We start from the raw sequence: 56,968 nt of genomic DNA on the forward strand, positions 1-56,968 counted from the left end.
GGCGCATCATACCAGAGACTCCGGTCCCTAGGGAGTTCAGCCAAACTCCTTCGCCTATGCCAAGCATCCCAATCCCTGCGGGATTGCCACTATGCTGGGTTTCGCCCACCCTGCGGGCTGCGGCGAGTGACTTCTTGCTGGCCCAGGAAGTCACCAAGAAGGCCTTCCCCCGCCAATCCGACCGCTGCGCGGTTTCCCTCGGGTCAAGCACAAGGTCGGACGGACCGCCGCAGATGGGGCATCCATGCCCAACTGCGGCTGCGCCATCATCCCTGATGGCGATCCTGACCTTGCGCCCTCCCCTCGGCGGACTACAGGGGGAGCCAATACCCCGCCCCTCTGATGCACTTGCTGATACCTGAAACTCACCGTATTGGCGCACTACGCCCCCCCATGCCAATTAATTTGTTGATCCTACTCAGGAAATCATCACTCCCCTCTTCTCTCCCCGATAGCACTCGCTACCATAGCCGTTTGGCAACCGTCTCGTCGGAGTTACCCATGAGCCCGGGCAGCGAAACCGCGCAGGTAAACAGCAGCGGACTGGAGGCTGAAATTCAGGGGCGGTAGCCTTGCCGCCACATGCCATGGCGAACACCTCCACGGTTTTTCCTCACAACGGCAATGGCGAACAAAAAGAGGATGTCACGCAAATACGTTTCGTTTCATAGGCTGGTGAGTGATAGATTTATTTTTTAATAATGTTTTTAATTAACATAATCGGGACGAAGCGGTGTTAGATGGAAGGCGATATTGATGTGTTAGAGCTACCTTCCATTTAATCACTGTTAAGCCTAAGGATAATACGTGCCAAGAGGACTAATCTCAGGTAGAGAATATACTGCAGAAGACATCTTTGATCCTACTATTTATCCAAGAATGAAAGAGGAACCTCTTCTTAATGAAGACGACTGTATTGTTGTTCCCGTTAGGAATGAAAACACTCCTCACTATAGAAGGGTGGGAAGTCCATCTTTTGGCATAAGACTCGGGAGAGAGGAAAACAATCCAACACATAATGATTGCGTTAAATATCTACATGATGAATTGGTAAATGCTGATATTGCAGGAATTAAGTTTTCTACAAATATTTTCGGAAAAGATTGTGTTCATCAAGAGCAAGTGATTTTTAGCCCACTCAATGATAGTGATTACATGTGGTATAAGGAATCAGATGCGCGGATTGCATTTCCTGATAGCACTTACATTCAGCCTGATATTGCAGGCAGGGACAAAAATAAATTTTCCTCTCGTTCCGCCTATCCAAATATAATCATCGAAGTGGTTCGTACACACCACCCTGATTTAGATACATTTAAAAAACTTTTTGATCTTTCTAATACAAGTAATCACATATACTTTTATTTCATTGGTGAGGAAAGGCACTCCTCAAAATTCAATAGTCTTTCTATCTCTGACGATGTACTGAAAATCCGTATTTCTCATTATTTGATCGGTGGTACGCTTTACAAAAATGGTAATCCTTATGCCCCCAAAGGAGAAAATGAAACCTTTGAACATTGGTATAAATATCTTGAAAATAGCTATTTTACTACTGCTAGAGAAAGGGCTTAACAAGGTGCAGCTAGGGACAAAACTACGCTGCGATCCGTTTTCGACGTTGGGTGCTTAGGAGTCATCTATGAATATTGAGAAAGAGATCATGAAGAATCGGACTTTTATACTTGGTGCTGGTTTTTCGGCAGCAGCCGGTGTTCCTTTGACCTCTAAACTACTAACTAAAGCAATGGAAATGTTTGAGATAGAGTGCAATGGTATTTACCAACGTGTGAACAACTATGCTAAGGCATGTTTTCAGGTCAAAGATTCAGAAACTGTTGATTATTCCAACGTAAGTTTTTCTGATTTGTGTACTTTTTTGGAGTATATAGAACTGCGAGAATATGGTGGTGGTGAACGCTGGTCAAATAATGGTTCAAAAGAAAAAATTAACTTAAGGTATTTCTTAGCCAAAACCCTAATAGAAATGACCCCAGAAGGGGAATCTATTCCTCAGCTATATATTGATTTTGCAAATGAACTGCATGAAGGAGATATTGTACTTTCATTCAATTGGGATCCTTTGTTGGAGCGTGCTTTAGAGCTTATTGGTAAAGAGTACACATACAAATTCGAAGGTAATAAAGTTAAGCTGTGTAAATTACATGGTTCGGTAAATTGGCGCCTAGGAGAGGTTCAGTACTTCCATAAATCTCAAATCAATTTAGGGTGGCAATCCATGGAGTACACAAAGGGGATGATGGATGTTGAAATGTATTATTCTCCTAACCTTATTTCAAAGTCTGAGTGGCTTAAGCCAAAACGGAATTCAGAGATAGATCCATTTCTTGTTTTGCCAGGGTATGGGAAGTCATTCGATGTTAGAGCAAATGCGGTTATGTGGTACAAGCCAGAATTTGCATTTGCATTTACTCAAGACGTATACATTATAGGGCTTAGTTTAGCACCTGATGACTTCTTTATACGTAGTTACTTCTTGGATACATTGCCATTCTTATCAAGTATGTCAAAGTCAAAAACCAGAAAAATCTATATCATTAACCCTGCTACGGATGTATACAAAAACTATTCGTTTATTACAAGCAAGCAATATTGTGTCGTTCATTGTGAATGTTTCTCGGAATCTCACATTGAGGCAATGCGGAAAAATCGAGAACGTACCTGAAAATCCCAAAAGTTATTCACCGCGTTTTATATTTTTTTGTGTGGGGTTGTTTTAGAATTTACGAAGTACAAATTTAATGGTGATGTAGTATTGTTCACACCTTAATTTGGCATTGAGGTTTACTGAAAAATGACAGATTTCAAAGCTATCGGGAACGTTCAAATCAGTCCGATCCACAGAGCAATTTGCCATTGTGGCGGGGTTGTTATTGAGCTGTGCTTGCCGAACGGGGTCGAAAACCCAAGGCGTTGCAATTGTTCTATCTGCCGTCGTCGTGGCGCCATTTGCTCTTCTGTTCCTGTCGCCAGTCTACGCATCCTTCAAGGTGAAGAATTACTAACTCTGTATCAATTCAATACACGTACGGCCAAACACTATTTCTGCAAAGTCTGCGGCATATATACCCACCATCAGCGTCGCTCCGAGCCAAGCGTTTTCGCCTACAACGTCGGCTGCCTTGAAGGTGTCAATCCATTTGCTCTTGGAGAAGTACCCACATCTGATGGTATTAACCATATCTCTGATCGAAAATATGGAAAAACACCCTGACACTGCAGTCTAGAGGGATAGCCATCATTTTGAGTGCCATGTAGGAGTCAACAACTCGACGATTGACCGCCTGAAGCGGATAGGCACTATGTTGTCCCCCTAACTCCCGCTTAATCCCGTCACAGGATCACAAGATGCCTTACTTCTTCTCAGATACAGCCCGCAGTGAACGCCAATACGCGACAATGTTGTTACCACACTTGCTTATGGCAGATGATTTTGCAGGCTTAGGAGCCCTTTTTAAACAACTGGGTCTACCTTGGTGTGCATCGAAACGATTAAACGACACTGAGGCTGTTGCCGAACTGAACCCGATTCGAGATGTGGTTAAACCAAACCAACCTGGCTGGGCAGATGATATTGAATCAGCTCAAAAGGCAAGGGCTGTTGTGCCAGATCTCTTTTTTCGACACGGTGACACCGCACTAGTGATAGAGGCAAAATTCTTTACACATCCCTCTAGTAGCGCACTTACCGAACAGTTGCAGGAACAAGAGATCGCAATTCGACGCGCCCTGCCGAATACTGTTTATGGGACGTGCCAATTCCATTACTTGGCACTGACCGTCCTTCCCTTGGATAACATTGGTGATTGGCCTTCAAACTATCGTCGAATGACATGGACCGATATGCTACACACCATAGAGCCAGTGGTAACCGAGCCACCGAGCACAGATAAACACTATGCCCTGTCCACCATACGTGCAGCCATTGAACGGAGCACCAGCGAAGCCAACACATCAGCAACCGAAACAGGCCGTGAACCAACCATTCAAGCGCTCGTAGCAAACGCACCTACATTACTGGAAGCGGGTTGCCAGTATATTGGTTTCATCGGTGGTCTGAGTGCGCTCGCCAATACCGACCTAAAAATGTTAGAAACCCGAGATCACTACAAGTATTCAGATTGCCAGCCAAATAAGAATTGGATACCGCTGGTAGCGGTGGTCGCTAAATACTTAGAGCTAAAGGCCGCTACCTATGCCAAAACCACCGCATAAAAACGTGGCGGAGGTGAGAAACGCTACACCGGGAGAGTACATAAACAGTAGTGGCAGCCCCTCCCCACTTCGATGACAATAAAAAATCCGAACCCCGGTAACAGGGTTCGGATTTTTTTCGTCTCCGGGACTATCGGGCGCTGGCGAAGAGAACCCGGGGCCATCAGCCCCTTACGGCCTCAGCCCGGGTCGCCGGACCCAAGCCATGGCCGAAGGGCTTACCCCTTGGCCTTGTCGCGCGCTTTTTTGCCCGGTCGTCTGTTGCTGGGTTTGGCACGGCCGCCCTTGGCGGATTTGCCGTGGTCCTTGCCCTCTTTCTCTTTGCGTTTGTCGTGGCGCTCGGCGCTCTTGGCCTTCTCCTTCTTGATCTCGGCCATCTTGCGTACCGCCTGCTTGGCGTTCTTGCCGGTGATCTTGAGGGGCTCTTCCACCATCACGAAGTCGATCTTGCGATCGTCCAGGTTCACGCCCATCACCTTGACCCGCACCTTATCACCCAGACGGTAGCGGCGGCGGAAGTTCTCGCCGATCAGCTGCTGGTGCAGCGGGTCGAACTGGTAGTAGTCGTTGGTGAGGGTGCTGACGTGCACCAGACCGTCGATGTGGATCTCGGCCAGACGCACGAAGAAGCCGAAGCCGGTGACGCTGGCGATGACGCCGTCGAACTCGTCACCCACGTGATCCAGCATGTACTCGCACTTGAGCCAGTCGGCCACGTCGCGGGTAGCATCATCGGCGCGGCGCTCGGTCATGGAGCAGTGCTCGCCCATCGGGTCCACTTCGTCCAGCTGGTAGTGGTAGCCACCGCTCGGAGTCCACTTGTGGCGCAGGTTACCCTGCTGCTCCTTGGCGGTCTGATACTTGATCGCCCGGTGCAGGATGAGGTCGGGGTAACGACGGATCGGCGAGGTGAAGTGAGCGTAGGACTTCAGAGCCAGACCGAAGTGACCGATGTTGTCAGCCTGATAGATGGCCTGGCGCATGGAGCGCAGCAACATGGTGGAGAGCAGCTCCGCATCCGGGCGCCCCTCGAACTTGGCAGCCAGCTCGGCAAAGTCCTTCGGCTCGGGCTCGAGGCCTCCCTTGAGCTCCAGACCCAGTTCGGCCAGGAAGTCGCGGAAGCCGGTCAGGCGCTCTTCGCCCGGGCGGTCGTGCACCCGGAACAGGGCAGCAGCCTCGTTCTTCTCGATGTAGCGGGCAGCGGCCACGTTCGCCTGGATCATGCACTCTTCGATGATCTTGTGGGCGTCGTTGCGCACCAGCGGCACGATGCGGTCGATCTTGCGCTGGGCGTTGAAGATGAAGCGGGTCTCTTCGCTCTCGAACTCCACCGCACCGCGCTGATGGCGGGCATGCTTGAGCGCCTTGTAGAGGTTGTTGAGCTCCTCGATGTGACCCACCAGCGGCTCGTACTGCTGGCGCAACTTGGGATCGCCATCCAGGATCGCCGCCACCTTGGTGTAGGTCATGCGGGCGTGGGAGTTCATCACCGCTTCGTAGAACTTGTAGCCGGACATGCGGCCGGCGGCGGAGATGGTCATCTCGCACACCATGCAGAGGCGGTCAACCTGCGGGTTGAGCGAGCAGAGGCCGTTGGAGAGCACCTCCGGCAGCATGGGCACCACGAACTCGGGGAAGTAGACCGAGTTGCCGCGCTGGTAGGCCTCGGTATCGAGGGCCGTGCCCGGCTTCACGTAGGCGGAGACGTCGGCGATGGCGACCCACAGGCGCCAGCCGCCACCGCGCTTGGCTTCACAGAAGACGGCGTCATCGAAGTCGCGGGCATCTTCCCCGTCGATGGTGACCAGCGGCAGGGCGCGCAGGTCGATGCGTCCCTCTTTGGCCTTCTCCGGCACCTCTTCACCCAGACCGGCGACCTCTTTGGTCACCTCCTCTGGCCAGGTGTGGGGAATGCCGTGAGTACGCAGGGCGATCTCGATCTCCATGCCGGGCGCCATGTTCTCACCCAGCACCTCCAATACGGTACCGACTGCGTTGAAACGGGCGGTGGCGCGCTGGTTGATGCGCACGACCACGACCTGGCTCTGGCGCGCGCCCTTGTTCTCCCCTTCCGGGATGATGATGTCTTGGCCGATGCGGCTGTCGTCGGGTACCACGAAACCGACACCGTTTTCGACAAAGTAACGGCCGACGATGTCCGCCTCGCGGGCCTTGAGCAGGCGCACCAGACGCGCCTCCTGACGGCCTTTGCGGTCGATCTCGGTCGGCTGCACCAGGGCGTAATCGCCATGCATCAGGCGCTGCATCTCGCGGTTATTCAGAAACAGATCCGGACCACCACCTTCCGGACGCAGAAAACCGAAGCCATCTTTGTGGCCGAGCACATAGCCTTTGACCAGATTCAGACGATCCGGCAGGGCGTAACATTGGTTGCGGGTGAATACCAGTTGCCCGTCGCGCTCCATGGCGCGCAGGCGACGACGCAAGGCTTCCAACGGCTCTTCATCGGTCAGCTTGAGGACCTTGGCCAACCCTTCACGGGACATGGGCTTTTCATGGCCCTTGATGAGGTCAAGAATCAGCTCTCGGCTGGCGATGGGATTCTCGTATTTTTCGGCCTCGCGTTCGAGGAAAGGATCTTTTTGAGACATAAGCAGGCCTTAGGATTGGTGGTAACGGTGCCATTATATCGGAGGGGGGGGCGAATGGCATCCATCGGCTGCCTTTTGGCCACTCTCTCTGTCATACTCTCCTCAGTTTGCCGGTATGTGAGACACAGAACTCATGAGTAAGGACACCTTTGCCCAGTCAGCCGCCTATCTCAAACAGGCGGTTCCCCTGATGATCAAGTACCAAATCCCCACCACACCTGACAATTATCATCTCTGGTACAACTATGTGTCGGCCAGCATGCCCGAGCTCAACCAGGCCATCGATCAGGCCATCAAGCTGCAGGGCACCTGCTCGCTGACCACCTGCGAGCGCCTCTATCACCAGCACCTCGCTGCCCAGGATGAACAGCAGATGGAGGCGATGAAACTCAGCCTCGCCGCCATGGCCAACGAGCTGGGCCACTCGATGCAGGATGCCATTTCTGATACCGGCCTGTTTCAGGAGATGCTCGACAAGAGCTTCGACAAGCTGAGCAAGATCGACGACGAGGGGCTGAGTCTGGAAGACACCATGGGGATCCTGCGGGATCTGGTGCGCGAATCCCGCGATGTGCGCATGTCCACCATGCACTTTCGCAACCAGCTCAGCAATGCCGAGAAAGAGATCAAGGAGCTGCGCGAGGCGCTCAACGAGACTCGAAAACTGGCCAACGAAGACGCCCTCACCAATCTGCTCAACCGGCGCGCCTTCGATTTCGAACTGGAAGGATTGATTCGCAGCAAGCACCCCTTCTCGCTGATCCTGGCCGATATCGACAGGTTCAAGAACTTCAATGACGAGTATGGCCACTTGCTGGGGGATCAGGTGCTGCGGGCTTTCAGCAAGCGGCTACGCGATGCCTGCAAGGAGGGGGTGACGGCCTATCGCCTCGGCGGCGAGGAGTTTGCCCTGCTGGTGCCCCATCGCAATCTGGCACTCAGCAGGCAGATGGCGGAAAGCATCCGGCGCGCCATCGAGCGTATGTCGGTACTGGACCGCAAATCTGGCCGTCGCATCGACCACATCACCGCCTCATTCGGGGTGGCGGAGCACAATGGTCAGGAGGGTGTCGACAGCCTGGTCGAACGCACCGACAAGATGCTCTACAAGGCCAAGGATCTGGGCCGCAACCGGGTAATGCCGCTCCCGTCCTGATGTCTTGCCATCTGCTCGTCACTATCAACAAAAAAGCCAGTCAATTGAATTGACTGGCTTTTGGCTATTCAATATGAGGCTGCTCGCACAGCCCCGCTAGTTCGGGTCAGGATCAGGAAATTACTCCTGAACCTCGGCCACCCCTTCCACCTTCACTTCCACACGACGGTCCGGTGCCAGACAGACGATCAGATCGCGCTTGGACTTGCTGACGCAGCTGTCCCCAGTGACCGGTGAGGACTCGCCACGACCTTCCACATTGACCTTGGAGGCGGGAATACCCTTGCCGACCAGGTAGTTGGCTACGCTCTGGGCACGCTGCTCGGAGAGCTTCTGGTTATAGGTATCGGAACCGATACGGTCGGTGTAACCGATCACGGTCGCCACCCCATCCTTGGGTCGGGCCTCCTCAATCTGGCTATAGAGGGAGTCCAGCGCCTGACCCGCTTCCGGCTTCAGAGTGGCCTTGTTGAAGTCAAACAGCACATCGGAGCTCAGGGTGAACTGCTTCTCGACCATCACGGGCTCGGGCGCCGGCTCGGGAGCGGGTGCAGCAACCACGGGAGCGACCTGACCGAAGCGGTAAACGGCACCCAGCGAGAGCAGACCGTTGTCCATGCGCACACCCGTGTCTTCACGGCTGCCATAAGGTGTTGAGTATTGATATTCGAGGCGTGCGGCCCAGTCACGGTTGAAAGCGTACTCGGCACCCAAGGCACCGACGACGACGAAGCGGCTGTCACTGTCGAAACGTTCACTGTCAGCCCAACCATAACCACCACCGATACGACCGTAGAGATCCAGGCTCTCGGTGACCGGGAAACCCAGCTTCAGGGTCAGCTGAGCCAACTGGGACTTCACGCTATCGCCGAAGGCAGTACCGGCGGCAGTGGTAGCGTCATACTTGTATTTGCCCAGGTAGTCATAACCCAGCTCGATACCCAGATTCTGGTTCACCTGATAACCGGCAAAAGCACCGGCACCCAGTGCATCGTTGGTTTCATCGCCAAGGGTAAAATTGTTGCTTTCATCAATGCCGTAGAAGTTGGACCAACCCAGCTTGGCACCGCCATACCAGGTGTTGTCTTGGCCTGCTGCCTGGGCATTGGCCGCGAGCAAGCCGGTAACCAACAAGGTAATCAATGACTTTTTCATGTTTTAGCCTCTGCAACTTTATGTAGGAGGGGTTGCTTGATACCACCCCATCTTATGGGCACGACCACATCGACTGCGATCGCAGCATATTAACGTTAGTCCATTTTCAAGTGCTTGATACCAATTAACAAAAAACACCATAACCCAGAAACGTTCACAAACACAGCACAAGCGTCTGATTTTTAGACAAAGTTGTGACATGTAAACGGCACAGGAAAGGGAGCCATAAAAATGCGGGGCCAACATGATGTTGGCCCCGCACCGGTGTTTACAGATCGCGGATCAGCGACGAATAAACTCGTAATGCTGTTCGATGAAGGCGGCGACCCGCTCCCCCATCGCCTTGTGCACTGTCGCGGTCGGGTGCACCTGATCCCAGAACATGTGTTCATCGCAGTTCCGGGCTGCCGCACTGCGGGCCGCTTGCGGGCTCACAACAGCCTGGGCCAGGATCGGGTTGCCGGCCACCGCCAGACGCTCTGGGACGCTCAAGGCTGGCGCCTCGCTCGCATCGGAGAAGGGCTTCCATAGATACCCGCCGCCATAGCAGGCGTGCTCGATGTCGCTCAGCCCGAATTTCTGGGGATCACCGACCATCTCGTCAAACTGCTTGTCCACTTCGAACATCTTGACGATGCCAAGGGGGGCCAGCTCGCGCGAGAGATTGAGCAGCCGCTGGTTGTGATAGCTGGCTACGTGGCGTACCTGATCCACTACCTTCATGCTGTTGGCGGATGGAGTTCTGCCCAGATCCGGGATGTTGAACAGCAGGATCTGCTGCGCCCCGTTGAGCACCAGTCGGTTGGATGCCAAGCGGATGGTCTCGATCACCCGATCGGCATCCTTCTCCTGATTCCAGCCATAGGCCAGATAGTCGTTGGCCCCCACCCAGATCACCACCAGATCGTCGGGACGCAAGCTGTCCTTCGCCAGGAACTGATCGATCTCGTAGTCGAGGTTGTTGATCACCTGATACTTGGGATCCCAGGCCCAGAAGTTGAGCCAGCCCAGCTTGTTGTAGGCCACCGCCGTCGCCCCACCTTCAGCCTCGTTAGCCAGCTGAAGCCCGGGGAAGTGTTCGTCTCGCAACCGTTCCAACCAGACCGGGCCATTGCTGAAACGCCCCTCATAATAGGGAGGGCTGGAGGGGAGATACCCCTTCATCTTCTTGTACATCTTGCCGGTGTCCGAGAGGCTGTCACCAAACATCACGATCCGGGAAAAGCTCGGGCGCTCCACCGCCTGAGCGGTCAGCGCCAGTAACCCCAATAAACAAACAAGCCATTTTTTCATATTGTTATTCTCATTGATTGAGCAGGCAGAGCCCGCAACTCGTCCTCAAGCCGCAACGACGTCGGGAATGCGTCGAACCAGCCCCTTACTAACCAGACGACAGATTACAGATTCAAATGAAATTGAACACACCGAGCTGTGCGATTAAATCGATTGCGCTCTCATTCGTCGGCAAAAAGTGCCGTTCTTTCACGCTTGTTTCACACCTGCCTCGCCAAAATGGCCCCATACCAACGACAGGAGCATAAAAATGAACAAAGCAAGCGTAATCGGACTGGTGGCCCTGATGTCTGTCTCTTCTTTCGCCATGGCGGCCTACACCGGCCCCCAGGAGCAGAACAAGGTTTCCGTCGCGCAACTGAAAGACTTGGCTGATGACAGCTGGGCCACCCTCGAAGGCAAGCTGGTCAAACACCTGGGCGACGAAAACTACCTGTTCCGCGATGCCAGCGGCGAGGTAGAAGTCGAAGTGGATCAGGACGTATGGCGTGGCGTCGAAGTGGGTCCGGACGATCTGATCCGCATCCGCGGTGAAGTGGACCACAGCTGGAACAAGACCGAGGTAGAAGTGGAATCACTGGAGAAAGTGGGCGCGGCTCCCCAGGCCAAAGGTGGCTTCATCGGTAAATAATGGCAACACCATGCCAGTCAGAACCAACAAGGGCGCTTGATATCAAGCGCCCTTTGTCGTTATTGCCGGTTATCCCGCCTGCCTGGCAAAGGAGCGTTTGAACCCCTTCTCGGCCTGATTGACCTTGTAGAGGTAACGGCGCGCCTCCGCCTTGGGATGCTGCTCGGTCAGTACCTGATAGACAGCCTCGGGGGAAAGCTGGTTGATCCGGCCCGGCGCCGCCTTGCGATCGCTGGAGAAGGTGTTGAGCACACCGCCGGCGCCACCGTTGTAGGCGGAGATCACCGCATAGCGACGGGACTGGGGATCCTGAATATCCGCCAGATAGACGGTCTGCAGCAGGTGCAGATAGGCCGTCCCCACGTCTATGTTGTAGGCGGGGTTGAACAGGTCTTCCCGGGTCGGCTGACCACTCTTGCCCTTGACCCGCACATAGACATCGCGTCCGGCGGTGGCCGGGATCACCTGCATCAGGCCATAAGCATTGGCATGGCTCACCGCATAGGGGTTGAAGCTGCTCTCCGTCTTGATCACCGCGTAGATCAGGCTCTCGGCAACACCGTACTTGCGGGATGCCTCCCGGATGATGCTGGCGTACTTGTAGCCTCGTTTATCCTCATGGTTGGCCACCATGGGGATATCGATGAAGAAGATGTTGCGGATCCCCAGGGTGCGTTTCTTCATCGCCGTGTTGAGCAGATAGTCGGCATAGCGCTCTGCCCGCCAAGTGGAGCGGATCGGTTGCCCCTGGTTGTCCAGCACCTGCCCATAGAGAAAAGGCTCGCCACCAGGCATGATCTCCCGATCCGAGTAGAGATCAACTTCCGCCGGATCGTCCGGCGTCAGCAGGGTTTCGATGATGGCGCGGCGCAGGTGGGCACGGGGCTCAATCCCGGAGACCGTCTCCACCATGATGTGACCGGTGGAAAAGTCGATGTGGGCCCGGCTCTTGTACTGATCCGTGTATTTGACGTAGTCAAACTTGCCCGCAAACAGCGCCTCCCGCCCCCATATCTCGTTCACGTTATGGGAAAGCGCGCTGATCATGTGTTCAAAACCGCGAATGTCCTTGCCGTTGACCAGATCATCATCGTCGCTCCCGCTGGGCTTGGGAGAAGATGAGCAGGCAGAGAGAAACAGCAAAGCACACAGCAGCCAAAGAATTCGGCCCATAGGATCCTCAAACCGGGCGGCCGGGCCGCCCGTCACTTATTGGCTTGTACCAGGAGGGGATAACCGTTTTACGCTCTCTCAGCTCACTGGCTGGGAGGGGTATAACCGTCGATCTGGACTTCACCCGCGTCAAACAGGTAGCTGACCATCTCTGTCTCCAGCAACTGGCGATGCTCGAGATTCATCATGTTGAGCTTCTTCTCGTTGATCAGCATCACCTGCTTCTTCTGCCATTCGGCCCAGGCTTCCTTGCTGATGTTGTCGAAAATCCGCTTGCCGAGCTCGCCCGGGTAGAGTTGGAAATCGAGACCCGGCGCCTCTTTCTTCAGACGTTGGCAAAATACGGTACGGCTCATGTTGACCTCTGTGGTTGTAAGTCCGGATAGGCGAGCAGGCGGGCCGTGGCGGCTGCCAGCCCCACCTGTGCAGGATGGCGTAAGTTATACCAGAGTCGGTTATCCGCTTCCATGAGACGCAGGGCCGGCGCCTTGTCCGTCTCTATCAGCAGCGGCTGTATATCGAGATGGAAGTGGCTGAACGTGTGACGAAAACCCGCCAGTTCCCGATAACTGCTGCCATTGAGGCCCAGCCCCTGCAACACCCCGTTGACCTCGGCCAGCGATGCTACCTGAGGGAAGCAATAGAGCCCGCCCCAGATCCCCTGTGGCGGACGCTTTTCCAGCAGCAGTTCGTCACCGTGGCGGATCAGCAGCATGATGCCGGTGCGCGCCGGAATGCTCTTCTTGGGCTTGCTGTTGGGGTAGTCGGTGGGCTTGCCCTGCGACAGCCCCTGGCAATCATCCCGTACCGGACAGCGCTCGCAAGCGGGCTTGCTGCGGGTACAGATGGTGGCCCCCATGTCCATCATGGCCTGGTTGTATTGGGCCACCCCCAACCTGGGGGTGAGGCGGGTCGCTATCTCCCACAGCTCGTTTTCCACCTGTTTCTGGCCAGGCCAGCCCGGCAGGGCAAGCCAGCGGGTGAGCACCCGCTTCACGTTGCCATCGAGAATGGCGTGGAGTTGTCCGAGGGAGAGGGAGAGCACGGCGCCAGCGGTGGAGCGACCAATGCCCGGTAGGGCCACTACCTCGTCAAACTGCTCCGGGAAGACTCCCTGATGCTGATCGCGGATCTGCCGGGCCGCCTTGTGCAGATTGCGGGCCCGGGCGTAATAGCCAAGACCGGTCCAGTGGTGCAGCACTTCGTCTACGGGGGCATCTGCCAGCGCGACCACATCGGGAAAGCGCGCCATGAAACGCTGGTAATAGGGGATAACAGTGGCGACCTGGGTCTGCTGCAGCATGATTTCGGAGACCCAGACCCGATAGGGGGTCTTCTCCTGCTGCCAGGGCAAGGTCTTGCGGCCGTGGAGCTGGTACCAGTCCAGCACCCGGCTAGCGAAGGTTGATTGGTTCACATTGTTCTCATGTATCTGATATGAAAAGGAACTCTCCGGCTCCTTCGGTTCACCATATACCGACATGCCCTGCAACAGGCGACGGAGGGTATGGCGAGCGCTCATGTGTGCGGCAGGGTAAGGCCTCCCCCAGATGAAGTCAAAGCACCGCAGAGGGATTTTTTCCCTCCCTCGCCCCCGGCAGCAAAGCCGCCGCAAAGACGATATACTCGGCCCCATCATTGCTGAAGAGGTACAGGGTTTGCAGACTTATCTGGTTGGGGGCGCAGTACGGGATCGGCTGCTGGGACTGGCGCAGGGCGACAGGGATCATCTAGTGGTGGGCGCCACCGTGGAACAGATGCTGGCGCTGGGGTTTACCCAGGTTGGTCGCGACTTCCCCGTGTTTCTCCACCCCAAGACCCAGCAGGAGTACGCTCTGGCCCGGACCGAGCGCAAGCAGGGCCAGGGCTACACCGGCTTCGTCTGCCATGCGGCCCCCGATGTGACCCTGGAGCAGGATCTGCTGCGCCGGGATCTCACTATCAATGCCATCGCCGAGGATGAAGAGGGCCAGCTCCACGATCCCTACGGCGGTATCCGGGATCTGGAAAACCGGCTGCTGCGCCACGTCTCCCCCGCCTTTGCCGAAGATCCCCTGCGCATCCTGCGAGTGGCCCGATTTGCCGCCCGCTTCCACGCCCAGGGATTCGTGATTGCCCCCGAAACCCTGGCCCTGATGAGCGAGATGACGGCCGCAGGCGAGCTGGCCCACCTCACCCCGGAGCGGGTCTGGAAGGAGCTGGAGAAGGTGTTGCTGGGCCCGACACCGCAGGTGTTTTTCGAGGTATTGCGCGAGTGCGGCGCCCTCAAGGCGCTGTTCCCCGAGCTTAATGCCCTGTTCGGGGTACCCGCCCCCGCCAAGTGGCACCCGGAGATCGACACCGGCATCCACACCATGATGGTGCTGGCACAGGCCTGTCGCCTCTCCCCCGAACTGACGGTACGCTTCGCCGCCCTCTGCCACGACTTTGGCAAGGGGCTGACGCCCAAGGAGTTCTGGCCGAGCCATCACGGCCATGGCCAGAAGGGGCTGCCCCTCATCCGCGACTTCTGCCAGCGCTTTCGGGTCCCCAACGAGTGCCGGGATCTGGCGCTGCTGGTGAGCGATCTGCACACCCACATCCATATCGCGTTTGAACTAAAACCCGCCACCCTGCTCAAGGTGTTCGACAAGGCCGACGCCTGGCGCAGACCGGAACGTTTCGCCCAGTTGCTTGATGCCTGCCGCGCCGATTTTCACGGTCGCACCGGCTTCGAGGAGCGGGTCTATGCCGAGCCGGATTATGTGGCCGAGGCGCTGGCCGCCGCGCAAGCCGTGCCGGTGAAAGAGATTGTTGCGGCAGGCTTCAAGGGAGAGGAGATCAGAGCCCAGCTGGCCAAGCGGCGTACCGACGCCATCAGCCGGGTCAAGGATGAGTGGACCTTTATCGAGGAGTAAGGCTTCCAGCCACAACCACCCAATAAAAAGCGGCCGTACCGACGGTAATTTCCCACAGGGAAAACATCGTCGGTACGGCCGCTGTCGATGCAAAGGGGGCCTGAGCCCCCTTTGTCATGTCCGCCCGTCAGGCAGGGCCAATCCGGTCCAGCAGGCTCATATGGGTTGAGCCATCGTGGCGCTTGAGGTTTTGGCGATACTCGAACTGGCGCTGACTCTCCTGCTTGAGTCCCAGCATCAGCGAATAGCACATGGCCAGCATGATCACAGAGAACGGCAGCGCGGCTATGATGCTGGCCGCCTGCAGGGCAGCCAGCCCGCCCGATACCAGCAGGATGGCGGCTACCAAGCCCTCGCCCAGCCCCCAGATGGCACGGTGCATCACGGGAGGATCCTGATCCCCGATGGAGAGCAGAGTCGTGATGACCAGGGTGCCCGAGTCACTGGAGGTGATGAAGTAGGTGCAGATCAGCAGGGTCAGCACCCCCTTGGCAATCCAGCCGAAGGTCTCCCAGTGCAATAGATCTACCGTCTTGTAGAGCGCCAGGGTCACGTCCTGATTGACGGCCGCCACCACGCCACCATCGCCAAACAGCTCCAGATTCATGGCGGTGCCACCAAATACGGTGAGCCACAGCATGCCGAGCAGGGAGGGCACCAGCAGGACGCCGAGTACGAACTCGCGAATGGTTCGGCCCTTGGAGATGCGGGCGATGAACATGCCGACAAACGGTGCCCAGGCGATCCACCACCCCCAGTAGAAGGCGGTCCAGCTCGACTGCCAGGCCGAGGTGCCATTGGCTTCGGTGTTGGTCCAGAAGCTCAGCTGAATGATGTTCTGCAGGTAGTCACCGATATTCTGCACATAGGCGTTGAGAATATAGGTGGTCGGGCCCAGCACCAGGAAGAGGCCGAGAATGAAAACACTCAGCCAGATGTTGAGCTCGGAGAGCAACTTGACCCCGCGCCCCACACCGGAGACGGCCGACAGGGTGGCCACCAGGCTGATGCCGCCGATCAGCCACAGCTGATTGGCCTGAGAGATTTCCATCCCGAACATCTGGTTGAGGCCGGTATTCATCTGGGAGACGCCAAGACCAAGGGAAGTCGCCACCCCGAACACTGTGCCGAATACCGCCAGCACGTCGGCGGCATGGCCCCAGAAACCGTAGATGCGATCACCGAGAATGGGATAGAGCACGGAACGGATCGCCAACGGCAACTTGCGGCGGTAGCTGAAGAAGGCCAGCGACAGACCGACGATCACATAGATGGCCCAGGGGTGCAGGCCCCAGTGGAAGAAGGTGAGGCGCATGGCGACCTGAGCCGCCTCGGGAGTCATTCCCTCGGTGATGAAGGGATTGTCCTGCAGGTGATACATGGGCTCGGCGATGCTCCAGAACACCAGTCCAATCCCCATGCCTGCACTGAACAGCATGGAAAACCAGGCAAAGTAGCCGAACTCCGGTACCTGGTCGTCGTCACCCAGCCGGATGTTGCCAAAACGGCTGAACATCAGATAGACAGCGAAGAACAGGAACAGGGCGACCACCAGAATGTAGTACCACTTGAACCCGGCAATGATCTGATCCTTGGCGCCGGTAAACCAGGCTGCGGCCGTATCGGGAACAAAGACCCCGAACAACAGAAACAGGGTGATGACGGTGAGTGCCGTCATGGCCATGGTGGGATTGAGGCCTTTCAACAGCCCTTTGCTTGCTCGCATCCAGCCTCCTTAGTCGTGGTTGAAAAAGTCTTCGCCAACGTGCTCGCCGGCACCGCCGATGGCGCGATAGACCAGCTTGCCGGCCGCCTGTTCACGATGATCCACCAGGGAAACCGACGGCTGGCCATTCACTGCATGACGCTTGCCAAGGAAGATGGCCATGGGTACGCCGAGGTTGGAGATACCGCTGGTGATCCAGAGACGGTTGAAGTCATAGGAGCCGCCGATGAACTCCAGCTGCGCCAGACCGGTATCCAGGCCAGTCAGGTAGAAGTTCATGGCACTCTCGTCGGGGAAGAGATGAACCAGCACATAGGCATAGCGCAACTCGTTGACCAACTCCTTTAGGTTGAAAGTACCTGTCTCACTACAAGAGAGGGGAAGCTCACCATCATAGTGATGGACCTTCAGATTGTTGGGGTCTTCGTCGTAGGCGGGCTGGTAGCGTACAAAAGCCGATGTATCCGGCAGTTCATAGCGTACACGCACCACTTTCAACCCGCTTACCAGGGTCTTGATATCCAGTTCATTGGTCATCTTCACTCCTCAAATGTCAGCGCTAATTCTGCAAAGAGGGGGCTAAACTAACACAAAAATACTTTGAACATAAACCATTAGAGTCGTAACCATATTGACGTTTTCCTCTGGCAAGAGCAGAATTTGCCCCCTTAAATCCTCCTGACGACCCGGTTCCCCATGGAAAAACATGATGAAGTGCTGATAGCACTGCGCCAGATCATTCGTGCCATCGACATGCACTCCAAGCGCTTGATCAAGGAGGCGGGTCTCACGTCACCACAACTGCTGTTGCTCAAAGGGATTGACGAGCTTGGCCAGATCTCCATGCGCCAGCTGGCCAATCACACCAACATGAGCCAGGCGACGGCCACCACCATCATGGATCGACTGGAGAGCCGCCAGCTGGTGCAGCGCATTCGCAGCGAAACTGACAAGCGCAAGGTACATGCCACCCTGACCGACGCCGGTCGGGCCCTGCTGAACCAGGCCCCCAGACCGCTGCAGGAGTGCTTCATCCAGCGTTTTCAGGCACTGGAGCCCTGGGAGCAGACTCTGCTGCTCTCCTCCCTGCAGCGCATCTCGTCGATGATGAATGCCGACGAGATAGATGCCGCTCCCGTGCTGAGCGTGAGACCCCTCACCGAAGAGCGGGCATGACAATAAGGCCGGATGGCATGCCATCCGGCCTTATTGTTGATAGCGAGACAGGCGGTCGGCGCGGCCTCATGACGAGGCCATGCGCCATCCCCTGATGCTCAGGACCAGCCTTCACTATCCAGCGGATGTATCACAGCGCCTCTTCATCCCCTTCGCCGGTCCGGATGCGCACCGCCTGCAGCAGGTCGTAGACAAAAATTTTGCCGTCACCGATCTTGCCGGTATAAGCCGCCTTGCAAATGGCTTCGATCACCCCTTCCACGTTGTCGTCGGCGGTCGCGATCTCCAGCTTGACCTTGGGCAGGAAGTCGACCTGATATTCGGCCCCCCGATATAATTCTGTGTGTCCCTTCTGGCGGCCAAATCCCTTGACCTCGGACACGGTCAACCCTTCCACCCCCAGGTTGGCAATCGCCTCACGGACATCGTCCAACTTGAATGGTTTGATAATCGCAGTAATCAGCTTCATCTGGTTGCTCCCAATCCATGGTGTGTCATGAACCAGCAATCAATTCTTGTGCCAAAAATTTTTACTGTGTTATCTCATGTAGATAGCGTCTAATTGCAGTCCCCTTGACCTGAGCCGCCCCCGTAACCGATCTGCGCGCCCCATAATGAGGCACCAAGGTGCAGCGACCTGCACGTCTGCACCAAACAAGAGCACCACAGCATGTTAGTGATTTCCAATAGCGTCACCCTCCCCTGGCATGAGCTGCAATTCCAGACCATGCGGGCCCAGGGAGCCGGCGGGCAACACGTCAACAAGACCGACTCCGCCGTCTGGCTGCGCTTCGATTACCGCCACTCACCGAGCCTGCCGCCGCTCTACATAGAGGGGCTCGACAAGCTGAGCGACAGCCGGATCCACGATGGCTTCATCCTGATCCGGGTCGAGACTCATCGCAGCCAGGACATGAACCGCAAGGAGGCGATGCACCGCCTGGTGGAACTGCTGAAAAAAGCAGCCTGGCGCCCCAAGACTCGCCATGCCACCAAGCCGACCCGCAGCTCCCAGCGCAAGCGGGTCGATGCCAAGAAACGCAAGGGGGAGATCAAGTCTGCCCGTGGCAAACCTGTACTGGAGTGATGCCCCCTTCACAGCGAGAGCGAAAGAAGATGAGATACAGTTTTTGCGAAAGCGCCCGCGGCCCCCTGCTCATCGCCATCGACGGTGATGGCCTGCGCCATGTGGAGTTCATCCAGGGCGAACGCCCCGTCATGCCACAGCCGGAGTGGCAACGGGACGATGTCGCACTCGCCCCCTACAAAGAGCAGTTTGCCGCCTACTTTGCAGGTCGCCTGCAGCAGTTCGATCTGCCACTCGCAGCCAGGGGGACACCGTTTCAGCAAGCAGTGTGGCGGGCACTGTGCGACATACCCTATGGCGACACCGTCAGTTACCTCGATATCGCCACCGCCATCGGCAATCCCAAGGCGGTACGAGCGGTCGGCGCCGCCAATGGCCGTAATCCCCTCAGCATCATAGTCCCCTGCCACCGGGTGATCGGACGCAGCGGCGATCTGACCGGCTATGCCGGCGGCATCCGGATCAAACGCTGGTTACTGGCTTTGGAACAGACGGCGGGAACATTCGAGTTGCTCCCCTGACAAAACCGCGCTGATGGAGACTCGGGCTGAAGATGGGAACAGGCTGGCAGGATACCCGAAAGCATTGGCTGGCAACTGGCACGGCGGCCGGAAATAGTTGCCGAGAATATGAACAGAGGATGAAGAATCATCTCAGCACTACTTCAGATAGCCCCTGGCAATATGAACCCATACTTGATTGGCATGGCTCATCGCCGATTCAAGTAGCACCCATGTGACGCTTCCAATCTGTCTTTTTCCCCCGCGCCTCCTTTGAGGCGCTTTTTTTGTGCCAAGCCCCCCACTACTGTGGTCAGTCGACACAAAAAATGAGGCGAAGGATCTCCTTCGCCTCCGGTATCACACTTCCATCATTCGCTCTGGGCAAGAAAAGAGAGCTCTGGCGCCGAGGAGGTCAGCACATCGGCGCAGTAGTCCCAGGTCGAGATGCGGTAGTGCTGCAAGTCCTCGTCCAGATGCAGGCCATCGGATTCCTGATGAAACCAGCTGGCAAAACGGGACGGTGTGATGATCTGGATCTGCTCCTCAATGGCATGACTATCCTTCCCCTCAGCCAGATCGCAATCCTCCATCACCCGCAGGGCGTAGATATGGCGAAAGTGAACCCGGCACAGCAACTGGGGCGGCAGATCTATGCTGCGAGCCCGTCCCAGCATGATGGTCAGGGAGTCGCTCCAGAGATCCTGATGCAGCTCGGCGACAACCAGGCCGGGCGGTAGCTGGCGGGAGGGCGCCCAAGGGACGGCCACCTGCCGAATGGCATTTTTCTGTTCCATCATCCACCTCCAGCTTGTGACGACAACACCCTTTCTTGAGTCTATCTGAACCACATGGGTTCACCGAAAGCAATTGATAGACAATAAAAAAGCCGACGTATCAAACGTCGGCGAATAAAAAAGTGCTTACAACAGAGGATTCATATAATCAGACCCATCACTAGGAAGATTGGTTCCCTCTTTTTGTAATTAATTTTCTGCACGTTTAAACATCAGGGTGGCGGCATCTGACTCTTCCGGCACGAAGTAGTAGCCATCGGCGTTGAAACCGGTCAGCTGTTCCACACTGGTCAGTTTGTTTTTGATGATATGGCGAGCCATCATGCCCCGCGCCTTTTTGGCGTAGAAACTGATGATCTTGAACTGACCGTTTTTCTCGTCCTTGAATATCGGAGTAACAATCCGCCCCTTCATGGCCTTGGGACGCACGGATTTGAAATACTCGTCAGAAGCCAGGTTCACCAGCACCTCATCCCCTTGGACTGCCAGCGCCTTGTTCAGGTGCTCGGTGATGATGTCGCCCCAGAACTGATAGAGATCCTTGCCGCGCGGGTTATCGAGGCGAATGCCCATCTCCAGCCGGTAGGCCATCATCAGATCGAGCGGGCGAAGCACACCGTAAAGGCCGGACAGCATGCGCAGATGTTGCTGGGCAAACTCGAAATCCTCATCGCTGAAATCTTCCACCGCAAGCCCGGTGTAGACATCCCCCTTGAAGGCCAGCAGGGCCTGACGGGCATTGTCCGGGGTAAATGCCGGCTGCCACTCGGCGAAACGGGCGGCATTCAGACCAGCCAGCTTGTCGCTGATCTTCATCAGGCTGGCGATCTGATCCGGGCTCAGCTGGCGGGCCCGGGCGATCAGCTCGGCGGAGTGATCCAGCAGTTCGGGTTGGGTGAAACGGGACGTCACCAGGGGTGACTCGTAATCCAGCGTCTTGGCCGGAGATACCACAATCAGCATAAGGATCCTCTATGGCGAGGAACCGCCCGCCCGGGCGGTCCCGTTATTCGTCTAGCGTCACATTGTCCAGCATGCCGGATCCCAGCTGTTCATGACCCGAAAGCTTGATCAGCAGTCGCAGGTCATTGGCCGAGTCGGCATGAGCGAGGGCCTCACTGTAGCCAATCTGGCCGGCACAGAACAGGGCAAACAGCGCCTGATCGAAGGTCTGCATGCCAAGCTCTGAGGATTTGGTCATCACTTCCTTGAGCCGGTGCATCTCTCCCTTGCGGATGATGTCGGTGATGAGCGGGGTGTTGAGCAGGATCTCGAAGGCGGCAAAACGTCGCCGCCCGTCGATACTGGGCACCAGTTGCTGGGCAACGATGCCACGCAGGTTGAACGATAGATCGAACAGGAACTGGCGATGCTTCTCCTGGGGAACCAGATGCAGGATACGATCCAGCGCCTGGTTGGCATTGTTGGCGTGCAGGGTTGCCAGACAGAGGTGGCCGGTCTCGGCAAACTGCAGGGCAAACTCCATGGTCTCCTGGCTGCGGATTTCACCGATCAGGATCACATCCGGCGCCTGGCGCAGAGAGCTCTTCAGCGCCACGTCGAACGATTCGGTGTCTATCCCCACCTCGCGCTGGGTCACCAGGCTGCGACCGTGTTGGTGCACGAACTCCACCGGATCTTCCACCGTCAGTATGTGACCATCCGCATGCTGGTTGCGATAGCCGATCATGGCCGCCTGGGTGGTGGACTTGCCCGCCCCCGTGGCCCCGACAAACAGCACCAGTCCCCGCTTGGCCATCGCCACGTCCTGCAATATGGGAGGCAGGCTCAGATCATCGAAGGTGGGAATGCGAGTCTCGATGCGGCGCAGCACCATGCCAGGCAATTCCTGCTGCCAGAAGGCGCTGACCCGAAAACGGCCCAGCTCCTCGCGATGGATGGCGTAGTTGGCCTCCTTGGTGCGGATGTAGCGTTCAAAATGGTCCGAGCTGAGGGTCTCCCTGACCAGGGTCAGCGCCTCCTTCTTGTCGAGAGGCTCGTTGCCCAGTGCCACCAGGTGACCATTGACCTTGAGGGTGGGGGGCGAGCCCACGGTTACAAACAGATCCGAGCCCTTGCGGCTGACCAGTTCGGCCAGCATCTGATCCAGATTCATGATGTCTCCTTCCCTGGATTCGTTGTTGTTATACGCTGTTGGGATCGACGGCCTTGGCCTTGGCATCGAGGGACGCCACCACACCCCGGCTGACCAGCTGTTTGAGGCTCTGATCCATGGTCTGCATGCCGTGGGTCATCCCGGTCTGGATCACCGAGTAGAGCTGGGCGATCTTGTCTTCCCGAATGAGGTTTCGCACCGCCGGAATGCCCATCATGATCTCGTGAGCCGCCACCCGGCCGCCGCCGATCCGCTTGAGCAAGGTCTGGGAGATGACAGCCCGCAGGGATTCGGACAGCATGGAGCGCACCATGTCCTTCTCCGCGCCGGGGAAGACGTCGATGATACGGTCTATGGTCTTGGCCGCCGACGAGGTGTGCAGGGTGCCGAACACCAGGTGACCGGTCTCGGCTGCGGTCATGGCGAGTCGGATGGTCTCGAGGTCCCGCATCTCGCCCACCAGAATGATGTCCGGGTCTTCACGCAAGGCCGAACGCAGGGCGGCGCTGAAACTCTTGGTATCGCGGTGCACTTCCCGCTGGTTGACCAGACAGCGCTTGTTCTCGTGCACGAATTCGATGGGATCCTCGATGGTGAGGATGTGGTGATGGAAGTTCTCGTTGATGTAGTTGACCATGGCCGCCAGGGTGGTGGATTTGCCCGAGCCGGTAGGGCCCGTCACCAGCACCAGACCCCGTGGGAATTCGGCAATCTTGCGAAATATCTCGGGGGCATCGAGATCTTCCAGGCTCAGTACCGTACTGGGGATGGTACGAAACACGGCGCCGGATCCGCGCGCCTGCTGGAAGGCGTTGACCCGGAAACGCGCCAGATTGGGCACCTCGAACGAGAAGTCGACCTCGAAATTCTCCTCCAGCTCCTTGCGCTGGTGGTCGTTCATGATGTCATAGATGAGGGCGTGAACTTCCCTGTGCTCCAGGGCGGGCAAATTGATCTTGCGAACCTCCCCGTCAACCCTGATCATCGGGGGAACCCCGGCCGACAGGTGTAGATCCGAGGCTTTATGCTTTACACTGAAAGCCAATAACTCTGTGATATCCATAGATTTGTCATTCTCCCATCACAAGATCACTTACGAAATATGAACCAGATTGCCCAGCACCTGCTTCAGGTAAAGGAGCGCATTGCCCAGGCCGCCGGGCGGGCAGGCCGCAATGCAGAAAGCATTCCCCTGCTTGCCGTCAGCAAGACCAAACCCATTGAGGCGATCATGGCGGCTCATGCCGCGGGTCAACGCCGTTTTGGTGAGTCCTACGCCCAGGAAGCGGCGACCAAGATCGATACCCTGCGCCAGCAAGAGGGCTATGCCGACATAGAGTGGCACTTTATCGGCCCTTTGCAATCAAACAAATCCAGGCTGGTGGCCGAACGGTTCGACTGGGTACAAAGTGTCGACAGGGACAAGCTGATCGAGCGTCTTAACAATCAGCGCCCGGCCACGATGGCACCGCTAAATGTTTGTCTGCAAATCAATATTAGCGGAGAGAGCAGCAAATCCGGAACGTCTGAACAAGAGATTTTCCAGCTGGCCGAACGGGTTGCCCAATGCGAACGACTGGTGCTCAGAGGCCTGATGGCCATCCCGGAGCACACCAGTGACGAGGCCGTGCTGGCCGCCCAGATGACTCGCATGCAGGCTCTGTTCACCGAGCTTGCGCGACAATACCCGAGCGTCGACACCCTCTCGATGGGGATGACGGAAGATCTCGAGCTGGCGATCGCCCACGGCAGCACCATGGTGCGGGTCGGCACCGCCATCTTCGGCGCACGTGACTACTCATAAGCATGAAGGGGCTGCAACGACCCCTCTTGCAACTATCCCATCAACAGGAGCGTTTGATGCAGCATAAAACCATCTCCTTCATCGGCGCAGGCAACATGAGCCGCAGTATCATTGCCGGTCTGGTCAAGGCGGGTTATCCGGCAGAGAAGATCACCGCCGCCAACCCCAGCCTACCCAAGCTGGAGGCCCTGGCCAGCGACTACGGCATCCATGTCACCCAGGACAACGCCGACGCCGCCCGCCATGCCGAGGTCATAGTGCTGGCGGTCAAACCGCAGCTGATGGCCGATATGCTGGGGACGCTGGTCGGTGAGCTGGGATCTTTGTCCGGCAAGCTGCTCATCTCCATCGCCGCCGGCATCAAGGTGGCGCGCCTTGGCGAGATGGCCGGTGGCCATGCACGCATCATCCGCACCATGCCCAACACCCCTGCCCTGCTGGGGCTCGGCATGACGGGCCTCTACGCCCCCGATACGGTTGACCAGGAGGATCGCGACTTTGCCGAACAGATGATGCAGGCCGTCGGCAAGACCCTCTGGGTCGAGCAGGAGTCCGGTATCAATGGCGTCATCGCCGCCGCTGGCAGCGCTCCCGCCTACTTCTTCCTGTTCATGCAAGCCATAGCCGAAGAGGCCGAAGCCATGGGCTTTCGCCCTGAGCAGGCCCGTCTGCTGGTGCAGCAGACCGCCCTTGGCGCGGCCGCCATGGTGGAACAAAATCCAACACTCGCGCTCGCAACCTTGCGTGAACAGGTGACCAGCAAGGGCGGCACCACGGCCGAAGCCATCAAGACATTCCAGCAGCAGGGGCTGATGCCGCTGACTGCTCAAGCCATGCAGGCGGCCGTTGCTCGCGCAGCCGAAATGGAAACCCTTTTCTAACAGGAGCCCAGATGAACACCGCTTACTTTCTGATTAATACCGTTTTCGATCTCTACCTGATGGTTGTGCTGCTGCGGGTCTGGCTGCAGTGGGCCCGCGCCGACTTCTACAACCCCATGAGCCAGATGGTGGTCAAGCTGACCAACCCGCTGGTGGTGCCGCTGCGTCGCATCATTCCGGGCTTTGGCGGCATCGATATGGCCTCCGTGCTGCTGGCACTGGCGGTGGCCTTCCTCAAGCTGGCCCTGCTCAAGAGCATGAACGTGCTGCTGGCCGACTGGCTCAGCATCAGCCTGTTTGCCGCCCTGACCGTGCTGAAAAAAGCGGGTTCGATGATCTTCTGGATCCTGCTGATACGCGCCATCCTGAGCTGGGTCAGCCAGGGTCGCAACCCTATCGAATACGTGATGCACCAGCTGACCGAACCCTTCCTGGCCCCCATTCGCCGCGTGCTGCCGGCCCTGGGTGGACTGGATCTCTCCGTGCTGGTCGCCTTCATCGGGCTGCAGGCCATCAACTACCTGCTGGGTGACCTGTTCGGTCAGCTGTGGTGGATGATTTGATGCCAGCCGTCCAGCAACAAGGGGATGAACTGGTACTGCATCTGGTGATCCAGCCCAAGGCGAGTCGGGATCAGATCGTCGGGTTGCACGGAGAAGAGTTGAAAGTGGCCATCACGGCACCGCCGGTGGATGGCCAGGCCAACAGCCATTTGATCAAGTTTCTGGCCAAGCAGTTCAGGGTGGCCAAGGGGCAGGTTAACATAGTGCGGGGGGAACTGGGTCGCCACAAGACGGTGGCCATCGATTCCCCCAAACAATTGCCACCGGAAGTGAGCGCCTTGCTGGATACTTGAACTTGAGCCAACAGTGAACACGAGAGGGACGACACCATGAAAACAGCCTGGATAAGCTGCCTGCTGGCACTGCTGATGACACTGCCGCTCAAGGCAGAACAGATGAAGGAGCTGGGCCCCTGGCAGGTGCACTACAGCGCCTTCAACTCCAGCTTCCTCACTCCCGAGGTCGCCAAAACCTACGGGCTGGAGCGCAGCCGCTACAACGGCATCATCAACATTTCGGTACTGGACAAACAGGGGAAAGCCCAGGCGGTGGGCATCACGGGCGAGGCGAAAAACCTCACCGGCACCATCCGCACCCTGAGCTTTCAGGAAGTGAAGGAGGGTAACGCCATCTACTATCTGGCCACCCTCCCCTACCGCAACGAAGATACCTACCAGTTCACCCTGAAGATCATGGGCGCAGGGCAGCAACAGATCCTCAGCTTTCAGCAGACCTTCTACGTCGACTGATACGAGCGCACAAAAAGCCCCGGCCATGGCCGGGGCTTTTTTTCGCCGGATGAAAACAGGGGCGCCTGGTGGCGCCCCTGCTGATACCCGTATTGAAACCTGCTCTTACAGGGAGAGGAACAGTCCGGCCAGGGAGGCACTCATCAGGTTGGCCAGCACGCCGGACATGATGGCTCGCATGCCGTAACGGGCGATGAAGGCCTTGCGCTCCGGCACCATGGAGCCCAGACCGCCGATCAGGATCGCCATGGAGGAGATGTTGGCGAAACCGCACAGGGCGAAGGTGACGATGGCCTTGCTCGACTCGCTCAGGCTCTGATCCTGGACCAGGGCGATGAAGGCGACGAACTCGTTGACCACGATCTTGGTGCCGATCAGGGCACCAGCTGCCTGGGCCTGATCCCAGGGCACACCGATCAGCCAGGAGACGGGGGCAAACAACCAGCCCAAGATGATCTGGAAGCTCAGATCCAGCCCCACCAGATCACCGGCCCAGCCCAGCAGACCGTTGAGCATGGCGATGACACCGACGAAGGCCAGCAGGGTGGCACCAACTGCGACCGCGATATTGAGGCCGCCCATGGCACCGTCGGCCGCCGCCTCGATGACGTTGGTGGCGCGGGGCAGTTCGACATCCTGATGGTGATCCTGCTCATCGGCCGCCGGCGGCACCAGGATCTTGGCCATGGCCAGACCGGCCGGCGCGGACATGAAGGCGGCCGCGATCAGGTATTTCAGCTCAACCCCGATGCTGGCGTAGCCCACCAGGGTACCGCCAGCCACGGAGGCGAGGCCGCAGCTCATCACGGCGAAGAACTGGGAGTCGGACATCTTGGAGAGATAGGGTTTGACCACCAGCGGCGCTTCCACCATGCCGACGAAGATGTTGGCGGTGGCGGAGAGGCTCTCGGCGCGGCCGGTACCCAGCAGCTTTTGCAGCACGCCGCCCAGCAGGCCGATGACACGCGGCATCACGCCGATATGGTAGAGGATGGCGATCACCGCGGAGAAGAAGATGATGATCGGCAGCACGTTGAACGCGAAGATAAAGCCCAGCTTGAATCTGGCCAGATCGCCAAACACGAAGGCGATCCCTTCCTGACCATAGTTGATCACACTGCTGACACTCTCGCTGACCCCGTTCAGCACATGCTGGCCGGCAGGCAACCAGAGCACCAGGGCGGCAAACATGACTTGCAGGACGAGGGCGAGGCCCACTGTTCGCAATGGGATACGGCGGCGATTATCAGAGCAGAGCACGGCCAGGGCCAGAATACTCAGTATGCCGAGCAGGGCAATCATAGGGACTCCATCAGGTGGTCAAAAAGATGGCCGCGGATTCTGCGCCCACAACCCCGCCACTGCAAGTCCGCTTGGTTACAGCTCTGTTAGAAAAAACGTTTTCACGATACCGGTTGCGGCAACTGGCTGATTTGGCTCGATTTTAGTATCACGAGAAAGCCAGTGTTTTTATATGGAAACGATTATTCCTCAGTGCCGGACAATTTACCCCCGAGCCAGGGGGCGAGTCGCTGCTCCCAATAGGGTTGCTGGCCGAAGCACTCCTTGAGGAAATCGATGAAGAGGCGGATCTTGGGATCCAGGTGCTCGCGTCTGGCATAAACCGCGTGAACCGCCATCTGCTGGTTCGGTCGCCATTCGGGCAACAGGGGGATCAGCTGGCCGGACTGCAACTCCTTGTCCAGCAAGTAGTTGGCGATATAGGCGATGCCGAGCCCGGCCAGCGCCGCATCCCGCACCGCCTCCGCCATATCGACCCGATAGTTGCCCGCCACCTGCACCGTCTGGCGCTCCTTGCCCTGGCGGAACGACCACTGGTGGTAGCGCCGTTCGCGACTCTGGTAGGTAATGCAGTTGTGCTGGGCCAGATCTCTGGGGTGCAGCGGCGTGCCGTGACTCAACAGGTAATCCGGCGAGGCTGCCAGCACGAAGCCGATATCGGTCAGACGCTGGCCCACCAGTCCCTCCGGCTTGTCCTCATAGGTGGTGATCCAGAGATCCAGCCCCTCATCCACCAGATTGGTTCTGTGGTCAAACAGGGAAACCTCCAGCTCCAGCTCAGGGTAGCGATCCTGAAACGCCTTCAGATGGGGGATGACATGCAGCCGGCCAAACGACTGGCCGACGCCGAGGTGGAGCACACCGCTCACCTTGCCGCGCCGCTCGGCGATCATCGACTCCGCTTCCTGCCCGACCGCCACCAGGGCGTGGCAATGGCGGGCATACTCCTGACCCAGCTCGGTCAGGGCGAAACGACGGGTGGTGCGCTGCACCAGCTGGGCACCGAGAGCGGTTTCCAGCAGCGCCAGCTGCTTGCTGATATGGGATTTGGAGACGCCAAGGCGCCGGGCGGCGGCAGAGATGCCCTGCTCGCGCACCAGCGCATCGAAGATCACCATTTGCGGAAGACGTTGCAGCACGGGATAACCAGTTGGAGGAGGCAGGGGCCCATTATTCCAGAGCCGCCCGCCAAGGGGTAGGTTCAGTTCCCCAGCGCCTGCACCAGCTGACGTCTGAGGGGATCCCTGGCCGGATTCTGGTTGGCGCCATAACTGCCAATGAGCTTGCCGTCGCGCCCCAGCAGATACTTGTGAAAATTCCAGTTCGGCGCATCCCCGTCGGCCGCCTCGGTCAGCCCCCGATACAGGGGCACCGCATCGGAGCCCCGCACCGCGACCCGGTTGAACATGGGGAAGGTGACACCATAGTCGCGGCGGCACACCTCGGCGGTCTTGCCCTCGCTGGCATCCTCCTGCCTGAAATCGTTGGAGGGGAACCCCAGAATAATCAGCCCCTTGTCCTTGTAGTTCTGGTAGAGCTTCTCCAGATCGCGAAACTGGCCGCTATAGCCGCAGTAGGAAGCGGTATTGACCACCAGCACTACCTTGCCTTCGGTCAACTGGCAGAGATTGTGACGCTGGGTGCTGTTGAGCTCCCGCATCTCCACGTTGAAATAATCCGGGCAGGTGGCGGAGGCCATCCCGCTCACCATCAACAACAACAAAACACTCCATTTCATCATCGCACCTCCTTGGGGATTGTCTGACATTCATCCCGGTTCACCCTCAGCGGAGCACAATACCGGTCAGCCAGCCGTGTCCCCAGAAGATTAGCAGGGCCGTCGCCACCAGCCCGGCACCCGTGCTGATCCCAGTCGCCTTCCAGTTGGCGGCGGGACGAGGTGCTTGTTGCCAGTCACGCCATGAAATCCAGACGATGCTGACCAGGGCCCACAGGCCAATGCCGCCAAACAGTACCAGGGAGCGGGCCTCGCTGTTGACCAGCAGGTGGGCCAGCGCCCAGATCAGGGTGCCAAGCAGCTGGGGATGCACCAGCCAACGCCGGAAATGGTTTTGTCCCTGACCGGAGAAAAACAGGATCAGGGCGATGGGCATCATTCCCATCATGGCCAGCGGCCCCCAGGCGGGCAGAAAATAGAGGGGCAAGGGGCTGGCCATGCGCCACCCGGCGATGATGAAGGCGATGGCGATAAACACCAGCAGGGAGAAGAGCCCCTTGTAGCGGTTCTCCCCCAGCCGTTCGCGCAGATGGTGCCGGTGCTCCGCGCCGTAACAGGGATAGAGATGGATGAGGGTGAACAGCGCCACCCCCAGGGTCAGCAGGATCATGGCTCTCTCCTTGTCGTTGTTGTGAACAACTATGCCGCAAAGGGGCGGGAGCGCCTATCAAAACTGCGCCATCCCGCCACGAACCGCCATAAAAAATGCCGATCGCAGGGGATCGGCCAAGAGGTGCCAAGGGCGCCCGATGATCTCGATAGCCGAGAGCGGCGTCCTGACGGGGCGAGGTCGGGCCGATGCATGCGCATCGGCCCGGGAGTATCAGCGCGGCAAGCGGTAGAGGGCCGCCACGTTGCGAGCGGTCAGCTCGAGATTGATGCTGGCGGTCGCCAGGGCTTCCGGCAGGGACATGGCGCGATTGACCACGGCAAACACCGCGTCCAGCCCGTGCTCATGCACCACACCACAGTCGTCGGTGAGGCAGCCGGAGATCCCGATCACCGGCTTGCCAAACTGCTTGGCGCAGCGGGCCACCCCGATGGGGGTCTTGCCGTGGATGGTCTGGCTGTCGATCCGTCCCTCGCCGGTGATGACGAGATCCGCATCGGCTACCGCATCGGCCAGCTTGAGCGCCTCGATGACGATCTGGATGCCGGGCTTGAGCTCGGCGCCGAGCAGGCCCACCAGCGCGGCCCCCATGCCACCGGCGGCGCCCGCCCCCGGGATCTCCTTCACCTGCTTGCCGAGGGCCTGCTCGATGCAGTCGGCATAGTGGGAGAGGTTGGCATCCAGCTGCGCCACCATCGCTGGCGTGGCCCCCTTCTGCGGACCAAACACGGCGGAAGCCCCCTTGGGCCCGCACAGCGGGTTGTTCACGTCGCAGGCCACCTCTATGGTCAGCCCGGCCAGACGCGAGTCCAGCGTGCTCAGGTCGATGCTGGCCAGATCCTTCAGACCGGCGCCGCCCAGGGCGATGGGGGTGCCATCCTCTTTCAAGAGCTTGCCGCCGAGCGCCTGGATCATGCCGGCACCACCGTCATTGGTGGCACTGCCACCGATGCCGAGGATGAGGTGGCTCACCCCCATCTCCAGCGCGGCCAGGATCAACTCGCCGGTACCGAAGCTCGAGGTCAGCAGCGGATTGCGCCGCTCCGGCTCCACCAGGTGCAGGCCGGAGGCGGCCGCCATCTCGATGACGGCGCGCTTGCCGTCCCCCAGCAGGCCGAGGAAACCCTGCACCCGGTTGCCGAGCGGCGCGGTCACCTCGACCGGCAGGATGCGGCCCCCGGTGGCATCCACCAGGGATTGCACCGTGCCCTCGCCGCCATCGGCCATCGGCAATTTGACGTAGGTGGCCTCCGGCAACACCTGCTTGAAACCCGCCTCGATGGCATCGGCCACCGCCATGGCGCTCAGGCTCTCCTTGAATGAATCGGGGGCGATCACAATTTTCATATCAATTCCTTAGGCGAGGCCAAACACGCCAAACATCAGGGTGGAGACGGTAGCAATGGTCAGACCGACGGCAGTTTCGTAAGGGATCAGCTTGAGACGCTCGCTCACCCCCATGTGGACGCTGCCACCGGTCGCATGGAAGAAGGAGCCGTGCGGCATGTGGTCAAACACGGTGGCACCGGCGTGGATCATGGCGGCGCCTGCCAGACCGCTGACACCCAGTTCAAGCAGGGTGGAGCTGAAGACGTTGGAGGCCACCACGGTACCGGCGGTGGTCGAGGCGGTCGCCAGCGACATCAGGGCACCGGAGATGGGGGCCAGCAGGTAGGAGGGCAGACCGGAGGCGGTCAGGCCGCTGATCAGCACATCCTTCAGGCCGGAGTTGGCGATGATGCCGGCCAGGGTACCTGTACCCAACAGCATGATAGCCACCGGCGCCATGCGGGCCAGACCCGAGACCGCAAACTGGTTCACCTTGGAGAACTTGCCCATCATCAGGGCGCCAACCAAGCCACCGAGGGGCAGGGCAATCAGCGGATCCACCACGATACCGGCCACCGGGCGCAGGGCCAGCAGCAGGATGGCAACCAGAGGGGCGCTGATGGCGGCGGCAAAGCCGGGCAACTTGACCCCGTCAAAGCTCACCACTTCGTCGGCGGCAACCTTGCTGCCCTTGTTGTTCAAACGCTTGGCGAGCCAGTAGGCCATCACCAGACCGAACAGGCCCGGGATGATGCCGGCAGCCATGACGGAGGTGAGGGGCAGATGGAAGGCATCGGCCGCCGCGATGGCGTTGGGGTTGGGGGACATGACGTTACCCGCCTTGCCACCACCGATCATCGCCAGCAGGATGGCCGCCTTGGAGAGGTCGGCACGGCGGGCGATGGCCAGAGCAATCGGGGCGACCGTGATGACCGCCACGTCCACGAAGACGCCAACCGCGGTCAGGATCATGGTGGCCAGCGCCAGTGCCAGCAGGGCGCGGGTTTCACCGAGTTTTTTGACGATGGTTTCGGCGATGGTGGTGGCCGCACCCGATTCGATCAGCACGCCCGCCAGCACACCGGCCGCCAGGATCCGCATCACGGCGGTGGTGATCCCCTGGGCGCCGCCGATCATCAGAGCGACGGTCTGGCTCAGGTCGGCACCGCCGATCAGGCCACCGGCCAGGGCGCCGACGATCATGCCGTAGGCGGGAGGAACCTTCTTCAGGATGAGAAAGATGGCGATGGAGAGCGCCGCGATGGCGCCAAGGGCTGTAACCGGGATCATGACGGACACCTTGCATGTGAGTGAATGGTGGCCATTATGGTGATCCGAAACCGGAAAGCTTTGTTCAAAAAGACAAATATTAGCTATTGGAAAAGGATCTATTTGTCACATCAAACAAATCAGTTATCGAGATTGAGCCCGAGATAGAGCAGAAACTTGTCGTCTAACTTGTTGAAATTCAAGCCAGTTATCTGCTCTATCTTGCCAATGCGATAGCGCAGCGTATTGGGGTGGATGAACAGGATTTCGGCACAGCGATGAAGATCACAATCCTGCAAGAAATATTGGCGCAAGGTTTTCAGTAGCGTTCCCTTTGCATCCTCTCGCGCCAGCTTCTGCAGGGGGGCGCGCAGTTGATCCGCCTGCCAGGAGTCCGCCAGACTGCCGAGCAGCACCGGCAGCCGATAATCCTCGAAGAAGTAGACCTGCTTGCGGGGAGCCTGGCGCATGCCGCGGCGCAAGGTGTCTCGCGCCGTCTGGTAGGAGCGCGCCAGCCCGTCGATCCCGGCGAAGTAATCGCCCACCGCGATGCGCACCTTGAAGTGGGGAATGCGCGCCAGCAGCTGCTTGATGCGGCCCCGCTCCTGCTCCGACTGCCACACCTCGTCCACGATCTGGGCCGGTTTGAGCACTACTATCTCGTCCAGCCCATGGATGGCCACCAGATTGTCCCGCTCCGGATGTTCCAGCTGATGGACCAGCTCCCGCAAGCGGGCCGGATCCGCCTCCTCCAGCGCCAGTACCGCTACCACTCTGGGCTGGGCCAGATCCAGTCCGAGGAAGCGGGCCGCCTGCAGTAGCTGGTCGACCTTGCCCTCCCCCCGGATCAGCTGCAGCACCAGCTCTTCCTTGTGGCGCTTGTCCCACTGCAACTGCTCGGTGAGCGCCGCCTGCTCCAGAATGAGTTCAGCGGTCATCCGCACCAGCTCGGCGTAAGCACGAACGATGTCCGGATCGCCAGAGATGCCGATGACCCCCAGCAGCTCCCCCTGATAGGCGATAGGCAGGTTGATGCCGGGGCGCACCCCTTTCAACTCGCGGGCGGTGGCTTCGCTGATCTCCACCACCCGGTTCTCGGCCAGCGCCAGCACGGCCCCCTCGTGACGCTGATGGAGCCGCTCCGGATTGCCGGAGGCAATGATGAGTCCGTGTTCATCCATCACGTTGACCGAGAACGAAAGGATCTTCATCGCCCGACTGACAATCTGCTGCGCGAGTGTGTCATTTAGCTGCATAACATCTCCGGACAAGGGACGACTGGTGGCCCGCCAACCCGCAGCGGGAAGGCAAAGATGCCACATCATCAAGACAAGCGAGAGGGGGATCGCTAGAATAGGCCACTTTACCCGATGTGTGCCCCGCCATGGAGCAGGAATTTGGTGCTTTCACCTCTGCCCGGGCCGGCCCATCCCTCCGAGATATGGACTCTGCTATGGATTATGAATTTCGCCGCGATCCGTTCGGTGGCTATCGCGCCCGGTTCTCCATGGGCCACGAGGCCATCGGTCAGTGGCTGATCGACGAAGTGGGCAAGGATGAAGAGAAGATCGACGAACTGTTTGCCATCATCGATCAACTCTCCAACCGCACCCGCACCGAGTACCGGCTGCTTGGCGGCGACTACTCCCTGCTGCTGACCCACGAAGAGGCCGAGGTGAAAGCCAACGCCCTCAATATCGAGCTGGACGAGGATCTCGACGATCTCGCCTACTACGATGATGAACAGCTGGCCATGTGCGGGCTGGAAGATTTTGCCCAGGTGCTGGTCTCCTGGCGCGCCTTTATCCGCAACGAGGATATGGGCTGATCACCCCAATTCGGGCAAGCATGCCCTTTGCCTAACCAACAGGATTGACTATGTCTATTTACGATTTTGATGACGAACTGCCGGAAGACGAGCTGGATCAACCGAAGAAACCCGCTCAACCCAAGAAGAAGGGCAAACAGGTGCTCAACACCCAGGTCAACCTGAGCCCCCGCGATGCCAGCCGCCTGAACGGCCTGCACGTCGAAGCCATCACCACCCTGGATGACGTAAGCCTGCCGAAGAACGTCATCTTCAAGGCCGGCCTCATCGCCCTGGGTGAGCTGGACGCCAACGCCCGTGCCGACATCATCGCCCGCGTGATCGCCGAATCCGGCCGTTGATACGCCCCTGAATGCCAAAAGCCGGAGCCCATGCTCCGGCTTTTTTTATGTTGGCGCGGCCGTGACGGGCGGGGATCCGACCAGCTTATTAAGCCTTGTGTCACGGAATCCACCGTTGTTAAGGTGCGACCTTCCGCTGCCAATGAGATTCAATTTTGCCCCTACCCGATTCCCTCATCTGGGCTGCGCTGGCGCTGGCCGTGCTGCTCTGTCTCGCCCGCCAACGCTTGCCCGGCCTGATCCTGCTCGGCATCTCCCTGCTGCTGGCGCTCTGGCTGGAACGCATCACCCCCGTCGCCCTGCTGGCCAGCCTGGCTGGATTGCTGCTGGCCTGGCGCACCCCGGCTCTGCCCGCTCCCTGGCGAAGTGGTGCGCAAGGGCTGGTGCTGCTGTGGGCCATCGCCCTGATGCTGCACCTCATCCCAGGCTTTCACAATCTCAAAGTGCTGGACCAGGTACTTGCCGGGCCGGACAGTGTGCAGTTCAACATGTACCTCAATCTGGACAAGCCGCTGGTCTTCTTCGGCCTGCTGCTGGCCTGGCCAGCCTTGCTGGGCCCGGGCGGCGCCGTTCAGTGGCGCAGGCTGACACTGCTGCTATTGCCGCTGGCGGCCCTGCTGATCGCCGCCTGGCAGCTGGGGGCCCTCAAGCCCGAGGTGGGTCTGCCCGGCTGGTGGTGGCTGTTTGCCTTCAACAATCTGCTGTTCACCTGCGTAGCGGAAGAGGCGCTGTTTCGTGGCGTGATCCAGCAGGAGATCGCCCGGCGCGGCCGGCTCTGGCTGGGCATTCTGGTGGCCAGCCTGCTGTTCGGGGCGGCGCACCTGGCCGGTGGCCCACTGCTGGTACTGTTTGCCGCCCTGGCGGGGGCCTGTTACGGGCTGGCGTTCCATTTCAGCGGGCGTCTGAGTGCCGCCATCGTCGTCCACTTTCTACTGAACTTCGCCCACCTGGCCCTGTTTACCTACCCGCTGGCCCGCTGAACCTCAGCCGCGCGGGGGCTTGCCCCTGAACTGCTTGATGCTGCGCTTGGCCTGGGTACGGCGATTGGCCTGCTTGTCCCGCGGTGCCCGCTTGCCCTCGCCGCTGGCCGGCAGATCGGTCACCGGGAAATCGCCGAGCTCGGCCAGTGGCAGCTCGCGCCCGGTGAGGGTTCGGATCGCGGCTAGGGTTTCAGTTTCGCCGTGGCAGGCGAGCGAGATGGCCAGACCGCTGCGCCAGGCCCTGGCGGTGCGGCCGATGCGATGCACATAGACGGGGGCGCTGGCGGGCAGATCCAGGTTGATCACCACGGGCAGCGCCTCCACATGGATGCCGCGCGCCATCAAGTCGGTGGCCACCAGCACCCGCACCTTGCCCGCTTTAAAGTCGGCCAACGCCTGTTCCCGCACAGCCTGCTCCTTCTCGCCATGGAGGGCTGCCACCGCGATGCCCGCCTTGGCAAGCTTGCGGGCGACACCATCCGCATCGTCCCGCGCGCTGATAAACACCAGCACCTGAGGCCAAGCCTCCTCCCCGAGCAGCTTGATGAGCGCCGGCACCTTGCTGCTCTTGTTGACCAGATAGAGCCGCTCCTCGATATCGCTCGCCACGCTGTTGAGCGGATCCGCCTCGACTCGCAGCGGATCCGTCAGCAGGCCGCTGGCCAGCCCGTCCAGCTCGGCAGGCAGGGTGGCGGAGAAGAGCAGGGTCTGGCGGGTGGCAGGAGTCAACCCCAGGATCATCCGGATATCGGGCCAAAAACCCATCTCCAGCAGGCGATCCGCCTCGTCCAGCACCAGGCTGCGTAGCTCGTCGAGCGCCAGCAGCTGCTGGTTAAGCAGATCCCGCAGCCGCCCCGGCGTCGCCACCAGCAGTTGTGGCCCTGCCGTCAGTTCGTTCTGTTGCAGCTCCTGCGCCACTCCGCCGCACAATGTCACCATGCGCAGGCCCAGCGCCCCGGCAAGGCCTGCCAGCGCAACGCTCACCTGGGCGGCCAGCTCGCGAGTCGGCACCAGCACCAACCCCTGCACCTGGCTGGAGGCGGGATCCAGCCGCTGCAACAGCGGCAGACCGAACGCCAGGGTCTTGCCGCTGCCGGTACGGGCCAGCGCCAGCAGATCCCGTCCCGCCAGCGCCGCCGGAATGGTCAGCTGCTGAATGCGGGTCGGGGTGTGCAGCTGTTCGGGCAGGGCGGCCAGCAGAGCAGGATGAAGGGCAAGTTCGCGAAAGGTCATGGCGCTACGTCGTTGAAGAAGTGGGAGGCGAAGTCTAGCCAGCGCAAAGGGAGAAGTAAAAGAAAGGTCGCCGTGCAGGCGCCCTGGCGCCGCAGCCGGCCATAAAAATAACGGCCTGCCCTGGCAGCAGACAGGGCAGGCCGTCGGGCCATCAGAACGTACGTCGAATTACAGGGCGGCCAGGGCAGCGGCGTAGTTCGGCTCGTCGGCGACCTCGGCCACCAGCTCGCTGTGCAGCACCTTGTTGTCCGCATCCAGCACCACGATGGCGCGGGCAGTCAGCCCCACCAGCGGGCCGGAGGAGAAGGCCACGCCGTAATCTTCCATAAAGGCGGCACCACGCAGGGTGGAAAGGGTTACCACCTTGTCCAGCCCTTCGGCGCCGCAGAAGCGGGATTGGGCAAACGGCAGATCGGCGGAGATGCAGAGCACCACGGTATTGTCCAGGGCGCTGGCCTGCTCGTTGAACTTGCGCACTGAAGTGGCACAGGTCGGGGTGTCAACGCTCGGGAAGATGTTCAGGATCTTGCGCTGACCGGCGAAGTTCGCCAGGGTCACATCGGAGAGATCCTTGGCCACCAGGGAGAAGGGCTTGGCCTGCTCACCGGCAACCGGGAAGTGACCGGCGACGGCGACGGGGTTGCCTTGCAGAGTGACTGAACGGCTCATGTGTTATGTCCTTTATGGGTGTTGTAACTATCCGGATCGCCAGTATAGGCGGGCGAAGGCCCGACAAACACCCGCCAACATCAGGGATATCGGGAACTCTTGCCTAGGTACCGGGCCGGCAAACTGCCGCCAGAAACTGACTGATGAATAAAGGGGGATTGACCTTGGACATAACACCAAGGTTTACACTGAATCCAGTCATCAAGGAGCCCGCAGGGGCGAGCTCCCGCCAAGAGGAACCCTGTATGAGCAAATCCTGCTGCAGCTATCAGCATGCTACCTCTCCCATCAAGGCCGTCAGCAAGGCGACCACTGGCCAATCTGAACATAGGCACGACAGCCACTGCTGCGACAACGCGGCGCCGGCCAGCAGTTGCTCCGGCAAGACCGCCCACGAGCATCAGGCGCACCCGACCGGCGAGTCACCGGAAGAGGCCGAACCTCCTCAAGGGAGCTGTCACGGCCAGGGTTGCTGTAGCCAGCCCTCATCCCATGATCATGACCATGAGCATCATGAACACGGTGAGGCTACCGACTCGGGCGAGCCGCTGGCGGCCCCCGTCGGCGACAGCCAGCGCCACAGCTGGCAGGTACTGGGGATGGACTGCCCCAGCTGTGCCCGCAAGATAGAGACAGCCGTCGGCCGGGTCGAGGGGGTGCAGCAGGCCCGCGTGCTCTTTGCCACCGAAAAACTGGTGGTGGATCTGGCCCCCGGCCTCTCCCCCGATCCCGTCACCGCCGCCGTGCTGGCTGCCGGCTTCCAGCTCAGGGATGCCACCCAGGCCAGGCAGCAAGAGGAGAAGAGCCGCGGCCCCCTGATGACCCTGCTCGGCAAATATTGGCAACCCCTGTCGCTGGCCAGCCTGATGCTGGTAGCAGCCCTGCTGCCGGACGAATTCGGCCAGCCCCTCTTTACCCTGGCCACCCTGTGGGGCCTGTGGCCCATCTCCCGCAAGGCCTGGTCACTGACCAGGAGCGGCTCCCCCTTCGCCATCGAGACCCTGATGACGGTCGCCGCCGTTGGCGCCCTGTTCCTCGGCGAAACCGCCGAAGCCGCCATGGTGCTGCTGTTGTTTATGCTGGGCGAGCACCTGGAGTCCTACGCCGCAGCCCGCGCCCGTGCGGGGGTCACAGCCCTGATGGCGCTGGTGCCCGACAAGGCGGTGCGCATCCGCACCGGTTTACAGGGTCAGCCACAAGGTGAGATCCGGGAAGAGGTGGCGGCCGAAGATCTTCGCCCCGGCGACATCATCGAAATTTCTCCCGGAGCCCGTTTGCCCGCGGATGCCAGATTGATCGACGACCTTGGCACCTTCGACGAAAGCGCCCTGACCGGTGAATCCATTCCGGTAGAGCGCAGCAAGGGGGAAAAAGTGCCCGCTGGTAGTCTGGCGGCGGATCGGGTCGTGCGTCTTGAGGTGGTTTCGGAACCGGGCAACAACGCCATCGACCGCATTCTGCACCTCATCGAGGAGGCCGAGAGCCAGCGCGCCCCCATCGAGCGCTTCATCGACCGCTTCAGCCGCTGGTACACCCCGGCCATCATGCTGGTCGCCCTGCTGGTAGTGATCATCCCTCCCCTCGCCTATGGCCAGCCCTGGGACGAGTGGGTCTATCGCGGGCTGGCACTGCTGCTCATCGGTTGCCCCTGCGCCCTGGTGATCTCCACCCCGGCGGCAGTCACCTCTGCTCTGGCGGCCGCGACCCGGCAGGGAGCCCTGATCAAGGGGGGGGCAGCGCTGGAGCGGCTGGCCCATATCGATACCGTCTCCTTCGACAAGACCGGCACCCTGACCCTGGGCAAGCCGCAACTGACCGAGCTGGTGAGCCTCAATGGCCAGGCCGAGAGCGAGCTGCTGGCGCTGGCGGCGGCTATCGAACAGGGGTCCCATCATCCGCTGGCCAAGGCCGTGGTGACGGCGGCCAGTGAACAGGCGCTGACTCTGGCGGCAGCCCGGGAGCTGCGCGCCCTGCCAGGCATGGGGGTTGAAGGGCGCATTGACGGCACCCTCTGGCAACTGCTGGCACCGAGCCGGGTGGCCACCCTGAGCCGCGAGCAGAACGAAAGGATCGCCACACTGGAGCAGCAAGGCAAGACGGTGGTGGTGCTCTGCCAGACCCGTAACGATGCGGCCACACCGGTTGCCCTGCTGGCCCTGCGGGATCAGATCAGGCCGGATGCGGCGGCGGCGCTGCAGGAGCTCAGGGTACTGGGGCTGCAGGGCATCATGCTGACCGGGGACAACCCGCGCGCCGCCGAGGCCATTGCCGGCGAGCTCGGCATGGGCTGGCGCGCCGGTCTGCTGCCGGAAGACAAGGTGCAGGAAATCGCCAAGCAGGCCACCCGACAGAAGGTCGCCATGATAGGAGATGGCATCAACGATGCTCCCGCCATGAAGCGCGCCAGCATCGGCATCGCCATGGGGGGCGGTACCGACGTGGCGCTGGAGACCGCCGACGCCGCGCTGACTCACAACCAGCTCGGTGGCATCGCCGCCATGATCCGCCTCTCCCGTGCGGCGCTGGCCATCATCCACCAGAATATCGCCCTGTCGCTCGGGCTCAAGGCCATCTTCCTGGTCACCAGCCTGCTCGGCATCACCGGGCTCTGGATCGCGGTGCTGGCCGACACTGGCGCCACCGCGCTGGTCACCGCCAACGCCCTGCGTCTGCTGCGCAAGCGCTGATCCCGTCAAGGCATTAATCGCCACATCCACAAGCCGCCCCCGACAGGGCGGCTTTTCTTTGCCCATTTATCGGACGACGACATAAAAAAAGCGCGCCTGCCGGTCGGCAGTCGCGCTTTGCTTACTCTCTCGGGATTATCCCACCCTTGGCGAGGTGGAATTCAACCCGGGGACGCCGAGCCATCCCCCGGGCTCTATGGGTCTGCTTACCCCGCGGACTCGGTCACGCTGACGCTCAGGGTCGGATGCTCCTTGTCCATGGCAGTCAGGACAAACCGGTAGCTGCCCGCCTTGTCCAGCGTCATGCCAATATCATCCCCTCCCTTGCACAGGGTAAGCGGTGCCGCCGTCGCCAGCACATCGGTGGCCTCACACTTGCCGTAATTGAGCGCTCCCCAGCTGGCATCCGCAATCTTCAGGGTCGTCTCACCCAGCTGCGCCTCGGCAACCGGCATGGTCAACTCATACACATAGTTGCCACTGAAGGTCAGCTGGTTGACGGGATCCCACTGGCCGAGGAAGCCACGCACGAAGACATTGGTCATGCCAAAGGGTGGCAGCGTACTGAGGTCCCTCTTCTTGCCGACTGGCAGCCCCGTGCCCTGGGCCCCGCTCTGGGGCTTGACGAACACGGCGGCAGACCAGGCATCCAGCGTCAACTGGCCACCGGACACCACTGCCCCGCGGGCTATGCTGTCACTGCTGTCGTGAGCCGGGCTCAGCACCAGACCGGCGAGATCGATGGGCTGATCCGCCCCGTCGCGGAAATCACCGATGCTCCGGCTCTGGTTGGTGGCGTTGATCATCACCACCAGACCGTCAATGGCCGGATCCAGATCCACACCGGCGGCCATGCCGTCATCCACCGTCATCACGATGAGGCCGGGCACCTGATCCGGCCCGGTATTGCGAAAATCGACCCGCTTGATCACTTCGGCCCCACTGCCCAGACGCAGCAGGCGGGAAGATTGACGCAGCCTGGCCAGCTCCTGGTAGAAGCCCACCATGGTCGCCATATCGGCACCGCTCGGCTTGGCATGCTGGCCGAGCACCTGATCGATCAGCGGATAGTTGTCGCCATCCTTATCCTTGCGCGGTAATCCCTTGTCAAAGTTGTTGTCAGCCAGGGTGTAATCGACCCGGTTGTACCAGTCCCCCGAGTCGTAGCTGTCCCGCTCCATGGACTTGGAGCGCAGCAACTCGACGCCGGCGTGGGTGAAGGGAATGCCCTGCCCCAGCATGGCGGTAGCCAGCGATACCCCCTGCATCCGCACCAGATCGGCTCCTGCCGGCGCCTTGTAGATCAGGTTGTCGAACAGGGTCTGGTTGTCATGCTTGGAGACATAGTTCTGGATCTCGCTCGGATCCTGGGCATAACCGGCAGGCTGACCGTTATAGTCGATCTCGGCCCCCTTCATCGGGATGCCATCCTTGTCGGTCAGCACGAACTCCTTGAGGTTGCCGGCCATGCCGAGACGCACCAGATCGGCCTGATGTAAAGCGGTAGCCAGCTCGACGCCATCCAGCTCGTTGGGGTTCACGAAGGCGCCGTTGCCGAAGCCCTGGGTCTTGCGAATGGTGTCGCCACCGTCGAACGGGCTGCCGCCACGCACCGCATCCCGCAACCGATCCGAGAAGGATCCGATGCCGGTCCCGGCCAGGTGCTTCTGGGTCGCCTGCACGAAGCGCTTGTCATCCTGCACTTCGCCGAAGTTCCACCCCTCGCCGTAGAAGTAGATCTCGGGGTTGACCTTCTTCACCGCCGCCAGCGCCTGCACTATCTGATCTTTCGGGTGATGGCCCATCAGGTCAAAGCGGAAGGCGTCGATCTTGTAGTCGCGGGCCCAGGTCACCAGGGAGTCATCCACCAGCTTGGCGAACATGGCGTGTTCCGGCGCCGTGTTGGAGCAGCAGGTGGAGTTCTCGACCGAGCCGGTCTCCGGATTGAGGCGCTGATAGTACCAGGGCACTATCTTGTCGAGCACCGACTTGGGACCCAGGCCAGCCTCGTTGGTGTGGTTGTAGACCACGTCCATCACCACGTTCATGCCGATGTTCTGCTTGATGGCCTTGACCATTTCGCGAAACTCCAGGATACGCTGGCTCCCCTCTGCATTGGTGGCGTAGGAGCCTTCCGGCGCCGTGTAGTGATAGGGATCATAACCCCAGTTGAAGGAGTCGACGCCACGCAGATAGCCGTAGAGCGACTGTGCCTGTTCGCCACGCGGATCCAGGGTTTCCAGCACGGAGGCGATGGTCTGGCCGCCGCCACAGTAAGCGCCAAAGGCTGAATTCTGTACCTCGGGGTTGACCTGGCACAGCTTGCCGAAGTCATCGCCGATATTGGCCACCTTGGCCGGGTCCTCGTTGATGGTCGCGATGTCGAACACCGGCAGCAGGTGCAGGTGGCTGACGCCGCTCTGCGCCAGGGATTGCAGGTGCCTGACCGGTGCCGTGTCGCTCTCGGCCAGGCCGAGGAACTTGCCGCGGTGCTCCGCCGGGGTCGAGTCGTCGTTGCCGGTCAGATCGCGGACATGGGCCTCGTAGATGGTGATGTCAGCCGGGTTCTGCTGGCTGTGGGGAGCCTTTAGCTCGTCCCAGCCGGCCGGCTTGAGGGCCGGATCGTCGAGATCCACCACCTGGCTGAACTCGGAGTTCATCGCCAGGCTCAGGGAGTAGGGGTCGGTCACCTGATAGGATTCCAGCTTGCGGCTGACCGGGTGATAGACCTGGATGTCGTAACGGTAGAACTTGCCCACCAGCTCGCTGCCGCCCTGCACGCTCCAGCTGCCGCTGGCCTCGTCCAGGGTCATGGCACGCTCGCCCAGCGACTTGTGCTGCTCGTCAAACAGCGCCAGCTTGACCATTCTGGCGGTCGGCGCCCACAGCCGGAAGGTGACATTGCCCCCCTCAACGATGGCGCCATAGTCGAGCTTGCTCGCCGCATCGCTATAGAGAGCATCAAGGGCGCCGGCGCTCTGCACCAGGGTTGCTCCCTGCAGGATGCCCTCGGCATCGGTGCCGATGGCCACCAGCTCCCCCTTGAGCAGGGGCTTGAGATCTTTCCCGGCCGGCAGGGCAAAGGCGGCGGCATCCTTGAGGTGCGGATACCTGGCCTGCTGCTCCGCCGTCAGGCTGGTCGGGGTCAGGCTGATATAGGGGAAGTCGAATACCCCGTCGGTATTGGCCTCGATGGTACCCGACTCTGTGTAGTAGAGGCGGACGTGAGGTTTGTCCTTGCCCCCCTGCCAGATCAATGTGTTGCCGTCGATCAGGTGGGCGCTGGCCCCGGCGACGCCGAAGGCGGCGGTGAAGGCCTCGGCCCGGCTGTCGAAGATCTCGTTCTTGCCGGCAACGATGGCCACGGTGCGATCCGGATGATCGCTGAAGACTACCTTCATGTCGGCGCCGGTCAGGTTGCCGAGGGAACCATCCCGGGCGATAAAGTTGATGCACCCTTCCACCTTGGCCAGCGGGATCACCCAGGCAGGGCCAAAGCTGTCGGTCGCCGTCGGCGTATTGCTCTTGTCATCCCAACCGCCATTCAGACCGCTATCGGCAGTGGCGGAACACGCTTCGTTGTTCCAGAGATGAAGACTATGACTGGCGAAGGGGCCATCCACCCCGCGGGCGGCACTGGTCTGGGTATCCACCAGGGCGATGACCACCTGATTGTCACCCGCCATCAGCAATTCGGCGGGGGCCTGCACCTTGGGCAGACGGGCGACAGGCCCGTCCTCGGTGCCGGGAGGGACGGTCACATCCGGGTTGGTAGGGATCTCGGGGTTGGTAGGCACATCAGGGGTGGTAGAGCCGTTGTCATTACAGCCAGACAAAAGCACGAGCAGTGAGGCTGTTGCCAGCGCCACCTTGGTCTTTTTCATATCCATGATTTTTATAATTCCCGCTGTAGTTAGTCTCGATAGTCGAGCACCCGGTCGTTGCCAGGTGGTGCCATATTAATCAGCGACAATCGTTTCAAATGTGAGCGGGTGGGCAAAAAAACCGACCATTTTCAACAAGATAACGTTTTCAGACTGAAACTTGGATCCGGCTCACAGACCTTTCCGGCATTTGGCTCCATATCTAGAAAATGCCTGTCACAGGGTCAGAAAAACCATTTCCGATCAAGTGGATATACAAGGAGCAAGGGATGAATAGGATTGAGGAACAAGCCAGACAGCTTGATCAGGAGTACCAGGCCATTGCCCAGCTGTTCGACCAGTTTTGCCAGCAGGCGGGCACGCTCGCCGAGCAGTACCAGTTCTTCAGCTGGCCGGACTATGAAGATTCCCCTCCCCTGAGTCGCGCCTTCACCCTGCTGGGAGAGCCCCGCGAGCTGCGCCTGCATTGCCAGCCGGGGGAGCGGGGCGCCCTGCATGGGCTGATCCAGGTGGTCACGGAGGATGAGACCATAGACGCCAGCCTCGGCTTTCGCGCCGATGGCCAGCTGTTGCTGGAGTCGGGCAAACTGCTGGACAACCCCCCCGGGCTGCTGCTCAAGCTGCTGCTGGGGGCCATCTGGCAGCACAAGCCCGAGCCGGAAAACAACGGCCACACCCATTGAGGCCGGGGCCTCATTCCACCATAAGCAGGAAAAGCGCGACTAAACGGAGCAAAGAGCGCCGTCCGACCAAAGAAAAATGCCAGTCAGCATTCACTGACTGGCATCGACAAGGCTCGGGCCGGGATCAGATGGCGACGGGCGCCTTGATACCTGGATGGGGATCGTAACCCTGGATCTCGAAGTCCTCGAACTGGTAGTCGAAGATGGAGTCCGGCTTGCGCTTGATCACCAGGGTCGGCAGCGGGCGCGGCTCGCGGGTGAGCTGCAGCGCGGTCTGCTCCATGTGGTTGGAGTAGAGGTGCACGTCGCCGCCGGTCCAGACGAAGTCGCCCACTTCCAGACCACACTGCTGGGCCATCATGTGGGTCAGCAGGGCGTAGCTGGCGATGTTGAACGGCAGGCCGAGGAAGACATCGCAACTGCGCTGGTAGAGCTGGCAGGAAAGCTTGCCGTCCGCCACATAGAACTGGAAGAAGGCGTGGCAGGGAGCCAGCGCCATCTTGTCCAGCTCGCCCACGTTCCAGGCAGAGACGATGATGCGACGGGAATCCGGATTGTGCTTGATGTCATCCACCGCCTTCTGGATCTGATCCACCACGCCGCCGTCGGCGGTCGGCCAGGAGCGCCACTGGGCGCCATAAACCGGGCCCAGATCGCCGTTCTCGTCGGCCCACTCGTCCCAGATACTGACGCCATTTTCTTTCAGATAGGCGGTATTGGTGTCGCCATTGAGGAACCAGAGCAGCTCGTGAATGATGGAGCGCAGGTGGCACTTCTTGGTGGTCACCAGCGGGAAGCCTTCGGCCAGGTTGAAGCGCATCTGATGGCCGAACAGGGAGACGGTGCCGGTGCCGGTACGGTCGGACTTGACGGTGCCCTCATCCAGGATCTTCTGCATCAGGTCGAGATACGCTCTCATTATTTTGCCTCCTTCACGGCATTACCAAACAACTGCGGGCGCTTGTAGGCGGCCCAAATCATCAGGGCTCCGATGAGGATCATCGGGGTGGACAGGATCTGGCCCATGCTGATCTCGTTGAAGTAGAGACCCAGCTGGCTGTCCGGCTGGCGCACAAACTCCACCAGGAAGCGGAACAGGCCGTAGAACAGCAGGAACATGCCGGAGATAGCACCGCGCGGCGGATGCTTGCGCCAGAACAGGTTGAGGATGATGAACAGCACCACCCCTTCCAGGGCGAACTGGTAGAGCTGGGACGGATGGCGCGGCTCCGGGCCCGCCTCCGGGAAGATGATGGCCCAGGGCACATCGGTGATCCGGCCCCACAGCTCGCCGTTGAGGAAGTTGCCGATGCGGCCGACCCCGAGACCAAACGGAATGAGCGGCGCCACGAAATCGGCCACGGTGAAGAAGTGGCGCCTGGTCTTGTGGGCAAACCAGATCATGGCGGTGATGACGCCGATGAGGCCGCCGTGGAACGACATGCCACCGGTCCAGATCTTGAACAGGTAGGTCGGATCCGCGAGGAAGAGATCGAAGTTGTAGAACAGGACATAGCCGACTCGGCCACCCAGGATCACCCCGAGGAAGCCGTAAAACAGCAGATCGGAGACCTCGTCACGGGTCCAGCCACTGCCCGGCTGGGCGGCGCGGCGCCCCGCCAGCCACATGGCAAACGCGAAGCCAAACAGGTACATGAGACCATACCAGCGTACCGATAGTGGTCCCAAACTGAATGCTACGGGATCAATCTGCGAGAAAACCCAATATCCGTCGTGCTGCATAAGCGGCCCCAGTCATAAGAAAAGCCGCATTCTCCGATCAATTGCCAGCGGGAACAAGACTGAATATCAATCGGGCAACTTGACCTTGTGGCCAGCCCGCAGCAAGCCGCCCAGCCCATGCTCTTCCAGATAGCGGGCAAACAGGCCGCGCAGCATGTGGGGATTGTCGTGCTTGAGGCCGTCCGCCAGCAGCGTGGTCAGCTCATCCAGCCGGGACTGGCGCAGCACGTACTTGATGCGGGCGATGTTGTGGGTGTTCATGCTGAAGCGGCGATAACCCATGGCCAGCAGCAGGAGCACGCCGACCGGATCCCCGGCCAGTTCGCCACAGACCGAGACCGGCTTGTGGTAGCGGCGAGAGGCATCGGACAGCAGCTGCAGGGCGCGGATCACCGCCGGATGGAAGGCGTCATAGATGCTGGCAACCCGGGCGTTGTTGCGATCCACCGCCAGCAGGTACTGGGTCAGGTCATTGCTGCCCACCGACCAGAAGTCGATGAGCGGCGCCATCTCCGGCAGGATATAGAGGGCGGAGGGCACCTCTATCATCACTCCGAGACTGGGGTAGCGGATCTCGGCTCCCCGGCCGGCTGCCTCTTCCGACACTTCCCGCCAGGCCTGATCCAGCAGGCGGCGGGAGGCCTTGATCTCGTTCACGCTGCTGATCATCGGCAGCATGATGGCCAGATTGTCGAGCCCTTCGCTGGCCCGCAGCATCGCCTTGAGCTGCACCAGGAACAGCTCGGGGTGATCCAGGGTGAGCCGGATCCCTCGCCAGCCAAGGAAGGGGTTCTCCTCGACGATGGGGAAATAGGGCAGCTGCTTGTCACCCCCTACGTCCAGGGTCCGCATGCAGACGGGACGATTACGGTAAGTCTCCAAGATGCCGCGATAGCGGGCGGTTTGCTCCCATTCGGAGGGGAAGCTGTCCTGCAGCATGAAGGGGATCTCGGTGCGATAGAGACCGACCCCGTCCGCCAGATGATTGAGGGCTATCTCGGTATCGGCGCTGAGGCCGGCGTTGAGCAGCAGGGAGACGGGGGTGCCATCGGCGGTTTCTGATGGCTGGTTGTCGACGCTGCGCACCAGGGTGTCAAGTGCCCGCTCCTCATTGAGCAGCTGGCGGTACTCGCTGAGGATCACCTGGTTGGGCTCGATGAAGAGATCGCCGCTGTAGCCGTCGACCACCAGCATGCGGCCGCCGATATCGCCGAGCGGCAGATCCACCCCCATGATGGCCGCCACCCCCATGGCACGAGCCAGGATAGCGGCGTGGGAGTTGGTGCCCCCCTTGAGGGAGACCACACCGCTCAGAAACTCGCGCGGGACTTCGGCCAGTATGGTGGCGGTCACCTCGTCGGCGACCAGCACCACGGGTTCACCGATGGAGATATGTTCCGGTTCGTTTTGCACCAGCCGGCTGATGAGGCGCAGGGCGATATCCTTCACATCGGCGGAACGCTCCTGCAGATAGGGATCCTTCATCCCCTTGAACTGCTCGATCAGACGATCGCTGATGATCTTGACCGCCGAGACCGCCGTCCAGTGCTCCTTGCTCACTTTGTTGCGGATCGGCTTGATGTAGCCGGGATCGTTCAGCAGGTGCAGGTAGATATCGAAGATCGCCACCGAGTCCTGGCTGTAGCTCTCGCGAAAGCGCAGCGCCAGGCTCTCCAGATCGTGGCGCACCTCCTCCACGGCGTCTTCCAGCCGAGCCAGCTGCTTGCCGTGCTCCTCATCCTTACGCGGGGTGATGGAGTTGAGCGCCTTGCGGGGCCGCCACACCCAGGCCTTGGCCATGGCGATGCCGCTGGCCCCGGCGATGCCGCGCAGGGGCTTGCTCCAGTCGGTCTTCTGCAGCCACCCCTTGGTCTGTGCCTGGGCGATGCGCGCCGCCAGCTGGGCCGCCAGGGTGACCATGAAGGACTCTTCCCCCTCATCGAAACGGCGACTCTCTTTTTGCTGCGCTACCAGGATGCCGACCACCTGGCGCTGATGCATGATGGGGGCGCCGAGGAAGGAGCGAAACGCCTCCTCGGCCACATCGGGCAGAAACTTGAAGCTGGGGTGCGCGGGGGCATCGGCCAGGTTTATCAGCTCTTCACGCTGACCCACCAGACCGACGATGCCCTGCTCGAAGGGCAGAGTGACCTTGCCAACGGCAGAGGGGGCCAGACCATCGGTGGCCGCCAACCGGTAGCGGCGCATGTCGGGTTCCGAGACATAGACGGAGCAGCAGTCCACCTTCATGGCATGCCGGGTCTGGCTGACCAGGGCCTGCAGGGCTTGCTCGAGGGTATTGGCCTCGGCCATGCTCTCGACGATACGTCTCAGTTCCGTTAACAACTAATCTGTGCTCCTTAGCGTGCGCGATGGCGCCGCCCATCCTTCTTGTTGACCTGGGTTGCCGCGACCGGCATCGCCAGCGGGGCAAATTCCTTCATGACCCGACGATAAACCTCCCGTTTGAACGAGACAACCTGGCGCACCGGGTACCAGAAGCTGACCCAGCGCCAATCATCGAATTCGGGATGGCCATGACAGCCAAACTGGATCCGGGACTCCCTGCCCGAATTCAGCTGCAACAGGAACCATTTTTGTTTTTGGCCAATACAGACCGGTGAACTGTCCCAACGGACGAGACGCTTGGGTAAACGATACTTTAGCCAGTTACGACTGGTGGCCAATATGGTCACATCTTCGGGCTTGAGGCCAATCTCCTCATATAGCTCTCGATACATGGCCTGTTCCGGCGATTCACCATCATCAACCCCCCCCTGCGGGAACTGCCAGGAGTGCTGCCCATAGCGCTTAGCCCACAATACTTGTCCGTCACGGTTACAGATCACGATACCGACATTGGGACGAAATCCGTCGCCATCAATCACGTGATCACCTTATAAAGGCTGAATCTATAAAGAGATTGTTCCACATTCACCCCGTGGCAGCAAACAAGGAGTGAATCCCCCGTTTCATGAATAACTTTCAATTTCAAACATACTTATAAACAAATCCCAGGATCTGCGACGGCAAGTTGCCCACCCAGACTGTGCATAAAGCTGTTAGTAAACGGGTATATACAGTACTTTTTGACGATGAGTAAAAATGCCAACGGTATATCCCCATCCCATGATGAACAAGTAAAAACATTATTATACATATAGTTAAATGTAAAATAGCGGTTCTGGATCCTCGATGGCGACCCCGCAGGATCCACACCATGGATTGTGAACAAGTCCAACTGTTCAAAGATCCACCACGACCAAATTATCCACAGGAGTGGCACACTATCTGCCCGCTTTCCCCTGTAAAAATGGGGCGGCATTCACATTTTTTTGTAACATCTCGGCGACTCATCCCAGTTCCATTTACTTATCCAAGATTTCTGTGGATAACTGTGTGCAACATCAGGCGCAAACCCTTGGACAACTGTTTCAAGCTAAAAAGCCACTCTTTACTGGCCTCGATAAAATAACCAAAACCCTTTAAAATCATTGAGATGTGCTGATAACAGCCAAATTATCCCCATTTGCCCGTCTCCATGCAGGATCGGCTATAAAAACAGCGATCCTTCTCTGGATCCAGGCTGGCGAGGAGAGAACGAACAAGATGGAACCAAGTATGCCGACCAATCCCCAGTCCGAGCAGGAGTTGCTGGCCCGCGCCTATGCCATGGCAGGGTTCACGCTGGCCCAGCTGGCAGCACAGGCGGGCATAGCCGTTCCCGGGGATCTGCGCCGGGACAAGGGCTGGGTCGGCCAGCTGATCGAATGGCAGCTGGGTGCCAGTGCCGGCAGCAAGCCGGAGCAGGACTTCCCGGATCTCGGGATCGAGCTCAAGACGATCCCCATCGATCCTCAGGGCAAACCGCTGGAAACCACCTTCGTCTGCGTTGCCCCGTTGATCGGTGTTACCGGCCAGCGCTGGGAGGAATCGAACGTGCGCAACAAATTGTCACGGGTACTCTGGATCCCGGTGGAAGGTAGCAGGGAGATCCCCATCGGGGAGCGCAGAGTCGGTATGCCGCTGATGTGGAGCCCGAACGAAGAGGAAGATCGACTGCTGCGTCAGGATTGGGAAGAGCTGATGGACATGATAGTGCTGGGAGAAGTGGAGCAGATCAGTGCTCGCCACGGCCAGGTGATGCAACTGCGACCCAAGGCGGCCAACAACAAGGCGCTGACCCGGGCCATCGGCCGTGATGGTCAGCCCATCATGACGCTGCCACGGGGCTTCTATCTCAAGATCAACTTTACCCACGGCCTGCTGCAACGCTATTTCGCCCTGCCGGTTTGACCAGCTGTATCAACATCCTTGTCATAAGCTGGTATAAAAATAGGCAAGAGCCATTTTTTGTACTCACTGACAAGGAGGCGTCATGCCACTCATCAAGCAATTCCTCAAATCAAAACCCGAAGTCAAAGTCACCTTTGCCGTGGAGAAAGAGGCAGCAGCCGGCGCCGAGCAGGTTCGCCTGCTGGGCGAATTCACCCAGTGGCAGCCGGTCGATCTGAAAAAGATGAAGAGCGGCGAGTTCAAGACCACCCTCAACCTGCCCACCGACGGGCCCGGTTACTTCGAATATTGCTACCAGCTCATCACCCCTGAGGGGGAGACCCTCTATGACAACGACTGGGAGGCCGATGGCTATGTGCCAGGCCCCTTCGGACGGGACAACTCCGTGGTGCGAGTGAACCAGTAAGGCTCCCTCGCCAGTTCAGACGCAGATACAAAAAAGGCTCGCCATTGGCGAGCCTTTTCACTACCTGTCGAGCTTTTCGCCGACACATCGACACCAATTCGAATCGAATTAGTTGAGCTTCTCTTTGATACGAGCAGCTTTACCGGACAGGTTGCGCAGGTAGTACAGTTTGGCGCGGCGAACATCACCACGACGCTTCAGTTCTACACTGTGGATCAGCGGAGAGTGAGTCTGGAATACACGCTCAACACCTTCGCCGTTGGAGATCTTGCGAACGGTGAAAGCAGAGTGCAGACCGCGGTTACGCTTGGCAATCACGATGCCTTCGAAAGCCTGCAGACGCTCTTTACCACCTTCTTTAACACGAACTTGAACACGTACGGTGTCGCCCTGGGCAAAAGCCGGGATGTCGGTACGCATTTGCTCTTGTTCAAGCTGCTGAATAATCTTGCTCATTGTCTTTCCTTACCTAGGATAAACTGAAAACTCTACTTAACGCTGTCACGCACTTCGCGGACATACTCGGCAAGAAGTGATTCTTGCTCGTCAGTCAGAGCTAGGTTGTTAATAAGTTCCGGCCTTCTTTGCCAGGTTCGTCCGAGCGATTGCTTGAGACGCCAGCGTCGAATCACTTCGTGATTGCCGCTTGTCAGCGCCTCGGGCACCGCCAGCCCATCCAACACCTCCGGCCGAGTATAGTGGGGATGATCCAGCAAGCCATCCGTAAAGGAGTCCTGCTCGGCACTGGCCTGATCACCCAAAACCCCAGGGACCAGACGCGAAACCGCATCGATCAGGGTCATGGCAGGCAACTCGCCACCACTTAACACGTAATCCCCGATAGACCACTCTTCGTCGACTTCGGTTTGTATCACGCGTTCATCGATACCTTCGTATCGACCGGCTACCAGAATCAGTTTCTGATTCGTCGCCAACTCGGTTACGCCCGCTTGAGTCAGCTTGCGTCCCTGAGGAGAGAGATAGATGACTTTCGCCCCGTCTCCCGCTGCTTGCTTGGCTGCATGAATCGCGTCACGCAGCGGCTGAACCATCATTAACATGCCGGGCCCACCACCATAAGGACGATCATCGACCGTACGGTGCTTGTCGTGGGTAAAGTCCCGGGGGTTCCAGCACTCAATCTGCAGCAGGCCACTCTTGACGGCCCGACCCGTTACCCCGTGCTCGGTAATGGCTCGGAACATTTCAGGGAAGAGGCTAATCACCCCAATCCACATAAGAAACCTCCGGCACTCGTGTTACCGCGGGAAACTAGAAACCAGGATCCCAATCAACTTCGATTGTTCGAGCAGTCAGATCAATATTCTTGATCACCTGCTCTTCCAGGAACGGAATCAACCGCTCCTTTGCACCAAAGGCATCTTTTACATTGGCCTCAACCACCAACACATCGTTGGAGCCGGTTTCCATCAATTCGGTCACCTTGCCCATGTCGTATCCCTTGGTGGTCACTACGGAACAACCAATCAGGTCACGCCAGTAGAACTCGCCCTCGGGCAACGCAGGCAACAGATCGGCGGGTACACCAATCTCGACGTTGGTCAATGCCAGGGCTTCCTCGCGCACGTCGATACCATCGAGCTTGCAGATCAGACCCTTGTTGTGACGTTTCCAGGATGAAACCCGAATTTCACGCCACGCCCCGTTCTGATTGATCAGCCAGGGGTTGTAATCGAAAATCGCTTCGGCAACATCGGTGAAGGAGTTCACTTTAAGCCAGCCCTTGATGCCGTAAACGGTACCCAGGGTGCCCAGAACTACAGGTTTTTCCACCTTAACTCCTTACCGTCTGGCTGATTAAGCAGCTTTGGCAGCGTCTTTGATCAGCTTGGCAACGCGCTCAGAAACAGCGGCACCAGTAGCAACCCAATGCTCGATACGAGCCAGGTCCAGGTTCAGCTTTTCAGCGTTACCAGAAGCAACCGGGTTGAAGAAACCAACGCGCTCGATGAAACGACCGTCGCGGGCGTTACGGCTGTCAGCAACTACTACCTGGTAGAACGGACGCTTTTTCGCGCCACCACGTTGTAAACGAATGGTTACCATATCGTCCTCATTAACATCTAATGAACAAGGCCCGCAAACACGCGGACCCTAGCTTAAAATAAGCCGCATAATTCTACTTGGATTCGTAATAATTGCAACCAAGCCAGCCATTTTTTGCGCAGGGCAGTAATGAAAAAGGCCTGCCGCTGGCAGACCCTCTCTCAATACGGCATGGATGATCAGAACGGACCGCGGCCGCCACCGAAGCCGGGAGGCAGCATGTTCTTCATCTGGCTCATCATCTTGCGCATACCGCCCTTGCCAGACATCTTCTTCATCATGCGCTGCATCTCGGTGAACTGCTTGAGCAGCTTGTTCACGTCCTGCACCTGCATGCCGGAACCCGCGGCGATACGGCGTTTGCGGGAGCCCTTGATGAGATCGGGATGGGCACGCTCCTTGGGCGTCATGGAGCTGATGATGGCCTCCATCCGCACGGTCAGCTTGTCATCCATCTGATCCTTGACGTTATCGGGCAGGCCGGACATGCCGGGCAGCTTGTCGAGCATCCCCATCATGCCACCCATGTTGCGCATCTGGGCCAGTTGCTCGCGGAAGTCTTCCAGATCGAAGCCTTTGCCGCTCTTGACCTTGCTGGCCAGCTTGGCAGCCTTCTCCTTGTCGACGTTGCGCTCCACCTCTTCGATGAGTGACAGCACGTCACCCATGCCGAGGATGCGGGAGGCGAGGCGATCCGGGTGGAACGGCTCCAGCGCGTCGGTCTTCTCGCCCATCCCGATGAACTTGACCGGCTTGCCGGTGATGTGGCGCACCGACAGGGCGGCACCACCGCGGGCGTCACCGTCCGCCTTGGTAAGGATCACGCCGGTCAACGGCAGCGCCTCGTTGAACGCCTTGGCGGTGTTGGCGGCATCCTGACCTGTCATGGCGTCGACCACGAACAGGGTCTCTACCGGCTTGATGGTGGCGTGGAGGTGCTTGATCTCCTCCATCATCTCGCCATCGACGTGCAGACGACCGGCAGTATCGACGATCACCACGTCATAGAACTTCTTGCGTGCCTGATCGATGGCCGCGTTGGCGATATCGACCGGCTTCTGGCTGGCATCGCTCGGGAAGAAGTCGACACCGATGTCGCCGGCCAGGGTTTCCAGCTGCTTGATGGCTGCGGGACGGTAGACGTCCGCACTGACTACCAGCACCTTCTTCTTGTTGCGCTCCTTGAGCAGCTTGGCCAGTTTGCCAACCGTGGTGGTCTTACCGGCCCCCTGCAGACCCGCCATCAGGATGATGGCCGGCGGCTGGGCCGCCAGATTGAGTTGCTCGTTGGCCTCCCCCATCACGGAGACCAGTTCGCCGTGGACAATCTTGATGAAGGCCTGGCCCGGGCTCAGGGACTTGGCCACTTCCTGGCCTACCGCCCGCTCCTTGACGCGCGCGACGAAGTCACGCACCACCGGCAGGGCGACGTCCGCCTCGAGCAGCGCCATGCGGACTTCGCGCAGGGTATCCTTGATGTTCTCTTCGGTCAGGCGACCACGGCCACTGACATTGCGCAAGGTGCGCGAGAGTCGTTCTGTCAAATTCTCAAACATGACGCATTCCGGTTCTTGGCGTAACAAATGGGGGGCATTATAACCCAGAGCTGGCGCGAGAACGATTATTCACCGCACTGTCGCAGCAAGCGTCTTCCTCCCTATATATGGGCAGATCGGCGGCAGCACAACTGGCGAGCATATCTTGTGCAAGGTATACTGCCCCTCTTGTATCCCTAAATGCTTGTGCAACAACGACCTGGTTATGATCGTGATCTCTGTTCTGGCCCTGGCGTTCTATCTGCTGGCCATCGTCGCCTCCCTGCATCTGTTACTGAGCGCCAAGCCGGTGGGACAGCGCCCCCTGTTCGCCTGCATCGGACTGGCCCTGATGACTCACGCTGGCGCTCTCGGCTCGGAAGTGCTGCTGAGTTCCGGCCAGAACCTGAGCATGCTGAACGTGGCCTCGCTGGTCAGCCTCATCATCAGCTGCTTCATGACCTGCGTCACCCGCCGCTTCAACGGCTGGATCCTGCTGCCGGTGGTCTACAGCTTCTCGGCCCTGCTGCTGGCCGCCAGCGCCCTCATTCCCGGTCGCTACATCACCCATCTGGAGGCCCATCCCCAGCTGTTGCTGCACATCGGCCTCGCCCTGATGGCCTACTCGGTATTGATGATCGCCTGCCTGTTTGCGCTGCAGCTCGCCTGTCTCGACAAGCAGCTGAAATCGAGAAAAATCAGTCAGCTGCCGGCCATGCCGCCCCTGATGACGGTCGAGAAGCGTCTGTTCCAGCTCATCTCTGCGGGTGTGTTGCTGCTCACTCTTTCCATCGCCTCCGGCCTCTTCTTCCTTGAGGACATGTTCGCCCAGGGCAAGTCCCACAAGGCCGTGCTCTCCATCCTGGCCTGGTGCGTCTATGTGCTGCTGCTGTGGGGTCATCACACCTATGGCTGGCGCGGCCGCAAGGTGATCACCTTGAGCCTGATTGGCAGCGTCATCCTGACCCTGGCCTACTTCGGCAGCCGCTTCGTCAAAGAAGTGCTGTTGAGCTGACCCGTTTTCCCCTTTAGCGACACCATCCACAGGAGCCCTTCTTGGACAGCATCTCAACGAGCACATTGCTGATTGTTCTCGTTTTCTTGATCCTTCTATCCGCCTTCTTCTCCAGTTCCGAAACCGGTCTGATGTCCATCAACCGCTACAAGCTGCGGCATCTGGCACAGACCAAACACAAGGCAGCACGCCGCGTCGAGCAACTGCTGTCCCGACCCGATCGCCTGCTGGGGCTGATCCTGATCGGCAACAACCTGGTCAATATTCTCGCCTCCGCCATCGCCACCATCGTCTGTATCCGCCTGTTTGGCGATCTCGGGGTAGCAGTCGCCACTTTCGGCCTGACCCTGGTGGTGCTGGTCTTCGGCGAGGTCACCCCCAAGACCCTGGCGGCCATGTTCCCGGAGAAGATCGCCTATCCCGCCTCCTGGGTGCTCAAGGGATTGATGGTGCCCCTCTCGCCCTTCGTCTGGATGATCAACGGCATCACCAGTAGTCTGCTCAAGATGCTGAAGATCAATCCGAACAAGGATGACTCCCTCAATACCGAGGAGCTGCGCACTATCGTCAACGAGGCGGGCAACCTGATCCCCCAGCGCCACCAAGAGATGCTGCTCAGCATCCTGGATCTCGACAAGATGCTGGTCGAGGACATCATGGTGCCCAGAAATGATATCTACGCCATCGACATCAACGACGACTGGAAGACCATATTGCGCCAGCTGGCCCACTGCGCCCATACCAAGATCCTGCTCTATCGCGACAACATCGACGACGTGGTGGGCTTCCTGCACGCTCGCG

At 59.3% G+C, this 56,968-nt stretch carries 56 protein-coding genes (1 of these 56 only partly in view); 24 read left to right on the forward strand and 32 right to left on the reverse strand.

The genetic code is table 11. The features are described from left to right. Positions 1-807: 807 nt before the first annotated feature. The 4 genes from ACB028_RS14030 to ACB028_RS14045 all read left to right on the forward strand — a co-directional run bounded on the left by ACB028_RS14030 (position 808) and on the right by ACB028_RS14045 (position 4,236). Entirely contained in the window at positions 808-1,575 is a 768-nt protein-coding gene (locus ACB028_RS14030; protein ID WP_080630666.1) for a hypothetical protein, read from the forward strand. A 67-nt stretch (positions 1,576-1,642) separates the two neighbouring features. After that, positions 1,643-2,686, forward strand: coding sequence for a hypothetical protein (locus ACB028_RS14035; protein ID WP_371144540.1), 1,044 nt, complete (start codon positions 1,643-1,645; stop codon positions 2,684-2,686). Positions 2,687-2,815: 129 nt separating this feature from the next. Then, complete coding sequence (locus ACB028_RS14040) at positions 2,816-3,235, forward strand: GFA family protein (RefSeq protein ID WP_371144541.1); 420 nt, start codon at positions 2,816-2,818, stop codon at positions 3,233-3,235. Positions 3,236-3,369: 134 nt separating this feature from the next. After that, positions 3,370-4,236: a hypothetical protein gene (locus ACB028_RS14045; protein ID WP_371144542.1), complete on the forward strand. Its 867-nt coding sequence runs from the start codon at positions 3,370-3,372 to the stop codon at positions 4,234-4,236. Between the two features lie 218 nt (positions 4,237-4,454). Here the strand turns inward: ACB028_RS14045 and rnr are convergent, their stop codons facing one another. Beyond that, positions 4,455-6,848 (reverse strand): ribonuclease R, encoded by a 2,394-nt coding sequence (gene rnr / locus ACB028_RS14050; protein ID WP_371144543.1) that lies wholly within the window; start codon positions 6,846-6,848, stop codon positions 4,455-4,457. 133 nt (positions 6,849-6,981) lie between these two features. Between rnr and ACB028_RS14055 the strand changes: the two genes are divergently transcribed. Continuing rightward, complete coding sequence (locus tag ACB028_RS14055; RefSeq protein WP_042026641.1) at positions 6,982-8,004, forward strand: GGDEF domain-containing protein; 1,023 nt, start codon at positions 6,982-6,984, stop codon at positions 8,002-8,004. Positions 8,005-8,124: 120 nt separating this feature from the next. Here ACB028_RS14055 and ompA read toward each other — a convergent pair whose 3' ends face one another. Both ompA and ACB028_RS14065 read right to left on the reverse strand, forming a co-directional pair. Continuing rightward, positions 8,125-9,159: a porin OmpA gene (gene ompA, locus ACB028_RS14060; RefSeq protein ID WP_371144544.1), complete on the reverse strand. Its 1,035-nt coding sequence runs from the start codon at positions 9,157-9,159 to the stop codon at positions 8,125-8,127. 282 nt (positions 9,160-9,441) lie between these two features. Next, positions 9,442-10,452: an SGNH/GDSL hydrolase family protein gene (locus ACB028_RS14065; RefSeq protein ID WP_026456202.1), complete on the reverse strand. Its 1,011-nt coding sequence runs from the start codon at positions 10,450-10,452 to the stop codon at positions 9,442-9,444. A 250-nt stretch (positions 10,453-10,702) separates the two neighbouring features. On the opposite strand from ACB028_RS14065, the gene ACB028_RS14070 reads away from it, so the two are divergent. Further along, positions 10,703-11,083, forward strand: coding sequence for a YgiW/YdeI family stress tolerance OB fold protein (locus tag ACB028_RS14070; protein WP_042070422.1), 381 nt, complete (start codon positions 10,703-10,705; stop codon positions 11,081-11,083). 69 nt (positions 11,084-11,152) lie between these two features. Here the strand turns inward: ACB028_RS14070 and mltC are convergent, their stop codons facing one another. From mltC to mutY, 3 genes are all read right to left on the reverse strand, one after another. Continuing rightward, a complete protein-coding gene (gene mltC, locus ACB028_RS14075) occupies positions 11,153-12,256 on the reverse strand; it encodes a membrane-bound lytic murein transglycosylase MltC (protein WP_026456201.1) in 1,104 nt (367 codons plus the stop codon). A gap of 83 nt (positions 12,257-12,339) precedes the next feature. Further along, entirely contained in the window at positions 12,340-12,612 is a 273-nt protein-coding gene (locus ACB028_RS14080) for an oxidative damage protection protein (RefSeq protein WP_354688897.1), read from the reverse strand. Next, positions 12,609-13,673, reverse strand: coding sequence for an A/G-specific adenine glycosylase (mutY, locus tag ACB028_RS14085; RefSeq protein ID WP_371144545.1), 1,065 nt, complete (start codon positions 13,671-13,673; stop codon positions 12,609-12,611). The genes ACB028_RS14080 and mutY overlap by 4 nt, the downstream gene beginning before the upstream one ends. Before the next feature lie 241 nt (positions 13,674-13,914). Between mutY and ACB028_RS14090 the strand changes: the two genes are divergently transcribed. Beyond that, positions 13,915-15,153: a multifunctional CCA addition/repair protein gene (locus tag ACB028_RS14090; RefSeq protein WP_371144546.1), complete on the forward strand. Its 1,239-nt coding sequence runs from the start codon at positions 13,915-13,917 to the stop codon at positions 15,151-15,153. A 127-nt stretch (positions 15,154-15,280) separates the two neighbouring features. Here ACB028_RS14090 and ACB028_RS14095 read toward each other — a convergent pair whose 3' ends face one another. Beyond that, positions 15,281-16,879, reverse strand: coding sequence for a BCCT family transporter (locus ACB028_RS14095; protein WP_026456198.1), 1,599 nt, complete (start codon positions 16,877-16,879; stop codon positions 15,281-15,283). Between the two features lie 9 nt (positions 16,880-16,888). Continuing rightward, positions 16,889-17,416: a hypothetical protein gene (locus tag ACB028_RS14100; protein WP_042026648.1), complete on the reverse strand. Its 528-nt coding sequence runs from the start codon at positions 17,414-17,416 to the stop codon at positions 16,889-16,891. Between the two features lie 159 nt (positions 17,417-17,575). Between ACB028_RS14100 and ACB028_RS14105 the strand changes: the two genes are divergently transcribed. Next, a complete protein-coding gene (locus ACB028_RS14105) occupies positions 17,576-18,055 on the forward strand; it encodes a MarR family winged helix-turn-helix transcriptional regulator (protein ID WP_224210987.1) in 480 nt (159 codons plus the stop codon). A gap of 130 nt (positions 18,056-18,185) precedes the next feature. Here the strand turns inward: ACB028_RS14105 and glnK are convergent, their stop codons facing one another. Beyond that, a complete protein-coding gene (gene glnK, locus ACB028_RS14110) occupies positions 18,186-18,524 on the reverse strand; it encodes a P-II family nitrogen regulator (protein ID WP_026456195.1) in 339 nt (112 codons plus the stop codon). 201 nt (positions 18,525-18,725) lie between these two features. Between glnK and arfB the strand changes: the two genes are divergently transcribed. Both arfB and ACB028_RS14120 read left to right on the forward strand, forming a co-directional pair. Continuing rightward, positions 18,726-19,142: an alternative ribosome rescue aminoacyl-tRNA hydrolase ArfB gene (gene arfB, locus ACB028_RS14115; protein WP_026456194.1), complete on the forward strand. Its 417-nt coding sequence runs from the start codon at positions 18,726-18,728 to the stop codon at positions 19,140-19,142. A 29-nt stretch (positions 19,143-19,171) separates the two neighbouring features. Continuing rightward, the gene (locus tag ACB028_RS14120) at positions 19,172-19,663 is read left to right on the forward strand and encodes a methylated-DNA--[protein]-cysteine S-methyltransferase (RefSeq protein ID WP_371144547.1); all 492 of its coding nucleotides are present in this window, start codon (positions 19,172-19,174) and stop codon (positions 19,661-19,663) included. Between the two features lie 350 nt (positions 19,664-20,013). Here the strand turns inward: ACB028_RS14120 and ACB028_RS14125 are convergent, their stop codons facing one another. The 4 genes from ACB028_RS14125 to tapT all read right to left on the reverse strand — a co-directional run bounded on the left by ACB028_RS14125 (position 20,014) and on the right by tapT (position 23,618). Next, positions 20,014-20,439, reverse strand: a complete 426-nt coding sequence (locus ACB028_RS14125; RefSeq protein WP_042026650.1) for a hypothetical protein — start codon at positions 20,437-20,439, stop codon at positions 20,014-20,016. Positions 20,440-20,628: 189 nt separating this feature from the next. After that, positions 20,629-21,402, reverse strand: coding sequence for a peroxide stress protein YaaA (gene yaaA / locus ACB028_RS14130; protein ID WP_371144548.1), 774 nt, complete (start codon positions 21,400-21,402; stop codon positions 20,629-20,631). A gap of 43 nt (positions 21,403-21,445) precedes the next feature. Beyond that, complete coding sequence (gene tapU / locus ACB028_RS14135) at positions 21,446-22,555, reverse strand: type IVa pilus ATPase TapU (RefSeq protein WP_042026652.1); 1,110 nt, start codon at positions 22,553-22,555, stop codon at positions 21,446-21,448. 28 nt (positions 22,556-22,583) lie between these two features. Further along, entirely contained in the window at positions 22,584-23,618 is a 1,035-nt protein-coding gene (tapT, locus tag ACB028_RS14140) for a type IVa pilus ATPase TapT (protein WP_026457847.1), read from the reverse strand. A 39-nt stretch (positions 23,619-23,657) separates the two neighbouring features. Between tapT and ACB028_RS14145 the strand changes: the two genes are divergently transcribed. The 5 genes from ACB028_RS14145 to ACB028_RS14165 are packed head-to-tail and all read left to right on the forward strand — an operon-like array spanning position 23,658 to position 26,552. After that, positions 23,658-24,359: a YggS family pyridoxal phosphate-dependent enzyme gene (locus ACB028_RS14145; RefSeq protein WP_042026653.1), complete on the forward strand. Its 702-nt coding sequence runs from the start codon at positions 23,658-23,660 to the stop codon at positions 24,357-24,359. 56 nt (positions 24,360-24,415) lie between these two features. Then, complete coding sequence (gene proC, locus ACB028_RS14150; protein ID WP_371144549.1) at positions 24,416-25,240, forward strand: pyrroline-5-carboxylate reductase; 825 nt, start codon at positions 24,416-24,418, stop codon at positions 25,238-25,240. Between the two features lie 11 nt (positions 25,241-25,251). Next, positions 25,252-25,803: a YggT family protein gene (locus ACB028_RS14155; protein ID WP_026457844.1), complete on the forward strand. Its 552-nt coding sequence runs from the start codon at positions 25,252-25,254 to the stop codon at positions 25,801-25,803. After that, the gene (gene yggU, locus ACB028_RS14160; RefSeq protein WP_042026655.1) at positions 25,803-26,096 is read left to right on the forward strand and encodes a DUF167 family protein YggU; all 294 of its coding nucleotides are present in this window, start codon (positions 25,803-25,805) and stop codon (positions 26,094-26,096) included. Before ACB028_RS14155 ends, yggU begins: the two co-directional genes overlap by 1 nt. A gap of 36 nt (positions 26,097-26,132) precedes the next feature. Continuing rightward, positions 26,133-26,552, forward strand: a complete 420-nt coding sequence (locus tag ACB028_RS14165) for a DUF4426 domain-containing protein (RefSeq protein ID WP_371144550.1) — start codon at positions 26,133-26,135, stop codon at positions 26,550-26,552. Positions 26,553-26,657: 105 nt separating this feature from the next. Here ACB028_RS14165 and ACB028_RS14170 read toward each other — a convergent pair whose 3' ends face one another. From ACB028_RS14170 to ACB028_RS14200, 7 genes are all read right to left on the reverse strand, one after another. Beyond that, a complete protein-coding gene (locus tag ACB028_RS14170; RefSeq protein WP_371144551.1) occupies positions 26,658-27,854 on the reverse strand; it encodes a NupC/NupG family nucleoside CNT transporter in 1,197 nt (398 codons plus the stop codon). 182 nt (positions 27,855-28,036) lie between these two features. Further along, the gene (locus ACB028_RS14175; RefSeq protein ID WP_026457679.1) at positions 28,037-28,972 is read right to left on the reverse strand and encodes a LysR family transcriptional regulator; all 936 of its coding nucleotides are present in this window, start codon (positions 28,970-28,972) and stop codon (positions 28,037-28,039) included. A gap of 83 nt (positions 28,973-29,055) precedes the next feature. Beyond that, on the reverse strand, positions 29,056-29,592 hold the full coding sequence (locus ACB028_RS14180) for a glutathione peroxidase (protein ID WP_371144602.1): 537 nt from the start codon (positions 29,590-29,592) through the stop codon (positions 29,056-29,058). A 46-nt stretch (positions 29,593-29,638) separates the two neighbouring features. Beyond that, positions 29,639-30,202, reverse strand: a complete 564-nt coding sequence (locus ACB028_RS14185; protein WP_371144552.1) for an NnrU family protein — start codon at positions 30,200-30,202, stop codon at positions 29,639-29,641. Positions 30,203-30,415: 213 nt separating this feature from the next. Further along, positions 30,416-31,549: a glycerate kinase gene (locus ACB028_RS14190; protein WP_342010901.1), complete on the reverse strand. Its 1,134-nt coding sequence runs from the start codon at positions 31,547-31,549 to the stop codon at positions 30,416-30,418. Between the two features lie 9 nt (positions 31,550-31,558). After that, positions 31,559-32,821, reverse strand: coding sequence for a GntP family permease (locus ACB028_RS14195; protein ID WP_371144553.1), 1,263 nt, complete (start codon positions 32,819-32,821; stop codon positions 31,559-31,561). Between the two features lie 119 nt (positions 32,822-32,940). Beyond that, positions 32,941-34,056 carry a sugar diacid recognition domain-containing protein gene (locus tag ACB028_RS14200; RefSeq protein ID WP_042026663.1) on the reverse strand — a complete coding sequence of 372 codons (1,116 nt, stop codon included), beginning with the start codon at positions 34,054-34,056 and terminating at the stop codon, positions 32,941-32,943. A gap of 197 nt (positions 34,057-34,253) precedes the next feature. On the opposite strand from ACB028_RS14200, the gene ACB028_RS14205 reads away from it, so the two are divergent. The 3 genes from ACB028_RS14205 (at position 34,254) to ACB028_RS14215 (ending at position 35,949) form a co-directional block, all read left to right on the forward strand. Further along, positions 34,254-34,628 (forward strand): YacL family protein, encoded by a 375-nt coding sequence (locus ACB028_RS14205; protein ID WP_026457863.1) that lies wholly within the window; start codon positions 34,254-34,256, stop codon positions 34,626-34,628. A 50-nt stretch (positions 34,629-34,678) separates the two neighbouring features. After that, on the forward strand, positions 34,679-34,969 hold the full coding sequence (locus tag ACB028_RS14210; protein WP_026457862.1) for a hypothetical protein: 291 nt from the start codon (positions 34,679-34,681) through the stop codon (positions 34,967-34,969). 152 nt (positions 34,970-35,121) lie between these two features. Further along, complete coding sequence (locus ACB028_RS14215) at positions 35,122-35,949, forward strand: lysostaphin resistance A-like protein (RefSeq protein ID WP_371144603.1); 828 nt, start codon at positions 35,122-35,124, stop codon at positions 35,947-35,949. Between the two features lie 3 nt (positions 35,950-35,952). Here the strand turns inward: ACB028_RS14215 and ACB028_RS14220 are convergent, their stop codons facing one another. Together ACB028_RS14220 and tpx are read right to left on the reverse strand one after the other, a co-directional pair. Beyond that, positions 35,953-37,182 carry a DEAD/DEAH box helicase gene (locus ACB028_RS14220; protein ID WP_371144554.1) on the reverse strand — a complete coding sequence of 410 codons (1,230 nt, stop codon included), beginning with the start codon at positions 37,180-37,182 and terminating at the stop codon, positions 35,953-35,955. A gap of 168 nt (positions 37,183-37,350) precedes the next feature. Further along, positions 37,351-37,851, reverse strand: coding sequence for a thiol peroxidase (tpx, locus tag ACB028_RS14225; RefSeq protein WP_026458391.1), 501 nt, complete (start codon positions 37,849-37,851; stop codon positions 37,351-37,353). Positions 37,852-38,096: 245 nt separating this feature from the next. On the opposite strand from tpx, the gene ACB028_RS14230 reads away from it, so the two are divergent. Then, a complete protein-coding gene (locus ACB028_RS14230; RefSeq protein WP_371144555.1) occupies positions 38,097-40,538 on the forward strand; it encodes a zinc/cadmium/mercury/lead-transporting ATPase in 2,442 nt (813 codons plus the stop codon). Positions 40,539-40,744: 206 nt separating this feature from the next. On the opposite strand, the gene pulA is transcribed toward ACB028_RS14230, so the two are convergent. Continuing rightward, the gene (pulA, locus tag ACB028_RS14235; protein ID WP_371144556.1) at positions 40,745-44,428 is read right to left on the reverse strand and encodes a pullulanase-type alpha-1,6-glucosidase; all 3,684 of its coding nucleotides are present in this window, start codon (positions 44,426-44,428) and stop codon (positions 40,745-40,747) included. A 263-nt stretch (positions 44,429-44,691) separates the two neighbouring features. On the opposite strand from pulA, the gene ACB028_RS14240 reads away from it, so the two are divergent. Next, a complete protein-coding gene (locus ACB028_RS14240; RefSeq protein ID WP_371144557.1) occupies positions 44,692-45,105 on the forward strand; it encodes a hypothetical protein in 414 nt (137 codons plus the stop codon). A gap of 124 nt (positions 45,106-45,229) precedes the next feature. Here the strand turns inward: ACB028_RS14240 and thyA are convergent, their stop codons facing one another. From thyA to rppH, 4 genes are all read right to left on the reverse strand, one after another. Beyond that, a complete protein-coding gene (gene thyA, locus ACB028_RS14245) occupies positions 45,230-46,024 on the reverse strand; it encodes a thymidylate synthase (RefSeq protein WP_026457734.1) in 795 nt (264 codons plus the stop codon). Further along, positions 46,024-46,848, reverse strand: coding sequence for a prolipoprotein diacylglyceryl transferase (lgt, locus tag ACB028_RS14250; RefSeq protein WP_026457733.1), 825 nt, complete (start codon positions 46,846-46,848; stop codon positions 46,024-46,026). Before lgt ends, thyA begins: the two co-directional genes overlap by 1 nt. 66 nt (positions 46,849-46,914) lie before the next feature. Then, on the reverse strand, positions 46,915-49,194 hold the full coding sequence (gene ptsP, locus ACB028_RS14255; RefSeq protein WP_371144558.1) for a phosphoenolpyruvate--protein phosphotransferase: 2,280 nt from the start codon (positions 49,192-49,194) through the stop codon (positions 46,915-46,917). Between the two features lie 14 nt (positions 49,195-49,208). Further along, on the reverse strand, positions 49,209-49,736 hold the full coding sequence (gene rppH / locus ACB028_RS14260; protein ID WP_042070448.1) for an RNA pyrophosphohydrolase: 528 nt from the start codon (positions 49,734-49,736) through the stop codon (positions 49,209-49,211). Positions 49,737-50,469: 733 nt separating this feature from the next. On the opposite strand from rppH, the gene mutH reads away from it, so the two are divergent. Together mutH and ACB028_RS14270 are read left to right on the forward strand one after the other, a co-directional pair. Continuing rightward, entirely contained in the window at positions 50,470-51,144 is a 675-nt protein-coding gene (gene mutH, locus ACB028_RS14265; RefSeq protein WP_371144604.1) for a DNA mismatch repair endonuclease MutH, read from the forward strand. An 82-nt stretch (positions 51,145-51,226) separates the two neighbouring features. Beyond that, positions 51,227-51,550, forward strand: coding sequence for an isoamylase early set domain-containing protein (locus tag ACB028_RS14270; protein ID WP_042070451.1), 324 nt, complete (start codon positions 51,227-51,229; stop codon positions 51,548-51,550). Between the two features lie 108 nt (positions 51,551-51,658). On the opposite strand, the gene rplS is transcribed toward ACB028_RS14270, so the two are convergent. The 5 genes from rplS to ffh form a co-directional block, all read right to left on the reverse strand. After that, entirely contained in the window at positions 51,659-52,006 is a 348-nt protein-coding gene (gene rplS, locus ACB028_RS14275) for a 50S ribosomal protein L19 (protein ID WP_005308701.1), read from the reverse strand. Between the two features lie 32 nt (positions 52,007-52,038). Beyond that, complete coding sequence (trmD, locus tag ACB028_RS14280; RefSeq protein WP_005308699.1) at positions 52,039-52,788, reverse strand: tRNA (guanosine(37)-N1)-methyltransferase TrmD; 750 nt, start codon at positions 52,786-52,788, stop codon at positions 52,039-52,041. Positions 52,789-52,822: 34 nt separating this feature from the next. Next, positions 52,823-53,344, reverse strand: a complete 522-nt coding sequence (gene rimM, locus ACB028_RS14285; RefSeq protein WP_042026670.1) for a ribosome maturation factor RimM — start codon at positions 53,342-53,344, stop codon at positions 52,823-52,825. 24 nt (positions 53,345-53,368) lie between these two features. Continuing rightward, the gene (gene rpsP / locus ACB028_RS14290; protein ID WP_042026671.1) at positions 53,369-53,617 is read right to left on the reverse strand and encodes a 30S ribosomal protein S16; all 249 of its coding nucleotides are present in this window, start codon (positions 53,615-53,617) and stop codon (positions 53,369-53,371) included. Positions 53,618-53,796: 179 nt separating this feature from the next. After that, positions 53,797-55,173: a signal recognition particle protein gene (ffh, locus tag ACB028_RS14295; protein ID WP_026456580.1), complete on the reverse strand. Its 1,377-nt coding sequence runs from the start codon at positions 55,171-55,173 to the stop codon at positions 53,797-53,799. A 205-nt stretch (positions 55,174-55,378) separates the two neighbouring features. On the opposite strand from ffh, the gene ACB028_RS14300 reads away from it, so the two are divergent. Together ACB028_RS14300 and ACB028_RS14305 are read left to right on the forward strand one after the other, a co-directional pair. Further along, positions 55,379-56,167 carry an inner membrane protein YpjD gene (locus ACB028_RS14300; RefSeq protein ID WP_042070546.1) on the forward strand — a complete coding sequence of 263 codons (789 nt, stop codon included), beginning with the start codon at positions 55,379-55,381 and terminating at the stop codon, positions 56,165-56,167. Between the two features lie 41 nt (positions 56,168-56,208). After that, positions 56,209-56,968: the 5' portion of a CNNM domain-containing protein gene (locus tag ACB028_RS14305; protein WP_342010908.1), read on the forward strand. Its footprint extends 521 nt past the window's final position; only the first 760 of its 1,281 coding nucleotides appear in the window; its start codon is at positions 56,209-56,211; its stop codon lies beyond the right edge, outside the window.

The sequence above is a fragment of the Aeromonas sp. S9(2024) genome, assembly GCF_041403185.1.
Taxonomy (GTDB): Bacteria; Pseudomonadota; Gammaproteobacteria; order Enterobacterales; family Aeromonadaceae; genus Aeromonas; species Aeromonas enteropelogenes.

Coding starts and splice junctions, on each gene's coding strand:
- ACB028_RS14200 (WP_042026663.1), bottom strand. CDS start 34,056: ATGCAGCTAAATGACACACTCGCGCAGCAGATTGTCAGTCGGGCGATG.
- ffh (WP_026456580.1), bottom strand. CDS start 55,173: ATGTTTGAGAATTTGACAGAACGACTCTCGCGCACCTTGCGCAATGTC.
- ACB028_RS14210 (WP_026457862.1), top strand. CDS start 34,679: ATGTCTATTTACGATTTTGATGACGAACTGCCGGAAGACGAGCTGGAT.
- ACB028_RS14035 (WP_371144540.1), top strand. CDS start 1,643: ATGAATATTGAGAAAGAGATCATGAAGAATCGGACTTTTATACTTGGT.
- tpx (WP_026458391.1), bottom strand. CDS start 37,851: ATGAGCCGTTCAGTCACTCTGCAAGGCAACCCCGTCGCCGTCGCCGGT.
- rpsP (WP_042026671.1), bottom strand. CDS start 53,617: ATGGTAACCATTCGTTTACAACGTGGTGGCGCGAAAAAGCGTCCGTTC.
- ACB028_RS14165 (WP_371144550.1), top strand. CDS start 26,133: ATGAAAACAGCCTGGATAAGCTGCCTGCTGGCACTGCTGATGACACTG.
- glnK (WP_026456195.1), bottom strand. CDS start 18,524: ATGAAGCTGATTACTGCGATTATCAAACCATTCAAGTTGGACGATGTC.
- rplS (WP_005308701.1), bottom strand. CDS start 52,006: ATGAGCAAGATTATTCAGCAGCTTGAACAAGAGCAAATGCGTACCGAC.
- ACB028_RS14065 (WP_026456202.1), bottom strand. CDS start 10,452: ATGAAAAAATGGCTTGTTTGTTTATTGGGGTTACTGGCGCTGACCGCT.
- lgt (WP_026457733.1), bottom strand. CDS start 46,848: ATGCAGCACGACGGATATTGGGTTTTCTCGCAGATTGATCCCGTAGCA.
- ACB028_RS14170 (WP_371144551.1), bottom strand. CDS start 27,854: ATGATTGCCCTGCTCGGCATACTGAGTATTCTGGCCCTGGCCGTGCTC.
- ACB028_RS14270 (WP_042070451.1), top strand. CDS start 51,227: ATGCCACTCATCAAGCAATTCCTCAAATCAAAACCCGAAGTCAAAGTC.
- yggU (WP_042026655.1), top strand. CDS start 25,803: ATGCCAGCCGTCCAGCAACAAGGGGATGAACTGGTACTGCATCTGGTG.
- ACB028_RS14105 (WP_224210987.1), top strand. CDS start 17,576: ATGGAAAAACATGATGAAGTGCTGATAGCACTGCGCCAGATCATTCGT.
- ACB028_RS14300 (WP_042070546.1), top strand. CDS start 55,379: ATGATCGTGATCTCTGTTCTGGCCCTGGCGTTCTATCTGCTGGCCATC.
- ACB028_RS14190 (WP_342010901.1), bottom strand. CDS start 31,549: ATGAAAATTGTGATCGCCCCCGATTCATTCAAGGAGAGCCTGAGCGCC.
- ACB028_RS14125 (WP_042026650.1), bottom strand. CDS start 20,439: ATGGAACAGAAAAATGCCATTCGGCAGGTGGCCGTCCCTTGGGCGCCC.
- ACB028_RS14175 (WP_026457679.1), bottom strand. CDS start 28,972: ATGGTGATCTTCGATGCGCTGGTGCGCGAGCAGGGCATCTCTGCCGCC.
- thyA (WP_026457734.1), bottom strand. CDS start 46,024: ATGAGAGCGTATCTCGACCTGATGCAGAAGATCCTGGATGAGGGCACC.
- mutH (WP_371144604.1), top strand. CDS start 50,470: ATGCCGACCAATCCCCAGTCCGAGCAGGAGTTGCTGGCCCGCGCCTAT.
- ACB028_RS14145 (WP_042026653.1), top strand. CDS start 23,658: ATGAACCAGATTGCCCAGCACCTGCTTCAGGTAAAGGAGCGCATTGCC.
- ACB028_RS14100 (WP_042026648.1), bottom strand. CDS start 17,416: ATGACCAATGAACTGGATATCAAGACCCTGGTAAGCGGGTTGAAAGTG.
- ACB028_RS14205 (WP_026457863.1), top strand. CDS start 34,254: ATGGATTATGAATTTCGCCGCGATCCGTTCGGTGGCTATCGCGCCCGG.
- tapU (WP_042026652.1), bottom strand. CDS start 22,555: ATGAATCTGGATCAGATGCTGGCCGAACTGGTCAGCCGCAAGGGCTCG.
- tapT (WP_026457847.1), bottom strand. CDS start 23,618: ATGGATATCACAGAGTTATTGGCTTTCAGTGTAAAGCATAAAGCCTCG.
- ACB028_RS14185 (WP_371144552.1), bottom strand. CDS start 30,202: ATGATCCTGCTGACCCTGGGGGTGGCGCTGTTCACCCTCATCCATCTC.
- ACB028_RS14180 (WP_371144602.1), bottom strand. CDS start 29,592: ATGAAATGGAGTGTTTTGTTGTTGTTGATGGTGAGCGGGATGGCCTCC.
- proC (WP_371144549.1), top strand. CDS start 24,416: ATGCAGCATAAAACCATCTCCTTCATCGGCGCAGGCAACATGAGCCGC.
- ACB028_RS14095 (WP_026456198.1), bottom strand. CDS start 16,879: ATGCGAGCAAGCAAAGGGCTGTTGAAAGGCCTCAATCCCACCATGGCC.
- ACB028_RS14045 (WP_371144542.1), top strand. CDS start 3,370: ATGCCTTACTTCTTCTCAGATACAGCCCGCAGTGAACGCCAATACGCG.
- ACB028_RS14195 (WP_371144553.1), bottom strand. CDS start 32,821: ATGATCCCGGTTACAGCCCTTGGCGCCATCGCGGCGCTCTCCATCGCC.
- ACB028_RS14070 (WP_042070422.1), top strand. CDS start 10,703: ATGAACAAAGCAAGCGTAATCGGACTGGTGGCCCTGATGTCTGTCTCT.
- mltC (WP_026456201.1), bottom strand. CDS start 12,256: ATGGGCCGAATTCTTTGGCTGCTGTGTGCTTTGCTGTTTCTCTCTGCC.
- ACB028_RS14230 (WP_371144555.1), top strand. CDS start 38,097: ATGAGCAAATCCTGCTGCAGCTATCAGCATGCTACCTCTCCCATCAAG.
- ACB028_RS14055 (WP_042026641.1), top strand. CDS start 6,982: ATGAGTAAGGACACCTTTGCCCAGTCAGCCGCCTATCTCAAACAGGCG.
- ACB028_RS14040 (WP_371144541.1), top strand. CDS start 2,816: ATGACAGATTTCAAAGCTATCGGGAACGTTCAAATCAGTCCGATCCAC.
- rnr (WP_371144543.1), bottom strand. CDS start 6,848: ATGTCTCAAAAAGATCCTTTCCTCGAACGCGAGGCCGAAAAATACGAG.
- ompA (WP_371144544.1), bottom strand. CDS start 9,159: ATGAAAAAGTCATTGATTACCTTGTTGGTTACCGGCTTGCTCGCGGCC.
- pulA (WP_371144556.1), bottom strand. CDS start 44,428: ATGGATATGAAAAAGACCAAGGTGGCGCTGGCAACAGCCTCACTGCTC.
- ACB028_RS14220 (WP_371144554.1), bottom strand. CDS start 37,182: ATGACCTTTCGCGAACTTGCCCTTCATCCTGCTCTGCTGGCCGCCCTG.
- ACB028_RS14240 (WP_371144557.1), top strand. CDS start 44,692: ATGAATAGGATTGAGGAACAAGCCAGACAGCTTGATCAGGAGTACCAG.
- trmD (WP_005308699.1), bottom strand. CDS start 52,788: ATGTGGATTGGGGTGATTAGCCTCTTCCCTGAAATGTTCCGAGCCATT.
- ACB028_RS14080 (WP_354688897.1), bottom strand. CDS start 12,612: ATGAGCCGTACCGTATTTTGCCAACGTCTGAAGAAAGAGGCGCCGGGT.
- ACB028_RS14155 (WP_026457844.1), top strand. CDS start 25,252: ATGAACACCGCTTACTTTCTGATTAATACCGTTTTCGATCTCTACCTG.
- ACB028_RS14120 (WP_371144547.1), top strand. CDS start 19,172: ATGAGATACAGTTTTTGCGAAAGCGCCCGCGGCCCCCTGCTCATCGCC.
- yaaA (WP_371144548.1), bottom strand. CDS start 21,402: ATGCTGATTGTGGTATCTCCGGCCAAGACGCTGGATTACGAGTCACCC.
- arfB (WP_026456194.1), top strand. CDS start 18,726: ATGTTAGTGATTTCCAATAGCGTCACCCTCCCCTGGCATGAGCTGCAA.